The organism is Achromobacter sp. (assembly GCF_050285565.1).
Lineage (GTDB): Bacteria > Pseudomonadota > Gammaproteobacteria > Burkholderiales > Burkholderiaceae_B > Achromobacter.
Genome location: NZ_JBLZXG010000005.1, coordinates 448,635 through 499,704 on the forward strand (window position 1 = coordinate 448,635; position 51,070 = coordinate 499,704).

Annotated in this window: 37 protein-coding genes and 1 riboswitch (1 of these 38 running past the window's edge); of the genes, 21 read left to right on the forward strand and 16 right to left on the reverse strand. The window is 68.1% G+C overall.

The window, feature by feature from the left end:
- The 3 genes in view from ACN6O8_RS13395 to ACN6O8_RS13405 are tightly spaced (each overlapping or abutting the next) and all read left to right on the forward strand, a layout consistent with a single transcriptional unit that may run on beyond the window.
- Nucleotides 1-238: the 3' end of an amino acid ABC transporter permease gene (locus ACN6O8_RS13395; protein WP_076408188.1), read on the forward strand. Its footprint begins 431 nt before the window's first position; the window shows 238 of its 669 coding nt (coding positions 432-669); its start codon lies off the left edge, out of view; it ends in the stop codon at nucleotides 236-238.
- Nucleotides 235-891: an amino acid ABC transporter permease gene (locus ACN6O8_RS13400; protein ID WP_427991515.1), complete on the forward strand. Its 657-nt coding sequence runs from the start codon at nucleotides 235-237 to the stop codon at nucleotides 889-891. The genes ACN6O8_RS13395 and ACN6O8_RS13400 overlap by 4 nt, the downstream gene beginning before the upstream one ends.
- On the forward strand, nucleotides 872-1,609 hold the full coding sequence (locus tag ACN6O8_RS13405) for an amino acid ABC transporter ATP-binding protein (protein ID WP_427991516.1): 738 nt from the start codon (nucleotides 872-874) through the stop codon (nucleotides 1,607-1,609). Before ACN6O8_RS13400 ends, ACN6O8_RS13405 begins: the two co-directional genes overlap by 20 nt.
- A 34-nt stretch (nucleotides 1,610-1,643) precedes the next feature.
- Here the strand turns inward: ACN6O8_RS13405 and ACN6O8_RS13410 are convergent, their stop codons facing one another.
- Entirely contained in the window at nucleotides 1,644-2,783 is a 1,140-nt protein-coding gene (locus tag ACN6O8_RS13410) for a DSD1 family PLP-dependent enzyme (protein WP_427991517.1), read from the reverse strand.
- Between the two features lie 190 nt (nucleotides 2,784-2,973).
- Here ACN6O8_RS13410 and ACN6O8_RS13415 point away from each other — a divergent pair, with 190 nt between their 5' ends.
- From ACN6O8_RS13415 to gluQRS, 4 genes are all read left to right on the forward strand, one after another.
- Nucleotides 2,974-3,936 carry a TAXI family TRAP transporter solute-binding subunit gene (locus tag ACN6O8_RS13415; protein WP_427991518.1) on the forward strand — a complete coding sequence of 321 codons (963 nt, stop codon included), beginning with the start codon at nucleotides 2,974-2,976 and terminating at the stop codon, nucleotides 3,934-3,936.
- A gap of 102 nt (nucleotides 3,937-4,038) precedes the next feature.
- A complete protein-coding gene (locus ACN6O8_RS13420; RefSeq protein ID WP_427991519.1) occupies nucleotides 4,039-6,063 on the forward strand; it encodes a TRAP transporter permease in 2,025 nt (674 codons plus the stop codon).
- A 236-nt stretch (nucleotides 6,064-6,299) separates the two neighbouring features.
- On the forward strand, nucleotides 6,300-6,758 hold the full coding sequence (locus ACN6O8_RS13425) for a DUF494 family protein (protein WP_060720880.1): 459 nt from the start codon (nucleotides 6,300-6,302) through the stop codon (nucleotides 6,756-6,758).
- Nucleotides 6,759-6,857: 99 nt separating this feature from the next.
- On the forward strand, nucleotides 6,858-7,739 hold the full coding sequence (gene gluQRS, locus ACN6O8_RS13430; protein ID WP_427991520.1) for a tRNA glutamyl-Q(34) synthetase GluQRS: 882 nt from the start codon (nucleotides 6,858-6,860) through the stop codon (nucleotides 7,737-7,739).
- 120 nt (nucleotides 7,740-7,859) lie between these two features.
- Here the strand turns inward: gluQRS and ACN6O8_RS13435 are convergent, their stop codons facing one another.
- Nucleotides 7,860-10,517, reverse strand: a complete 2,658-nt coding sequence (locus ACN6O8_RS13435; RefSeq protein WP_427991521.1) for a GDYXXLXY domain-containing protein — start codon at nucleotides 10,515-10,517, stop codon at nucleotides 7,860-7,862.
- A gap of 62 nt (nucleotides 10,518-10,579) precedes the next feature.
- Between ACN6O8_RS13435 and ACN6O8_RS13440 the strand changes: the two genes are divergently transcribed.
- From ACN6O8_RS13440 to ACN6O8_RS13460, 5 genes are all read left to right on the forward strand, one after another.
- Nucleotides 10,580-13,216 carry a DNA topoisomerase III gene (locus ACN6O8_RS13440; RefSeq protein ID WP_427991522.1) on the forward strand — a complete coding sequence of 879 codons (2,637 nt, stop codon included), beginning with the start codon at nucleotides 10,580-10,582 and terminating at the stop codon, nucleotides 13,214-13,216.
- Nucleotides 13,217-13,351: 135 nt separating this feature from the next.
- Nucleotides 13,352-14,410, forward strand: a complete 1,059-nt coding sequence (locus ACN6O8_RS13445; protein ID WP_427991523.1) for an ABC transporter substrate-binding protein — start codon at nucleotides 13,352-13,354, stop codon at nucleotides 14,408-14,410.
- Nucleotides 14,410-15,180, forward strand: coding sequence for an ABC transporter ATP-binding protein (locus tag ACN6O8_RS13450; RefSeq protein WP_427991524.1), 771 nt, complete (start codon nucleotides 14,410-14,412; stop codon nucleotides 15,178-15,180). The genes ACN6O8_RS13445 and ACN6O8_RS13450 overlap by 1 nt, the downstream gene beginning before the upstream one ends.
- A 7-nt stretch (nucleotides 15,181-15,187) precedes the next feature.
- Complete coding sequence (locus ACN6O8_RS13455) at nucleotides 15,188-16,042, forward strand: ABC transporter permease (RefSeq protein ID WP_427991525.1); 855 nt, start codon at nucleotides 15,188-15,190, stop codon at nucleotides 16,040-16,042.
- Between the two features lie 13 nt (nucleotides 16,043-16,055).
- On the forward strand, nucleotides 16,056-16,838 hold the full coding sequence (locus tag ACN6O8_RS13460) for an SDR family oxidoreductase (protein ID WP_427991526.1): 783 nt from the start codon (nucleotides 16,056-16,058) through the stop codon (nucleotides 16,836-16,838).
- 102 nt (nucleotides 16,839-16,940) lie between these two features.
- On the opposite strand, the gene ilvB is transcribed toward ACN6O8_RS13460, so the two are convergent.
- Nucleotides 16,941-18,761, reverse strand: a complete 1,821-nt coding sequence (gene ilvB / locus ACN6O8_RS13465; RefSeq protein WP_427991527.1) for a biosynthetic-type acetolactate synthase large subunit — start codon at nucleotides 18,759-18,761, stop codon at nucleotides 16,941-16,943.
- Between the two features lie 93 nt (nucleotides 18,762-18,854).
- Between ilvB and ACN6O8_RS13470 the strand changes: the two genes are divergently transcribed.
- The gene (locus tag ACN6O8_RS13470) at nucleotides 18,855-19,325 is read left to right on the forward strand and encodes an Lrp/AsnC family transcriptional regulator (RefSeq protein WP_427991528.1); all 471 of its coding nucleotides are present in this window, start codon (nucleotides 18,855-18,857) and stop codon (nucleotides 19,323-19,325) included.
- A 24-nt stretch (nucleotides 19,326-19,349) separates the two neighbouring features.
- On the opposite strand, the gene ACN6O8_RS13475 is transcribed toward ACN6O8_RS13470, so the two are convergent.
- Entirely contained in the window at nucleotides 19,350-20,270 is a 921-nt protein-coding gene (locus tag ACN6O8_RS13475; RefSeq protein ID WP_427991529.1) for a bestrophin family protein, read from the reverse strand.
- Nucleotides 20,271-20,378: 108 nt separating this feature from the next.
- Here ACN6O8_RS13475 and ACN6O8_RS13480 point away from each other — a divergent pair, with 108 nt between their 5' ends.
- The gene (locus tag ACN6O8_RS13480; RefSeq protein WP_427991530.1) at nucleotides 20,379-20,897 is read left to right on the forward strand and encodes an SET domain-containing protein; all 519 of its coding nucleotides are present in this window, start codon (nucleotides 20,379-20,381) and stop codon (nucleotides 20,895-20,897) included.
- A 637-nt stretch (nucleotides 20,898-21,534) separates the two neighbouring features.
- A riboswitch (FMN riboswitch) is annotated at nucleotides 21,535-21,689 on the forward strand.
- A gap of 110 nt (nucleotides 21,690-21,799) precedes the next feature.
- A complete protein-coding gene (gene ribB, locus ACN6O8_RS13485) occupies nucleotides 21,800-22,513 on the forward strand; it encodes a 3,4-dihydroxy-2-butanone-4-phosphate synthase (RefSeq protein WP_427991531.1) in 714 nt (237 codons plus the stop codon).
- A gap of 105 nt (nucleotides 22,514-22,618) precedes the next feature.
- On the opposite strand, the gene ACN6O8_RS13490 is transcribed toward ribB, so the two are convergent.
- Nucleotides 22,619-23,827: an MFS transporter gene (locus ACN6O8_RS13490; RefSeq protein ID WP_427991532.1), complete on the reverse strand. Its 1,209-nt coding sequence runs from the start codon at nucleotides 23,825-23,827 to the stop codon at nucleotides 22,619-22,621.
- A gap of 159 nt (nucleotides 23,828-23,986) precedes the next feature.
- Between ACN6O8_RS13490 and ACN6O8_RS13495 the strand changes: the two genes are divergently transcribed.
- Nucleotides 23,987-24,667, forward strand: coding sequence for a TetR/AcrR family transcriptional regulator (locus tag ACN6O8_RS13495; RefSeq protein WP_427991533.1), 681 nt, complete (start codon nucleotides 23,987-23,989; stop codon nucleotides 24,665-24,667).
- A gap of 54 nt (nucleotides 24,668-24,721) precedes the next feature.
- On the opposite strand, the gene ACN6O8_RS13500 is transcribed toward ACN6O8_RS13495, so the two are convergent.
- From ACN6O8_RS13500 to ACN6O8_RS13525, 6 genes are all read right to left on the reverse strand, one after another.
- Nucleotides 24,722-25,219: a nucleoside 2-deoxyribosyltransferase gene (locus ACN6O8_RS13500; RefSeq protein ID WP_427991534.1), complete on the reverse strand. Its 498-nt coding sequence runs from the start codon at nucleotides 25,217-25,219 to the stop codon at nucleotides 24,722-24,724.
- 4 nt (nucleotides 25,220-25,223) lie between these two features.
- Nucleotides 25,224-25,793: a flavin reductase family protein gene (locus ACN6O8_RS13505; RefSeq protein WP_427991535.1), complete on the reverse strand. Its 570-nt coding sequence runs from the start codon at nucleotides 25,791-25,793 to the stop codon at nucleotides 25,224-25,226.
- A gap of 11 nt (nucleotides 25,794-25,804) precedes the next feature.
- Nucleotides 25,805-26,257, reverse strand: a complete 453-nt coding sequence (locus ACN6O8_RS13510; RefSeq protein ID WP_427991536.1) for a nuclear transport factor 2 family protein — start codon at nucleotides 26,255-26,257, stop codon at nucleotides 25,805-25,807.
- A gap of 179 nt (nucleotides 26,258-26,436) precedes the next feature.
- Nucleotides 26,437-27,048, reverse strand: coding sequence for an NAD(P)-dependent oxidoreductase (locus ACN6O8_RS13515; protein ID WP_427991537.1), 612 nt, complete (start codon nucleotides 27,046-27,048; stop codon nucleotides 26,437-26,439).
- A gap of 166 nt (nucleotides 27,049-27,214) precedes the next feature.
- Nucleotides 27,215-28,141 (reverse strand): 2-dehydropantoate 2-reductase, encoded by a 927-nt coding sequence (panE, locus tag ACN6O8_RS13520; protein ID WP_427991538.1) that lies wholly within the window; start codon nucleotides 28,139-28,141, stop codon nucleotides 27,215-27,217.
- 226 nt (nucleotides 28,142-28,367) lie between these two features.
- Complete coding sequence (locus tag ACN6O8_RS13525; RefSeq protein WP_427991539.1) at nucleotides 28,368-29,282, reverse strand: VTT domain-containing protein; 915 nt, start codon at nucleotides 29,280-29,282, stop codon at nucleotides 28,368-28,370.
- A gap of 428 nt (nucleotides 29,283-29,710) precedes the next feature.
- Here ACN6O8_RS13525 and ACN6O8_RS13530 point away from each other — a divergent pair, with 428 nt between their 5' ends.
- Genes ACN6O8_RS13530 through ACN6O8_RS13550 form a run of 5 tightly spaced genes read left to right on the forward strand, consistent with a single transcriptional unit; the run spans nucleotide 29,711 to nucleotide 35,639 of the window.
- On the forward strand, nucleotides 29,711-30,742 hold the full coding sequence (locus ACN6O8_RS13530; protein ID WP_427991540.1) for a BMP family protein: 1,032 nt from the start codon (nucleotides 29,711-29,713) through the stop codon (nucleotides 30,740-30,742).
- Nucleotides 30,739-32,268 (forward strand): ABC transporter ATP-binding protein, encoded by a 1,530-nt coding sequence (locus tag ACN6O8_RS13535; RefSeq protein WP_427991541.1) that lies wholly within the window; start codon nucleotides 30,739-30,741, stop codon nucleotides 32,266-32,268. The genes ACN6O8_RS13530 and ACN6O8_RS13535 overlap by 4 nt, the downstream gene beginning before the upstream one ends.
- A gap of 42 nt (nucleotides 32,269-32,310) precedes the next feature.
- Entirely contained in the window at nucleotides 32,311-33,384 is a 1,074-nt protein-coding gene (locus ACN6O8_RS13540; RefSeq protein ID WP_427991543.1) for an ABC transporter permease, read from the forward strand.
- Nucleotides 33,385-33,394: 10 nt separating this feature from the next.
- Complete coding sequence (locus ACN6O8_RS13545; RefSeq protein ID WP_427991544.1) at nucleotides 33,395-34,345, forward strand: ABC transporter permease; 951 nt, start codon at nucleotides 33,395-33,397, stop codon at nucleotides 34,343-34,345.
- Between the two features lie 16 nt (nucleotides 34,346-34,361).
- Nucleotides 34,362-35,639 carry an amidohydrolase family protein gene (locus tag ACN6O8_RS13550; RefSeq protein WP_427991545.1) on the forward strand — a complete coding sequence of 426 codons (1,278 nt, stop codon included), beginning with the start codon at nucleotides 34,362-34,364 and terminating at the stop codon, nucleotides 35,637-35,639.
- A gap of 22 nt (nucleotides 35,640-35,661) precedes the next feature.
- On the opposite strand, the gene ACN6O8_RS13555 is transcribed toward ACN6O8_RS13550, so the two are convergent.
- From ACN6O8_RS13555 to ACN6O8_RS13575, 5 genes are all read right to left on the reverse strand, one after another.
- The gene (locus ACN6O8_RS13555) at nucleotides 35,662-36,081 is read right to left on the reverse strand and encodes a hypothetical protein (protein WP_427991546.1); all 420 of its coding nucleotides are present in this window, start codon (nucleotides 36,079-36,081) and stop codon (nucleotides 35,662-35,664) included.
- The gene (locus ACN6O8_RS13560; RefSeq protein ID WP_427991556.1) at nucleotides 36,078-38,597 is read right to left on the reverse strand and encodes a hemagglutinin repeat-containing protein; all 2,520 of its coding nucleotides are present in this window, start codon (nucleotides 38,595-38,597) and stop codon (nucleotides 36,078-36,080) included. Before ACN6O8_RS13560 ends, ACN6O8_RS13555 begins: the two co-directional genes overlap by 4 nt.
- Nucleotides 38,598-38,740: 143 nt before the next feature.
- The gene (locus ACN6O8_RS13565; RefSeq protein WP_427991547.1) at nucleotides 38,741-39,340 is read right to left on the reverse strand and encodes an immunity 42 family protein; all 600 of its coding nucleotides are present in this window, start codon (nucleotides 39,338-39,340) and stop codon (nucleotides 38,741-38,743) included.
- Nucleotides 39,341-50,659, reverse strand: coding sequence for a hemagglutinin repeat-containing protein (locus tag ACN6O8_RS13570; RefSeq protein WP_427991548.1), 11,319 nt, complete (start codon nucleotides 50,657-50,659; stop codon nucleotides 39,341-39,343).
- Nucleotides 50,660-50,726: 67 nt separating this feature from the next.
- Nucleotides 50,727-51,070, reverse strand: a 344-nt coding sequence (locus tag ACN6O8_RS13575; protein ID WP_427991549.1) for a ShlB/FhaC/HecB family hemolysin secretion/activation protein, incomplete at its 5' end; no start/stop codon positions are given.

Sequence of the window (51,070 nt, forward strand, 5' to 3'; positions counted from 1 at the left end):
GGCGCGCATCTGGCCGGCGCTGTCGTCGCAGATCGTGATCGTGATGCTGGGGTCGGCGGTGTGTTCGCAGATCGCGGCCGAGGACCTGACGTTCGCGGCCAACTTCATCCAGTCGCGCAACTTCCGCGCGTTCGAGGTGTATTTCGTGACCACCGGCATCTATCTGGCGCTGGCGGTGTTGTTGCGCCAGTTGCTGCGCATGACGGGCAGGCGGTTGTTCCGCAAGGCGGCGCGATGATCGAGTTCACCACCTGGGACATTGTCCGCAACCTGCTGCTAGCGGCGCGCTGGACCGTTGTGCTGTCGCTTGTGGCGTTTGCCGGCGGCGCGCTGATGGGCGGGCTGGCGCTGATGATGCGGACCTCGCGCGTGCCGCTGATGCGGCGCGTGAGCTGGGCGTATATCGAACTGTTCCAGGGCACGCCGCTGCTGATGCAGTTGTTCCTGGCGTTCTTCGGGCTGTCGCTGCTGGGGCTGGAAGTGCCACCGTGGCTGGCCGCGGGCGCGGCGCTGACGCTGTGGTCGGGCGCGTTCCTGGCCGAGATCTGGCGCGGCTGCGTCGAGGCGATTCCGAAGGGCCAATGGGAAGCGTCCGCCAGCCTGGCGCTGGGCTACGTGCAGCAGATGCGCCATGTGGTGCTGCCGCAGGCGCTGCGCATCGCGGTGGCGCCGACCGTCGGTTTCGCGGTGCAGATCGTCAAGAGCACGGCGCTCACGTCCATCATCGGCTTCACCGAGCTGTCCAAGGCCAGCACGGTGATCACCAACGCCACCTTCAGCCCCTTCACCGTCTATGCCTGCGCCGCGCTGATCTATTTCGCGCTGTGCTGGCCCCTGTCGCGCCTCAGCCTGCTGCTGGAAAGGAAGTTGCATGCCCCTCATCGCCCTTGAAGACGTCCGCAAGAAGTTCGGCGACAACGAAGTCCTGAAAGGGGTGACGTTGCGCGTCGAGCCCGGCGAGGTGATCGCCATAATCGGCAAAAGCGGTTCCGGCAAGAGCACGCTGCTGCGCTGCGTGAACGGGCTGGAACAGATCGACGGCGGCGCCATCATGGTGGCCGACGCGCAACTGGGCGACGACGAACTGCGGCTGCGCGCGCTGCGGCTGAAGGTGGGCATGATCTTCCAGCAATTCAACCTGTTCCCGCACCTGACGGTGGGACGCAACGTGATGCTGTCGCCGATGGTGGCCAAGCGCATGCCGCAGAACCAGGCCGCCGACCTGGCGCGGGCAATGCTGACGCGGGTGGGACTGGCACACAAGTTCGACGCCTGGCCCGAGGAATTGTCGGGCGGGCAGCAGCAGCGCGTGGCGATCGCGCGCGCGCTGGCGATGCAGCCGCTGGCGCTGCTGTGCGACGAGATCACGTCGGCGCTGGACCCGGAGCTGGTCAACGAGGTGCTGGCGGTGGTGCGCGAGCTGGCCGCCGACGGCATGACGCTGCTGATGGTGACGCACGAGATGCGCTTTGCGCGCGAGGTGTGCGACCGGGTGGTGTTCATGCACCAGGGCCGGGTGCATGAGATCGGGCCGCCCGAGGAACTGTTCACGGCGCCGGCGACGCCGGAGCTGCGGCAGTTCCTGGGGATGACGGATCTGGCGCGCTAGGCGCGGGCCGTTGCCGACGGCCCGCCCCCCGCCATCAGCGCGAGAACCCGCGCGCCGAGATCTCCCAGATGTCCTGCACGATGCCGTCGCGATACACCACCAGCCCGTCGTGCAGGTTGAAGGTGGGATCGACGTGCGAGGGCACCAGCAGCAGCGTATCGCCCAGCGCCGGCGCCTGCGCGCCAGCGGCCACGCGCACCACGCCGTGTTCGTCGTTGATGGCGGCGTATTGCAGGCCCTGCGCGCCATGGATGGCGGGCGGGCCGCATTCGGCGGTGGTGGACTTCAGGCCGGCGTCGAGGATGACGCGATCCGGCGCCGGCGTGCTCATCACGGTCGACAGCACGAACAGGCTGTTCTGGAAGGCCAGCGCGCCGTCCCATTCGTTGGCGCCGTAGTCGCCGTCCATGAAGGCGTAGGAACCGGCTTGCAGTTCGGTGAAGACGCCGCTGGCGGCGTCGAATTCGGCGCTGCCGGTGCCGCCGCCGGTGATGACGTCGCAGGCGATGCCGCTTTCGCGCAGCAGCAGTTGGTACGAGGCGGCGATGCGCGCGGCCTGGCGGCAGACGGCGGCGCGTTCCTCGCGGGTGCGCAGGTGCTGCACCGAGCCGTGGTAGGCCTGCAGCCCGACGAAGTTCACGCCCGGCAGGGTGCGCGCCTGCTGCGCCAGCGCCAGCACGGTGGCGTCGTCGGACACGCCGCAGCGGCCCTGGCCCACGTCCACTTCCACCAACACGTCGATCTCGGCGCCGGCCGCGGCCATGGCCTGCGCGATCTGCGTCAGGTTGGCAGCGTTGTCGACGCAGACGCTGAGCTTGGCGGCGCGCGCCAGTTGGGCCAGCAGGCGCAGCTTGGCCGGGCCGACCACTTCGTTGCTGATGTGGATGTCGGTGATGCCGGCGGCCACGAAGGGCACGGCCTCGCTGACCTTCTGGCAACAGATGCCGCGCGCGCCCAGCGCCAGTTGGCGGCGCGCGATTTCGGGGCATTTGTGGGCCTTGGCGTGCGGGCGCAGCGCCACCTCGTGGCGGTCGGCCCAGGCCTGCATGGCGCGCAGGTTGGCCTCGAACGCGGCCAGGTCCAGCACCAGGCTGGGCGTGTCGACGCTGGCCAGGGGATCGCCGGCCTGCGCGGGCGGGGGCAGCGCAATGCCGCGAATGACTTCTTGGGACATCGAATAGCTCCGTGATCGAACCGGTGGCGCAAGAACCGCCTCCGCATGCGTCGGCCCACGCCGGGCCCGTGTTTTGCGCCGCGCCAACCCCTGGTAAACCATAGCTTCGAGGCCATTGGCGCGGGGCGGGGGACATGCCAGAATTTCACCACAACAATACGTTACTTCCACTTATAACGGAGAAGCTCGCATGAAACTCAAGAATTGGATCGCCACCCTGGCCATGGCCGCCGCCGCCGTCGGCGCGACCGGGGCCGCGCAAGCCCAGCAATTCTTCCGCATCGGCACCGGCGGCACGGCCGGCACCTACTACCCCATCGGCGGCATCATCGCCAACGCCGTGTCCCAGCCCGGCAAGCTGATCGCCACGGCGGTCGCCTCCAATGGCTCGGTGGCCAACATCAACGGCATCATCGGCGGCTCGTTCGAGGCCGGCTTCACCCAGTCGGACGTGGCGTTCTGGGCCTACAGCGGCACCGGCACGTTCGAGGGCAAGCCCAAGGCGCAGGATCTGCGCCTGATCGCCACGCTGTATCCGGAAAGCATCCACCTGGTGACGCGCAAGGGCGCGGGCATCAAGAGCGTGGCCGACCTGAAGGGCAAACGCGTGTCGATGGACGAGCCCGGCTCGGGCACGCTGGTGGACGTGCGCCTGATTCTGGGCGCCTATGGCATGACCGATAAGGACGTCAAGGCCGAATACCTCAAGCCCAACCAGGCCGGCGACAAGCTCAAGGACGGCGGCCTGGACGCGTTCTTCTTCGTCGGCGGCGCCCCGGCCGGCGCCATCGCCGAGCTGGCCTCCAGCGGCGCGGGCATCGACATCGTGCCGCTGGTCGGCCCCGAGATCGACGCGCTGCGCGCCAAGCAGGAGTTCTTCACGCCCGACACCATTGCCGCCAACACCTACCAGAACGTGGGCGAGGTCAAGACCATCTCGGTCAATGCGCAGATGGTGACGTCGGCCAAGCTGCCTGAGCAGGTGGTGTACGAGGTCACCAAGGCGCTGTACAGCGACGCCACCCGCAAGACGCTGGACAGCGGCCACGCCAAGGGCAAGCTCATCACCCGCGATAACGCGGTCAAGGGCGCCGGCATCCCGTTCCACCCGGGCGCCGAGAAGTTCTACAAGGAAATCGGCCTGCTGAAGTAAGCGCCGACCCATTCCCATCGGGAAGCGCGCGGCCATCGGCGCCGCGCTTGCGCAGGGCCGCCTCGGGCGGCCCTGTTCGCGATTCACCTGAGAAACACGGCTATGGAAATAGACCACGAGAAAACACAGCAGCTGGCGGAAAAGTACGATTCCGAGATCCGCTTCCGGCCGCTGCACAAAAGCGCCACCTGGATCGTCTCGGGCCTGCTGGTGGCGCTGTCGCTGTTCCACTACTACACCGCCGGCTTCGGCCTGCTGCGCGAGGCCACGCACCGCGGCGTGCACCTGGCCTTCGTGCTGAGCCTGATTTTCCTGGTGTTCGGCTTTTCCAAGGCGCATTACCAGCGCGAGCCGAAATCCACCTGGTACGCCCCGGGCGGCGTGCCGCTGTACGACTGGATCATCGCCATCGCGCTGGCGCTGTCGGTGTTGTACATCCCCTACATCTTCGAGGACCTGGCGTTCCGCGTCGGCAACCCGCTGCCGATCGACGTGTTGATGGGCTCGATCCTGCTGATCGGGCTGCTGGAAGCCACGCGCCGCGCCATGGGCTGGCCGTTGCCGATCATCGCACTGGTGTTCATGGCCTACGCGGCGTTCGGGCCTTACTTCCCCGGGCTGCTGCAGCACGCGGGCAATACGTGGTCGCAGATCGTCAACCACATGTACCTGACCAGCCAGGGCGTGTACGGCGTGGCGGTGGGCGTGGTGGCCACCTACGTGTTCCACTTCGTGCTGTTCGGCGTGCTGGCCACGCGCATCGGCCTGGGCCAGCTGTTCCTGGACGTGGCCTCCACCATCGCCGGCCGCTATGCCGGCGGGCCGGCCAAGGTGTCGGTGTTCGGCTCGGCCATGTTCGGCATGCTGTCGGGGTCGTCGGTGGCCAACGCCGTGACGGTGGGCTCGCTGACCATTCCGGCGATGATCCGCATCGGCTATCCGCGCCACTTCGCGGCGGGGGTGGAGGCGGCCAGCAGCACGGGCGGCCAGATCACGCCGCCGATCATGGGCGCGGCCGCGTTCCTGATGATCGAGTTCCTGGGCATTCCGTACCAGCAGATCGCGATTGCGGGCATATTCCCGGCCTTCCTGTATTTCTTCGGCATGTTCATGCAGGTGCACTTCGAGGCCAAGCGCGAAGGCCTGCGCGGGCTGACGGCCGAGGAAATGCCCAAGCTGAAGCAATCGTTCAAGATGCGCTGGCCGACGCTGATTCCGCTGATCCTGCTGATCGGCGTGCTGGCCAGCGGCCGCACGCCGTACCTGGCGGCGTTCGCCGGCATCACCGGCTGCATCATCGTGGGCCTGCTCAATCCGTTCCAGCGGCTGCGCTGGCGCGACCTGTACGAAGCCTTCGAGACCGGCGCCAAGTACGCGCTGGCGGTGGGCGCGGCGGCGGGTACGGTGGGCATCGTGATCGGGGTGGTGACGCTGACGGGCGTGGGCTTCAAGATCTCGTACATCGTGATCTCGGCGGCGCAATCGATCGCCGGCGTCGCGGGCGCGATCATTCCCGAGGCCATCGCCAACGCCCAGTCGCTGACGCTGGTGGCGGCGCTGATCATGACGGGCGTGGTCTGCATCCTGATGGGCTGCGGCATTCCCACCACCGCCAACTACCTGATCATGGTGGCCGTGGCCGCGCCGACGCTGGTGCAACTGGGGGTGCAGCCGATCGCGGCGCACTTCTTCGTGTTCTATTTCGGCATCCTGGCCGACATCACGCCGCCGGTGGCGCTGGCGGCGTACGCGGCGGCGGGCATGGCGGGCAGCGATCCGTTCAAGACCGGCAACACCGCGTTCCGGTTGGGCATCACCAAACTGATCGTGCCGTTCGTGTTCGTGTTCTCGCCGTCGCTGCTGATCTCGGTGCAGGGCTTCACCTGGTACGACTTCTTCGTGACGCTGTTCGGCTGCATGGTGGGCCTGGTGCTGCTGTCGGCGGCGTTCTCGCGCTACATGCTGGTGGGCATGAAAAGCTGGGAACGCTGGCTATGCACGCTGGGCGCGCTACTGACCATCCTGCCGGGGCTGACCAGCGGGCTGATCGGGCTGGCCATCTGCATTCCGGTGTTCGTGCGCCAACTGGCGCAGCTCAAACTGGAGTCGGCGCCAAAGACCGCATAGGCCCTGTGGGTATTAAAGAGGGGCGGACCCCATGGCGTCCGCCCCGCGCCGGGAAAGCCGCTTAGTCTGGCAACGAGCGGGCGTGGACTTGGTGACTGTCGCGGGACCACGACGCCCCGCCGCGCTCCGCCTTTTCGGCGGTTGCCCGGGGTAGTAAATCAGCGTAAAGTAAAATCCATGTTTGCTGGTCTGCCGATATGCGGGCCGACTGTGCAAACAGGCACAAACTGCGCCATATGTTCGATATCCTGGTTTATCTGTACGAGAATTACTACACGCCGCAAGCCTGTCCCGCCGCTGACGTGCTGGCCAAACGGCTGGCCGCCGCCGGGTTCGAGCACGAAGACATCGACGACGCGCTCGGCTGGCTCTACGGCCTGGCCGAAACCACCGAACGCTGCGTCGATCTCGCTCAGGCGCCCACTACCGGTACCCGGATCTACACCGATAACGAATACCAGCAACTCGGTTCCGAATCCATCGGCTTCATCGCCTTCCTGGAATCGGCCGGCGTGCTGCCCGCGCCCTTGCGCGAAATCGTCATCGACCGGGGCCTGGCGTCACCGGAATCGCCCGTGCCGCTGTCCAAGATCAAGATCATCGCCCTCATGGTTCTCTGGAGCCAGGAAGCCGAGATCGACAACCTGGTCCTGGAAGAGCTGCTGGACGAAGACGGCACGCGCTTGCTGCACTGACGGCGCCGGCTGTCGCCGGCGTGCGTTGCCCCGCGACCCGCGCGCCTCGAGCGCGCGGCGCCGCTTCGCCGTAAACCCTCTGTTTCGCTACCCCCTGCCGTGACCTACACCGGCCGCTTCGCCCCCAGCCCCAGCGGGCCGCTGCACGCCGGTTCGCTGGTGGCCGCGCTGGCCAGTTGGCTGGACGCGCGCGCCAACCGGGGAAGCTGGCTGCTGCGCATCGAGGACGTGGACACGCCACGCACCGTGCCCGGCGCGGCCGAACGCATCATGGGCCAGCTCCAGGCGCTGGGGCTGCATTGGGACGGCGACGTCATGTGGCAGTCACAGCGCGGCAACGCCTATCAGGCGGCCTTCGACGCGCTGGCCGCGCGCGGCCTGGTGTATGGCTGCGGCTGCACCCGCCGCGAGATCGCCGATTCGGCGCTGCGCGGCCAGGCGGCGCCCGGCGCGGACGGCGAACGCCCATACCCTGGCACCTGCCGCCACGGCCTGGCGCCCGGCCGCGAGGCGCGCGCCTGGCGCGTGATCATGCCGGAAGGGGTGGAGCGTTTCGAGGACCGCTGGCTGGGCCCGCAGGAGCAGGACGTGGCGCGGGCGGTGGGCGACATCGCCGTGAAGCGCGCGGATGGCCTGTGGGCCTATCAACTGGCGGTGGTGGTGGACGATGGCGCGCAGGGCGTGACCGACGTGGTGCGCGGCGCCGACCTGCTCAGCTCCACGGCGCGCCAACGCGTGCTGGGCCGGCTGCTGGGCCTGCCGCCGCTGCGCTACCTGCACGTGCCGCTGATCCTGGATCCCGCCAGCGGCCTGAAGCTGTCCAAGCAGAACGGCGCCCCGGCCATCGACACGAACGCGCCCCTGGCGTCGCTGCAGGGCGCGTGGCGCGCGCTGGGATTCGCGCCGCTGGACGCGCCGGACACGGCGGCATTCCTGCGCGAGGCGACGGCGCGCTGGGCCGCGCGCTTTCCGCTGTCCTGATCCGGCCTGCCGGGATCGGCGGCCAGCACGGGGCGTGCAGTCGGCCATGCCGAAGCGCCCGCGCCGGCCCATGGCCGGCGGCCGCGGGCAACCCTCACGCCTGGCGACGACCTGCCACTCCTATAGCGGCTGCAGATCCTCGCCCAGCATGCGCACCAGCAGGGCCTCGCCGTTCTCGGCCACGCGCAGTTCGCCGAACTTGGCGACCTCATAGCGCTTGGCCTGGCCTTCAGGGAAGAAATAGGCGTTGGTGACGATGCGCACCTGGTTGTCGCGCACGCGATAGCGCAGCGGCACTTCGCCGTCGGCATGCGGCCGGGCGTCGGTCTGGATGCGCACGGGCTGGTACACGCCGCGCGAATCGCCGGTCAGCATCACGTAGCCGTCGGAGGCTTCGCCCATGACGGAGTCCTCCGCGTCCTGGCGCTCGCCGCCCAGCCGCAGGCGCGTGACTTCGCGCCCGGCGGCGAAGTTGAGCGCCATGTAGTCGCCCTGCATCAGCGAGCGCGGGTCGACCGGCGCCAATTCCAGGATCACCACCTTGCCGCTGGCCAGCAGTTTCTCGCGCTGCCAGATACTGCCATTGGCCACCACCAGCACCAGCGCCAGACCGCCCAGGATCGCCAGGGTGCGCCAGCGCAGGGCCGGCGAGACCGTTGGCAGCGGCGCGCGGCGCGAAGGATCCTGGGTGCGCATCAAGCGCGGCACCAGCCACACCAGCCCGCGCAGCACGAACAGCAGCACGGCGCCGCCGCCCAGCCACAAGGACTTCTGCAGCAGCGGCACGTCCAGTTGGTAGTAATAGACCCCCAGGTAGGCCAGCAGGCTGAAGACGCCGAACAGCGCCACCCGCGGCTGGTTCAGGCCGAAGCCCAGCAGCAGCCAGGCCAGCGCGAAGCCCACGCCGGGGCTGGGCAGCCAGAACAGGGCCAGCAGCAGCAGGGCGATGGGCACGCCCCAGGTGACGCCGGCGGTCAACACATGCCGGCGCGGCCACAACACCGCCATCGCCGCCGCCGCTGGCAGCAACGCCCCCGCGCATACCAGCACGGCGGTCTGCGCGTGCAGTTGCCACATGGCCGGCAATTGCAGCACCGACAGGCCGCTGGCCAGCCACACCATGCCCTGCACCGACAGCAGGAAGGCCCAGGCCAGCGGTTGCAGCGCATGGCCGCGCTTGCCGCCCAGCCGGTGCGCCAGGGTCAGGATCACCGCCGTGGCCCACGCGCCGGTCACGGCGATCGGCAGCCAGACGAAGGCGGCGCGGGCCATGTCGAAGTCCAGCAGGGCGTCCAGCAGATCGTCGCGCAGCAGCTCGGGCGCCAGAACGCGCCAGATCAGGCCGGCGCCGGCCAGGGCGATCAGCCCGCCGCTCAGGAAGCGCAGGATCACGTCCGGCCCCAGCGCGTACACCGCCGTGGCCATCAGCAGCACGAACAGGCAGGCGCTGGCGAACGAGGTCGAGCTGGACATGCCGTAGATGATGAGGATCTGCCCGGCGAACGCCATGGCGGTGCCGCACTGGCGCCAGAACGGACCGGCGTCGCTGCGCAGCACGGCCACGCCGGCGGCGCACAGCACCAGGCCGGCCACCAGCGCGCCTTCCTCTGAATTGATCATGCCCGAGAAGGCCACGAAGGCCAGCAGCAGCAGCGTCGACAGCCAGGCGCTCAGCGCCAGGATGCATTGCACGTACCAGGGCGGCTCGGTGTGCGGCACGGCGGGCGGCGCCAGTTGCGCCACGGGTTCGCCGGCCTCGCCAGGATCGACCGCGTTGCCGGCCGAGGCGGCGGCCGGCTCGGCATCGGCCGGGGCCGCGACGGCCGCCCGCGGCCCCGCGGCCAGTCCGCGCAGCCAGCGCGCCGCCCAGACGGCCTCGGCCATCAGCAGCGCCGCCAGCGGCAGGGCCGCCCAGATGCCGGGTTCCAGCCGCAGCAGCCATTCGCCTACCATCCGCAGCGAGACGCAGATGACGCCGGCCACCAACATGGCCAGGATGACCAGGTCGCGGCGGCCGCGCTGGTAATAGAAACCCAGACCCAGCGTGACCGCGATCCAGGCCAGGCCGTTGATGGAGCCCAGGCCGCGCGACAGGCCGTTGCCGATCACCAGCACCGTCACCATCGGGCCGAACACCAGCGCCGTCACCAGCGCGCTGATCACCAGCGCCGCCAGGACCCGCGGTCCGACCAAGGTGCTGGCGCGCCAGCGGCGCGCCGCCAGTTCCCAGCCCAGCAGCAACAGCAGGTTCCAGGCGGCCACGATCAGGCTGGCGACCTGGGGGCCGCCCAGGATCAGCCACCAGGTGAAGGCCCGTTCGCCCAGCCACAGCACCAGGGCGACGTTGGTCACCAACGCCCACAGCAGCCAGACGGCCTGACTGGCCGCCGCCAATGCCCAAGGCAACAGCAGAACCGCCCACCAGGCGAACAGTTCCCAGGTATCGGCGCCAGTCTGGTAAGTTTGACCTAATAACGCGAGCAGGGCGCCGAGCAGAATGCCGGCCAGGGCCAGCAGCGCGCCGGGTATGCTGCGGCGCACGCCTGGGGCGGCGCGCAGGCGCAAGCCGGCCCAGGCCGCCGCCAGCGCGGTCAGGGCCAGCAGGCCCTGCGTGCCGGCGAAGCGCTGGATTTTGGTCATGTCCTGCCAGTTCGCCGCGACCCAGCAGATGGCGGCGCTGCCCAGCAGCAAAACCCCCAGCCAGAGGGTGCTGCGGGCCAGGAATTGGCGCCATGCGTGCAGTTCGGATCCCACTTGCCGTTCAGTGCCGACTTGCATCTCGCGAAACTCCGATCTTATTATCCGCGCTACTACGGCGGGACTGCCGCCACTGGATACACATGAATAAAACGCTGATTATTGCCGAGAAGCCCTCGGTGGCCCTTGATATATCACGCGCCTTGGGAGGCTTTGCGCGCGAGGGCGACTATTTTGAAAGCGAACGTTACGTGCTGGCGTCGAGCATCGGCCATTTGCTTAGCTTGGTCGCGCCCAACGATCCGGTCAAGGGGAAGTGGAGTTTCACCCATCTGCCGGTAATTCCGCCTGAATTCGAGCTGGGCCCGACCGACAAGAAATCGGCCGAGCGCCTCAAGCTGCTGGTGCGCCTGGCCAAGCGCAAGGACGTCGACGCCATCATCAACGCCTGTGACGCGGGACGCGAGGGCGAACTGATCTTCCGCTACATCATCCAGTACGCCGGGGTGAAAAAGCCGATCCAGCGCCTGTGGCTGCAATCGATGACGCAGGCCGCCATCCGCGAAGCCTTCGCCAACCTGCGCGACGACGCCCAGCTCAAGCCGCTGGAGGCCGCCGCCCGCTCGCGCGCCGAGGCCGACTGGCTGGTGGGCATCAACGGCACGCGCGCCATGACCGCCTTCAACAGCAAGGACGGCGGTTTCTTCAAGACGCCGGTGGGCCGGGTGCAGACCCCCACGCTGGCGATCGTGGCCGAGCGCGAGGAACGCATCCGCCGCTTCGTGCCGCGCGACTACTGGGAAGTGCGCGCCACCTTCGTGGCGGCCGCCGGCCTGTACGAGGGCCGCTGGATCGATCCGGACTTCAAGAAGGACGAGCGCGACCCCGAGAAGCGCGAATCGCGCCTGTGGTCGCAGGCCGCCGCCCAGAGCGTGGTGGCCGCCTGCCGCGACCAGCCGGGCAGCGTCACCGAGGAATCCAAGCCGTCGACCCAGATGTCGCCGGCCCTGTACGACCTGACCTCGCTGCAACGCGAGGCCAACGGCCGCTTCGGCTTCTCGGCCAAGACCACCCTGGCGCTGGCCCAGACCCTGTACGAACGCCACAAGGCGCTGACCTACCCGCGTACCGATTCGCGCTACCTGCCCGAGGACTACCTCGGCACGGTGCAGGAAACCATGCGCGCGCTGGCCCAGGGCGGCTCGAACGCCGTCGGCGGGCTGTCGCGCCATGCCGGCACCGTGGTCAGCCAGCAATGGGTCAAGCCGAATCGCCGCATCTTCGACAACAAGAAGGTGTCGGACCACTTTGCCATCATCCCGACGCTGCAGATCCCGCACGACCTGAGCGAGGCCGAGGCCAAGCTGTACGACCTGGTGCTCAAGCGCTTCCTGGCGGTGTTCTTCCCGGCCGCCGAGTACCGCGTCACCACCCGCATGACCGAGGTGCAGGGCCATCGCTTCCGCACCGACGGCAAGGTGCTGGTGAACCCGGGCTGGCTGGCCGTGTACGGCAAGGAAGCCCAGGGCGAGGACGCCAACCTGGTGCCGGTGGGCGACGGCGAGACCGTGCGCACCGAGGACGTCGAAGCCGTGGGCCTGACCACCAAGCCGCCGGCGCGCTTTAACGAAGGCACGCTGCTGTCGGCCATGGAAGGCGCCGGCAAGCTGGTGGACGACGAGGAGCTGCGCGAGGCCATGTCCGAGCGCGGCCTGGGCACGCCGGCCACGCGCGCGGCCATCATCGAAGGCCTGCTCAACGAGGTCTACCTGCGCCGCGAGGGCCGCGACCTGGTGCCGACCGCCAAGGCGCGCCAACTGATGACGCTGTTGTCGGGCCTGGACGTGTCGGAACTGACCTCGCCCGAGCTGACCGGCGAATGGGAACACAAGCTCAAGCAGATCGAGCAGGGCGTGCTGGACCGCCAGGCCTTCATGCGCGAGATCGCCCAGATGACGCAGGTGATCGTCAAGCGCGCCAAGGAATACGAGCGCGACACGGTGCCCGGCGACTACGCCACGCTGCAGACGCCGTGCCCCAAGTGCGGCGGGGTGGTCAAGGAAAACTACCGTCGTTTCGCCTGCACCAACTGCGATTTCTCGATCGGCAAGCACCCGGGCGGCCGCACTTTCGAGCTGCCGGAAGTCGAGGAACTGCTGGCCAAGCGCGAAATCGGCCCGCTGCAGGGTTTCATCAGCAAGATGGGCCGGCCGTTCGCCGCCATCCTGCGCATCAGCGACGAGTACAAGCTGGAATTCGACTTCGGCCAGAACGACGAGGACGACAGCGAGGCGGTGGACTTCTCCGGCCACACGCCGGTGGGCAACTGCCCCAAGTGCCAGTCGCGCGTGTTCGAGCACGGCATGAGCTACGTCTGCGAGAAGTCGGTGGGCCCTGAGAAGAGTTGCGACTTCCGCTCCGGCAAGGTCATCCTGCAGCAGGAAATCTCGCGCGAGCAGATGGAAAAGCTGCTGACCGACGGCCGCACCGACCTGCTCGACGGCTTCGTGTCCAGCCGCACCAACCGCAAGTTCAAGGCCTTCCTGGTGCGCCAGCCCGACGGCAAGATCGGCTTCGAGTTCGAGCCGCGTCCGGAAAAACCCGGCCGTGGCCGCGCCCCGGCCAAGACCGCCGCCAGCGCCACCAAGACGGCGGCCAAGAAAGCCGCGGTGAAAAAGACCGCAACCAAAACGGCCACCAAGACGGCGACCAAAGCGGCAACCAAAACCGCCGCCAAGAAAGCCGTGAAGAAGGCCGCGCCCAAGAAGACCGCGGCCTGAGCCGCCACGGTCTACACTTGCGTGGCACGACGAAAACGCCCGGGCAACCGGGCGTTTTCCATTGTTGGACGGCAAGCCCCGCTGCGGTATGGTTGACGCCAAAACAACCCCAACCCGATCAAGACCGAGGAAGACATGAGCACGAGCCCCCACTTCACCACCCGCCGCCGTGTGCTGGCCGCCACCGGGGCGCTGGCCGGCGTCACCTTGATCGGCGGCCGTGTGGCCTTCGCCCAGCCCAAGCTGGGCCGCGTGGTCTACGGCCAGGGCAGCATCGACCCATTCTTCGCCGCAGGCTACGTGGCGCTCAAGAAGGGCTATTTCGGCGAAGCGGGCCTGGAGGTCGAGTACCTGAATTCGCAGAGCGGCCCGCGCACCAACCAGCTGCTGGCGGCCGGCCAGATCGCCTTCGGCGCCACCGCCGCCACCGCCGCGCCGGCCCTGACGCTGGCCGGCAAGCCGGCCACGCTGGTGTTCGGCTTCGACCGCAAGCTGACCTACGCCAACGTCATCGTGCGCCGCGAGGACTTTGACAGCGGCAAGATCAAGTCGTTGAAAGACCTGGCCGGCAAGCGCGTCGGCGCGACCCAGCCGCAGTCCAGCACCTGGCTGATGGCGCTGTACCTGATGCAGAAGGCCGGCGTGGCCGACAAGGTCGACATCCGCCCCCTGGGCGACCTGGCCACCATGCTGGGCGCGCTCAAGACCGGCTCGGTGGCGGCCAGCATGGCCACCATGTCGATGATGGAGCAAGCCCAGCAGGAAGGCTGGGGCGTGCCGATCTTCGACGCCACCACCGAGGCCTCGTGGAACGAGTTCATGGGCGGCGACGTGCCGGGCATCGCCGCGCTGACGCTGCAGGACACCATCCAGAAGCGGCCCGAGACGGTGCAAGCCTTCGTCACCGGCCTGGTGCGTGCGCAGGACTTCATCACGGCCCACAGCGCCGCCGAGATCGCCGACGCGATCTACGACGATTATCTGAATGCCTTCCCGCGCGCCGCCATCGAGAAAACGCTGGGCGTGTACAAGGACACGGTGTTCCTCAAAGACAACCTCATCACCGAGGACGCCTACCACCGCATGACCGCGATCATGGGCGACGGCCGCCAGTTCTCGAACGACGAGATCAAGACGGTGCCGTACGCCAAGTGCGTCGACATGAGCTTCGTACGCAAAGCGCGGGGCCTGTAATGATCACGCTGGACCGGGTGGGCAAGGCCTACCAGACGCGCCAGGGCACCACCCACGCGGTGGGCGAGGTCAGCCTGGAGATCGCGGCGGGCGAGTTCGTGTCGATCGTCGGCCCCTCGGGCTGCGGCAAGAGCACGCTGCTGAACATGATCGCCGGCTTCCTGCCGCCCACCGCCGGCCGCATCGTGGTCGATGGCCAGGTGGTCGACGGCCAGGTGCCGCCAGCGCTGGGGTACATCTTCCAGAAGGACACGCTGCTGCCCTGGTTCAGCGTCAGGAAGAACGTGGCGCTGGGCCTGAAGTTCCAGGGCGTGCCGGCCGCGCGCATCGCCAGCCGCGTGGCCGAGCTGCTGGAGCTGGGCCACCTGACGGCGTTCGCCGACGCCTTTCCGCACCAGCTGTCGGGCGGCATGCGGCGGCGCGTGGCGCTGCTGATGAGCCTGGCGGTGGAGCCGCGCATCCTGCTGCTGGACGAACCGTTCGGGGCGCTGGACACGCATACCAAGACCCACCTGCACCGCGAGCTGATGGAGATCTGGCGCAAGCTGGGCCAGACCGTGGTGCTGGTCACGCACGACCTGGACGAGGCCATCCTGCTGTCGGACCGCGTGGTGGTGCTGTCCGGGCCGCCCAGCCGCGTGCTGCTGGACGAGCGCATCGCCATCCCGCATCCGCGCGACGTCTTCACCCTGCGCGAAACGCCGCAGTTCGTTGCCCATGTGCAAAGCCTCTGGAGCGTGCTGGGCCAGCAGTTCCGCGCCGCCGCCTGATTCCGCCATGACCGCTCCCGAATTGACCCACACCCTGCAGGACCAGCTGCGGCTGGACCGCCGCGCCAGCACCTTGCGGCGCGTGCGCATCACCTTGTGGCAGGTGCTGATCCTGGCCATCATCCTTGGCTCCTGGGAAACGCTGACGCGCATCCCGTGGTTCACGCAGAACACACTGTTCGACCCGTTCTTCATCAGCCAGCCGTCGCGCGTGGCGGTGCGGCTGTGGGAATGGCTGCAGCCCGGGCCGCGCTCGGTCTGGCCGCACCTGTGGCTGACGCTGCAGGCCACGCTGGTCGGGCTGGTGGTGGGCGTGGGCAGCGGCTTCCTGGTGGGCATGACGCTCAGCCGCAGCCGCTTCCTGGCGGACGTGTTCAATCCGTTCATCGTGGCCTTCAACTCGATGCCGCGCATCGCCTTCGTGCCGCTCATCACCATGTTCTTCGGGCTGGGGCTGGCCTCGAAGGTCGTGACCTCGTGGTTCGTGGTGTTCTTCCTGGTGTTCTTCAACACCTACAAGGGCGGGCGCAGCGTCGAGCGCGAACTGGTGGACTTCTGCCGCACGCTGGGCGGCTCGCCGCGCCAGATCCTGTGGCGCGTGCGCATTCCGACCGCGGCGGCCTGGACCTTCGCCGCGCTGCCCAACGCCATCAGCTTCGCGCTGATCGGCGTGGTGCTGGCCGAGTTCGTCGGCTCCACCACCGGCATGGGCTACCTGATGATCACCGCGCTGGCTACACTGAACGCCACCGACATGTTCGCCGCGGTCACGCTGCTATCCATCGTCGGCATCGCGCTGGTGTACTGCGTGACCTGGCTGGAACGGCGGCTGCTGCACTGGGCGCCCGAATTCCGCGAATGAACCGAGCCCGACCATGACGACTTCCTTGCCCTACCTGCGCAACTTCGACCTGAGCGGCCAGGTCGCGCTGGTGACCGGCTCGGCCCGCGGGCTGGGCTTCTGTATCGCCCGCGCGCTGGCCGGCTGCGGCGCGCGCGTGCTGATCAACGGCCGCAACGAACAGGCCGCCGAAGGCACCGCCGCCGCGCTGCGCGGCGACGGCCTGGACGCGCATTCGCTGGCCTTCGACGTCAGCAACGACGCCGCCATGGCGCGGGCCTTCGCGCGCATCGACGCCGAGCACGGCCGTCTGGACATCCTGGTGAACAACGTCGGCGCGCGCAACCGCAAGACGCTGGCCGACACCAGCGCCGCCGAGATCCGCGAGCTGATCGACACCGACCTGGTGGCTGGCATCCTGCTGGCCAAGCACGCCGCCGAGCGCATGGCGCGCCAGGGCGGCGGCCGCCTGATCGCCATCACTTCGGTGGTGGGGGAACTGGCGCGCGCCGGCGACGCCGTCTATCCGGCCGCCAAGCAGGGTCTGACCGGCATGGTGCGGGCGCTGGCGGCGGAGTTCGGCGGGCGCGGCATCACCAGCAACGCGATCGCGCCGGGCACCTTCGCCACCGAGACCAACGCCGGGATGGTGGCAGACCCCGCCGTCGGCCCGCGCATCGCGGCGCGCAACCCGACCGGGCGCTGGGGCGAACCGGAGGAGATCGCCGGCGCGGCGGTGTTCCTGGCGTCGAAGGCGGCGTCGTACGTGAACGGGCACGTGCTGGTGGTGGACGGCGGGTTGTCGATCCAGTTCTGAGGGCGCGCTGCCAGCGCGGTAAAAGCGAAGGGGCCCGCAAAGGGCCCCTTCATCATTTTGGCGGCCCCTCGAAAAATGCCGCCGTCTTGCCACCGACCCGACTCAGGTCGTCTCGTCCTGGTACCACACGCCTTCGGCCAGCATCATCTTGTGGTGGCCATGGCCGGCCGGCATCATGGGGAAGCAATTCTCCTGCGCCGTCACCGCCACGTCGAGGAAGTAGGGGCCGTCGTGCGCCAGGCATTCGGCCAGCGCCGCGTCCAGTTGCGCCGGGTCCTCGACCCGCGCCGCGCCCCAGCCGAAGGCCCGCGCCAGCGCCACGAAGTCGGGCAGCGAGGCGTTGTAGCTGTGGCTGTAACGGCCGCCGTGGATCAGTTCCTGCCACTGGCGCACCATGCCCATGTAGCCGTTGTTGCACAGCACGACCTTGACCGGCGCCTGATGCTGCATGGCGGTGGACAGTTCCTGGATGTTCATCAGCACCGAGGCGTCGCCGCTGACGCAGACCACGGTCTTGTCCGGATGCGCGACCTGCGCGCCAATGGCGGCCGGCACGCCGTAGCCCATGGTGCCGGCGCCGCCGGACGTGAGCCAGCGGTACGGCTGGTCAAAACGCAGGTACTGCGCCGCCCACATCTGGTGCTGGCCGACGTCGGTCGAGACGATGGCATCGCGCCCGGCCAGCGCCGCGTTCAGGCGCGACATCAGGTGCTGCGGCAGGATGGCGTCGGCCGCCGGGGTGTAGCCCAGGCAGTCCTGGGCGCGCCAAGCCTGCACCCGCGCCCACCACGGCGCCAGCCGCGCCGCATCGAGCGGCCCGCCCAGCTCGGCGTGCAGGGCGCGCACCAGCGGCAGGCAGTCGCCCACCAGCGCCACGTCCACCCGCACCACCTTGTTGATGGAGGCCGGGTCGATGTCGATGTGGATCTTGCGCGCATGCGGGCAGAACTCGGACAGCTTGCCGGTGATGCGGTCGTCGAAGCGGGCGCCGATGCACACCACCAGGTCGGCGTTGTGCATGGCCAGGTTGGCCTCGACCGTGCCGTGCATGCCCAGCATGCCGACGAACTGCGGATCGGAGGCCGGGAACGCCCCCAGGCCCATCAGCGTCAGGGTGCAGGGCGCGCCGGTGGCGCGCACCAGTTCGGTGAAGGCGGCGCAGGCCTCGGGGCCAGCATTCACCAGGCCGCCGCCACCGTAGAAGATCGGCCGCTTGGCCTGGGCGATCAGCGCGGCGGCGCGGCGCACGGCCGATTGCGGCAGTTTGGGCGCCAGCTTGCCTGACTGGCGCCGCGCGCGCAGCGCCGCCAGCTTCTGTTGCGACGGCGTGTAGTCGTCGCCGTCGGCGTCGCGCGGCACGGCCAACTGCACGTCCTTGGGGAAGTCCAGCAGCACCGGGCCGGGGCGGCCCTGGCGCGTCAGTTCGAAGGCGCGGGCGGTGACGGCGGCGACGTCGTCGACCGCGCGCACCTGGGTATTCCACTTGGTCACGGAACGCGAAATGCCGATGGCGTCGCATTCCTGGAAGGCGTCGGTGCCGATGGCGCTGGTGGCGACCTGGCCGCTGATGCACAGCACCGGGATCGAATCGCACATGGCGTCCAGCAAACCCGAGGTGGTGTTGGCCATGCCGGGGCCGGAGGTCACGAACACCACGCCGGTGCGGCCGGTGGTGCGGGCGTAGCCCTCGGCGGCGTGCACGGCCGCCTGTTCGTGGCGCACCAGCACGTGGCGCAGGCGCGGCTCGGCATAGAGCGCGTCGTACAGCGGCAGCACGGCGCCGCCGGGATAGCCGAACACGGTGTCCACGCCGTGCGCAATCAGCGTTTCCAGCAGAATCCTGGCCCCATTGGCGGGGGGAGTTTCAGGGGCGGCAAGCGCGGCGGCGACGGAGGGGTGCAGGCGATCGTTCATGCTATCCATCTTATTGGGAATCCGGAAGAATATTTATCTTCTTTTCCACGAATTGCCGGCAAACGCAGTAAATTTATCTTTGGATAGGAGGAATCAAAGAAAATGAACCTGGACAAGTTTGATTTGGCGATTTTGCGCGTGCTGCAAGACAACGCCCGCGCCAGCCTCAACGACATCGGCGCTGCGGTCGGCCTGTCGTCCACGCCCTGCTGGAACCGGATCAAGCGCATGGAGGCGGCCGGCGTGATCCGCGGCTACACGGTCGACATCGACCCGGCCAGCCTGGGCTTCATGGACACGGTCATCGTCCACGTGACCCTGGAAAGCCACAGCGAGGAAACGCTCTATGAATTCGGGCGCGCGCTGGCGCAGATCCCGGAAGTGCTGGAAGCCTTCCTGGTGTCGGGCGACTACGACTATTACATCCGCATCGCCGTGCGCGACACCCGCGATTACGAACGGCTGCTGCGCGAGCAGCTGTACCGCATCCCCGGCATCCGCCACAGCAAATCCTGTTTTGTGCTGCGGCGCCTGAAAGAAACCATGCTGCCGCTGAACGGGCCGACAAGCTGAGCGCTGACGGCCGGCGCCCACGCCTCAGCGCAACACGCAATCCACCGGCTGCGCCGGTTCGGGCAGCGGCCGCACGCCCAGCCCGTCCAGCAGGTCGATCTCGATCACCCGCGCCAGCGCCGACAGCGGCAGGTCGTTTTCCTCCAGACCGAACGGATCTTCCAGTTCGTCGCCCAGCGCATCCAGCCCGAAGAAGGTGTAGGCGATGATGGTGACCGCCACCGGCATCATGTATTCCAGCGTGCCCACCAGCCCGAACGGCAGCAGCAGGCAGAACAGCCAGGCGGTGCGATGCAGCAGCAGCGAATAGGCGAACGGCGTGGGCGTGTACTTGATGCGCTCGCAGGCCGCCTGGATCGCCGCGCACTGCGCCACCCGCTGGGTCAGCGCCTGATAGAGAATATCGGTCAACTCGCCGCGCCGCAGGCAGGCCGCCAGGTCGCGGTTGATCGCCAGCAGCAGCGCGTCGGGCACGTTGCGGTTGCCGCCCAGCGTCTCCAACTCCTCCGGCTGCACCCACGGCCGCACCGCGGCCAGCACGTCCTGGTCACGCAACCGCGCCGCCAGCGCATAACCGAAGCCGATGCAGCGCCGCACCAGCCGTTCCTGCAGCGGATTGGCGGTGCTGGCCGCCAGCAGCACCGCGCTTTCGCGCGCCAGGCTGCGGGCCTGCACGATCAGGTCGCCCCATTGCTTGCGCGCTTCCCACCAGCGGTCGTAGCAGACGTTGTTGCGAAACCCCATGAACACCGACAGCGCCAGCCCGAACAGCGAGAACGGCACCGCCGACAAGTGCGTGGGCGAGAACCAGTGCCGGTGATACATCCACACCACCACGCACGATAGTGCGGTGATCACCAGGATGCGGCTGAAGATGCGCGGGATGATCGAACCGCGCAAAACAAAGAACAGAGCCAGCGCGGAAGGCCGCGGACGGACAATCATGATGCAGGTAAGCGAATAACGAGGCGGCGCTCACTATACGCCTGTCATCGTGTCATGAGCGCGCCGATATAATTCTGTTTCGTCTCACCGCCACACTGCCGCCAATCAATGACCACCGAAGACACCCCCATCAAGCCCTGGTACGTCGTGCGCCGCTCCAAGCTGCATGGCAACGGCGTCTTCGCCGCCCGCAAGATTCCGGCGGGCACCCGCATCATCGAGTACGGCGGCGCCCGCATCAGCGCCAAGGAAGCCGATCGCCGCCACCCCACCAACCCCGACGATCCCTTCCACACCTTCTTCTTCGCCCTGAGCTCCGGCCGCGTCATCGACGGCGGCGACAACGGCAACGACGCCCGCTGGATCAACCATTCCTGCCAGCCCAACTGCGAAGCGCAGGAAGGCAAGCACGGCAAGCGCGTCTACATCGTCGCCCTGCAAGACATCCCGCGCGGCACCGAACTGTCGTACGACTACGGCCTGGTCCTGGACGGCCGCATCACCAAGGCCCTGAAGGAAGGCTACAAGTGCCTCTGCGGCACCCCGCCGTGCCGCGGCACGATGCTGGCGCTGCCCGAAAAGAAGAAAAAGAAAAAGGCTGAAGCGGAAACGGAAGCCGCGAAGTAAACAAGCGGCGCGGGCGCCCACCGCGCAGCCCCACTGGCTGCGCTCGCCCAACACCGGATATCCGGCCCGCCCCAGCAACGCCCGCGCCACCGCCCCGCGGCCGTGGCGATACCGACCACCGCCACCCGCGCGAACCGACTACCCAACCCCTCGTCAAGACCACGCACCGCTCATCGCCAACGCCAGCCGCTGAGCCGCCACGCCGGCCCGGCACCGCCCCGACGCAAGACACCCAAACGCCAAAGAAGGCCGCCCGCGCGGCCGCCTTTGGCGACCCCGCAAGACCCTCCCTCCCAGCCTCTCTCAGGGCCAAAACGCCAAGCAAGCCACCCGCCCCCACGCCCGTGAAGTGACAACCGACCGAGCCGGGGGTGGCGGGGCTTGGGGGGAGCGGGGCGTGTAGATGCGCCCAACGGAAACCGAAGGGAGCCGAAGGCGGACGAGGTTGAGGCAGGGGCAGTCCGGAGCGAACGCTCCGGACCGCAATCGTAGCCCCGCTCCCCCCAAGCCCCGCCACCCCCGGCGTCTCAAGAACCCCACCCAGACGCCAACAAACCCCCACCCCCAATAAGCATATTCCGCAGCATTCCCCGGACAGGCGTAAAATCCCCGATGTCGTTAACACGACAAACAAGCAGTACGTCTTCAGGGCGGGGCGAAATTCCCCACCGGCGGTATGCCAAGCAATTTGGCGAGCCCGCGAGCGCCCGGCGTCCTTCACGGACACCGGGGTCAGCAGATCTGGTGAGATGCCAGGGCCGACGGTCACAGTCCGGATGAGAGAAGATGTGCCGTCACAAGCCCCCCCTGTCCGGGCGCCAAGCGCCTGGGCAGCCGGTTCGCGTTCGGCTGTCGATGAGCCCTGAAACGTTTTTCGCCCACTTTTTCGCGAGAGCGTTTCAATGTCCAACGTTACCCTTACCCCGCAGTCCCCCAGCCTGTCCGCCCAGCCCTTCGCCGTGCGCCTGCAACGCGCCCTGCATCACCTGCGCCTGGGCCGCCCCGTCATCCTCATGGATGACTTCGACCGTGAAAACGAAGCCGACCTCATCGTCGCCGCCGACAAGCTGACCGTGCCCGTCATGGCCCAGCTGATCCGCGACGGCAGCGGCATCGTCTGCCTGTGCCTGCCCGGCGAAGTGCTCGACCGCCTCGACCTGGCCCCCATGGTCCAGCGCAACCAGAGCCGCTTCGCCACCGCCTTCACCGTCTCGATCGAGGCGCGCGAAGGCGTCAGCACCGGCGTGTCGGCCGTGGACCGCGTCACCACCATCCGCGCCGCCATCGCGCCCACCGCCCAGGCCGACGACATCGTCAGCCCCGGCCACGTCTTCCCGCTGCGGGCCCAGCCCGGCGGCGTGCTGACCCGCCGCGGCCACACCGAAGGCTCGGTCGACCTGGCCACCCTGGCCGGCCTGCGTCCGGCCGGCGTGCTGTGCGAACTGATGAACGCCGACGGCACCATGATGCGCGGCGCCGCGCTCGAGCGCTACGCCGCCCAGCACGGCCTGGTCGCCCTGACCATCGCCGAACTGGCCGACCACCTGCAGCAACTGCGCGACGGCCAGACAGAGCCGGTCAACGACGAAGTGCTGGAAATGGCCGCCACCGTCTGAACGCAAACGGCGCCCGCAGCGGTGGGCGCCGTGATCGTCAATCGATACGCCAGCCCGACGCGGCAGCCCGTCCAGGCGCCCGCCGCATCGGCGCAGTGCCGCGCCCTACGCGGCGGCAACGCGGCCGCGCAACGCCAGCGCCACCAGCACCGCCCCCAGCGCGCACGCACCGCCCAGCGCATACACCGCGCCGTAGCCCTGCACGCCGGCCAGCCAGCCGGCGGCAGGACTGGCAATGCCCAGCGCCACGTCCAGGAACGCCACGTAGGCCCCCATGGCCGCGCCACGGCTGGCCGGCGGCACGCGGCGCACCGCTTCCACGCCGAACGCCGGGAACGCCAGCGAGTAACCCGCGCCGCTCAAGAGCGCGCCGGCGAACGCCCACGCCGGCGTCGAGCCCATCCAGATCAGCCATTGGCCGGCCGCCTCGATCAGCACGCACACCAGCGCCACGCGCGCCCCGCCCAGCTTGTCGGGCAGCCCGGCGAAAAACAGCCGCGCCGCGATGAAGCCGACACCGAACAGGCTGAACATCCACGCCGCGCCGTCCCAACCGCGCTGGGCGAACAACAGGCTGATGAAGGCGGTGATGACGCCAAAGCCGACGCTGGTCAACGCCAGGCCCAGGCCCGGCAGCATGACCAGCCCCAGCACGCGGTAGAACGGCGTGCGCGTGCCGCCGGCCGGCGGCACGCCGCGCTGCGGCAGCACCAGCGCCAACGCCAGCAGCGGGATGCACACCGTGGCCCAGGCGATGCCCGCGAAGCCGGCCACGGCATACAAGCGCATGCCGGCGGGCGCGCCCAGCCCGAAGGCGGCATAGATCGCCACGCCGATCCAGGCCATCACGCGGCCCGCGTGCTGCGCCCCGACGAGGCCCACGCCCCAACTCAGCGCGCCGGTGACGATCAGGCTTTCGGCGCAACCCATCAGGGCGCGGCCGGCCATCAACGCGGCCAGCGCCGCGCGCGGTTGCTCTGCCTGCGTGCCGGCCAGCAGGTAGAGCAGACCCGCCATCGAACCCAGCAGGAAGCCGGTGACTACAGCGCGCCTGGCGCCGCGACGATCGGCCAGCGAACCGGACCAGGCGCGCGACAGCAGCGCCGCCGCGAATTGCAGGCCCGCCACGATGCCGACCACCAGCGCGCCCTGCGCCAGCACGCCATCGACATAGAGCGGCAGCACCGGCATGGGCAGGCCGACCATGAAAAAGCCGACGAAGACCGCCAGCGCCAGCGGCAATATCTGCATGAAAACGGGACGCGCGGTCCCGCCGGCCGCGGGCAGCGCCACGGCCGTCGATGAAGTCGACATGAGGATTCCTTGGAAGAGGGCAACGGAAAACGGCGCCGGGGCGGCCCGTTCGCCGTCATGGACGATGGCATAATCGGCCGGTGCTCGGCGCGACTGCCGTTGCGTATCGAAATTTTATGAGCCGGTGCTCAGGTTTGAAACTCGCTTTCCCCGCCCCCCATGACAGCCATCCCCCAGCCCCGTAAATCGCCGCGCCAGCAACGTTCGCAGCAAACCGTGGACACCATTTTGCAAGCGACAGCTCGCATTCTGGCCCAGCACGGCTACGCCGGCACCAACACCAACCGGATCGCCGAAACCGCCGGGGTCAGCGTCGGTTCGCTGTACCAGTACTTCCCCAACAAAAACGCGCTGATCGCGGCGCTGCACGACCGTCACGACCAGCAGATGCTGGCGCTGATCGACGAGGTGCTGGACGGCAACCCCGCGGCCACGCTGCGCGAGCGGGTCGCCGCCATCGTCGCCGCGTCGCTGCACGCGCACCTGCTGGAGCCGGCGCTGCACCGTGTGCTGGAACGCGAATTCCCGCTGTTCGACCTGCCGCGCGATCACAGCCGCGCCGACCAGGACATCCACCGCCGCATGCGCCACCTGCTGGAACTGCACCGCGACGAAATCGCGCAGCAGGACCGCGAGCTGGCGACCTACGTGGTGTTGCGCATCATAGAGTCGCTGGTGCACGCGGCGGCGCTGGAGCCGCCGGCCGGCTTCAGCCCGCAGCAACTGGAGCGCTCGGTGGTGGATGCGGTGATGGGCTATCTGGGCACGCCGACGGCCGGCGCCAAGGCACGGCCGGGCCGCGCCGCCGCCCGCAAGCCGGCGCGCGCTGGCGCGGCCTGAACCCAGCCTGACGGGATCGCGCTGGCGCGCAGAGCGGGATGCGTTGCCGGTACGCTAGCCGCGCGCCATGCGCGCCAGGCAGTCGGCCGCGTCGCCCACCACGATGCGGGCGCTGCACGCCAGCATCAGGTTCAGGTTCAGGCCGAAGTCCTCCACCGTGTAGCCTTGCGCGTCCACCGCGCGCGCCGCATCGTCGGCGGCCACGCCCACGGCGACCTGCTCGCGCACGCTGCCGGCTTGCGCGGTGTAGCCCCACACCGGCTTGCCCAGCGCGATGGCGTAACCGACCTCGAAAGCCGTGCCCGAATCCGGTTCGGCGCCCCGGAAGCCGTTGAGGTTGGCCATCACCAGGTCGGCGCGACCGATCATGGCCACGTTGGCCTGGTAGATCCATTGCGCCAGCGCCGCGCCGGACAGGCCGGCGGGGGGCACGTTGTCCAACGGGTACAGCCCTTCGAAACCGTGCGCGGCGGCCAGCGCCTTCAAGCGTGCGCCGTGCGCCACCGCGTCGGGCAGGAACACGTCGAAGCCGGCGAGGTAGACGCGGCGCACCGGCTTACTCCGGATCGGCAACCGAGAACGCTTCGCCGGTGGCGAAGAACGAACCGCCCGCAACGTAGTGCACCGAGCGGCGGGCGGCGTCGTCGAAGTGCCAGCGGTTGCCCGAGAACACGTCGGGCGCGGCCCAGGCCGCCACCACTTCGCCGATGAACAGGTCGTAGGCCTGCTGGTTATGCGGCTCGGGCACCACCTTGCATTCGAGCCAGCCGAGACAGCCTTCGATCAGCGGCGCGCCGATCCGGCTGGCGGGAAAGGTGGCCAGACCGCTGGCCTGGAACTTGTCTTCGTCGCGGCCCGAATGCGAGCCGACCTGCAAGGTGGCCTGGGCCTGCGCGCGCGACGGAATGCACAGCGCGAATTCGCCCGAGGCTTCGATCAGTTTGCGCGTGTAGGTGTTCTTGTCCACCACCACCAGCATCTTGGGCGGGCTGAAATCCAGCGGCATGGCCCAGGCCGCGGCCATGACGTTGCGCTCGGCGCCGTGGGCGCTGGTGACCAGCACGGTGGGGCCGTGGTTCAGCAGCAGGTAGGCGCGGGACAGCTCGACGGGTTCGATCGCGGACATGGCGGGCGGACTCAGAACATGCCGTTCTTGTTGGCGGGGTTTTCGGGGATTTCCTGGCTGACGTCCCAGTGCTCGACGATCTTGCCGTTTTCGACGCGGAAGATGTCGACCACGGCCTGGCCGCGGTCTTCGGGCGATTCGCGCCACAGGTTGTGGATCATCACCAGGTCGCCCTCGGCGATGACACGCTTGATGTCGACGCTGGCCTGCGGGTGTTGTTCGAAGTAGTGGGGAAAGAAATCCACCATCGGCTCGATGCCGTCGCGCATGTAGGGGTTGTGCTGGACGTAGTTCTTACCGACGTACAGGCGCACCGCCTCGTCGATCTCGCGATCCTGGAACATCATGCGGAAAAACGCCACCACGATGTCCTTGTTGGACTGCGGCGCGGCAGCCTGAACCGGCGCCACACAGCTGGCGGCCAGCAACAGGCAAAGGGCCAACGATTTGAACTTCATGCTCATACTGACTACTCGAGGGTCGTGACGCCGGCTGGCGGTTTGCCAGTTTACAAACAAAACCGGCCGTTTCGTCCCTCTGACGCTTGCGGCTTTCGCCTGAAAATGACGCCGCCCCCCAAGCCCCCCACGGGGTCCAAGGGGGGCCGGGCCGGCAGGCGCAGCCGGGCGGCGGTTCGCCCGGCTCAGTAGCCGACCGTGAAGCGGCGGCGCGAATGCTTGGGCGTCTCGATCTCGTCGGCCAGGGCGATGGCGTAGTCTTCCATCGAGATCCAGCTCTTGCCGCCAGCGTCGACCAGCAGGCTGTCGTCACCGACGCGGAAGGTGCCGGTGCGTTCGCCCGGCTCGAATAGCGCCGACGGCGACAGGAACGTCCAGTTCAGCACTTTTTCCTGGCGCAGCGTGTCCAGGAACACCACGCCGGCGCGGGCCTCGGGCTTGTAAGCGTCGGGGAATTCCGGCGTGTCGATCAGCATCTTGCCGGGCGCCACCTCCAGGCTGCCGGCGCCGCCGACCACCAGCAGGCGCGGCACGCCCGCGTCCTTGATGGCGGCCAGCAGCGGCTTGGCATCAGCCGAAACGAAGCGCGAGGCGCTGACCACGGCGTCGTGGCCCTTGAGCAACGGCGTCAGCGCCTGCGGGTCGGTGGCGTCGCCCTGCCGGACGGTCAGGCCGGGCTGGGGATTGACGTCGCCCAGGTTGCGGGCGATGCCGGTGACCTGGTGGCCACGCTTGAGCAGTTCGTCCGCCACGCGCGAGCCGACGCGGCCCGTGATTCCGATCAATGCGATTTTCATGGTCTTGCTCCTGGAAGGTGAGCCCCGGACGGTGGCCGCGACGCGCGGCGCCGTGCGGTCCGGGGCACAGGCAAAGCCATACTATGCGGCCGGATCGGATCCAGGAACCCACGGGCACGGAAGAGTTTTTTGCAATCCATGCACCAATGGGCCCCGCTCCCTGCGCTCAGGCCGCGGCGCGTTGCGACTGGTAGACCTGCAAGTGGGCGTAGGCGGTGCGCAGGGTGGTGGCATCCACCCCCAGCGTGCGCGCGCGCCGCACCATATCGCCGACGATGTGGTCGGCCTCCACCGGCAGCCCCTGGCGCAGGTCGCGGAACATCGAAGCGGTCATGGGCTGGGACGGGTCGGTCAGGATCTTGAGCGCGTTGGCGTCGGCCTCGGGCCGCACCGCGTGGCCGCTGGCGGCGGCCACTGCCTGCGATTCGCGCAACAGGCCGCGCACGATGTCGGCGCCGTCGTCGGTGGACGCGATCTGGCCCACCGTGCCGCGCATCAGGCAGGTGGCGGCGGCCAGCGTCGTCAGGAACACGTATTTTTCCCAGATGTCCTGGTAGATGTCCTCGCTCAGGCGGCTGACGTACTCGCCGCCAGCCAGGGCCTCGGCCAGCGCTTCGCAGCGCGGGCTGCGGGCCGGGCCGGCGCGCTCGCCGAAGACGATGCTGGCATGCTTGCCCAGGTGCACCACCTGGCCTTCGGGGCCGAGCGTGGCGTTGATCTGGCACAGGCCGCCCAGCACCCGGTGCGGCTCGAATTCGCGGTCCAGCACATCGTACTGCAGCACGCCGTTCATGATCGGCAACACCGCGGTGTCGGGGCCGACGGCGGGGCGGATGGCGTCGATGGCGCTTTGCAGGTCATAGGCCTTGCAACTGAGCACCACCACGTCGTAGAAGCCCTTCAGCGTGTCGGCGGTGGCCAACTGCGGCTGCAGCGTGGCGTCGCCAAAGGGACTTTCGATACGCAGGCCCTGCTCGCGCAGGCGCGCGGCGCGGGCCTCGCGCACCAGGAAGGTTACGTCCGCGCCCGCCTGGGCGGCGCGTCCGCCGAAATAGCCGCCGGTGCCGCCGGCGCCCAAGAACAACAACTTCATGCCTGTCTCCCTGGCCCGTCAAAGGCGCGGGCCGAGGGATCATTATGCGCCCGCGGCGGCGCCGGGCACGGGCCGAAGCCGGGCGGGCGCCCATGGCCCGGACAGGCGCCGGACGCGGCCCGCCGAAGGCCCGCGTCCAGGCGTGTCAGGCAAGAGAGGCAATCACGCGCGGGGGCGCCCTCCGTGGCGCGCAACCGGCAGGCGTCGGCGCGCCCCCGGCACGCTGTCAGGCCGGGTGCGCGTGCCGCGCCCAGGCCTCGTAGCCGCCGCGCAGCGCCCAGGTCTTGGGGTAGCCGGCGGCCCGCAGGCGCGCGGCCAGCATCGCGGCCGAGACCTCGTTGGGGCAGGCGCAATAGACCACGATGTCGGCGTCCTCGCTGCCGGCCTCCAGGGCCGGCAGCGGCGCGCGCAGGTCGACGGCGATGGCGCCGGGAATGCGGTCTTCCTCGCGCACCGCCTCGGGCCGCACGTCGAACACCAGCGCCTGGCGGCCGTCCTTGCGCCATTGCATCAGTTCGTCCACCGACAGCCGCGGAATCACGCGCAGGTTGCGCTTGAGGATCCAGCGCCGCAGGGCGCGGGCGATGATGTACAGCGCCAGCACCGCCGCCAGCAGGGCCAGCCCCATCGGCCCGTAGGTGCCCAGCACGTCCAGCACGTCGTTGACCACGCTGTGGAACAGCCCGCCCAGCAGCAAGGCCGAGCCGGCCCAGATCATCGCGCCCACCAGGTCGTACGCCAGAAAGCGGCGGTAGGGCGTGCCGGTCAGGCCCGCCATCACCGTGGACAGGGCGCCGGCGCCGGGCAGGAACTTGCACACCAGCAGGGCGCGCACGCCGATGCGCAGGTACAGCCGCTGGGTCTGGCGGATGCAGGAGTCCTGCGACAAGGACATCTTGCAGATCACGCCCAGCAGCCGCGAGCCATAGCGCTGGCCCGCCGCATACCAGAGCGAATCGGCCAGCAGGCAGGCGAGGGTGGCCGCCAGCCAGGGCGCCAGCCAGCCCGCCGCGCCCGCCAGGGCGCCGGCGGCGATGAGCATGGGATAGGCGGGCACGGGCAGGCCCGCCTGCTCGACCAGCACGTTGGCGAAGACGAGCCAGCCGCCGTACTGTTCGAGCAGCAATTGAATGTCTTGCATGTTTTTTCCGGGTTGCCGCGTCGGGCGCGGCGCGATGGAAGAGATTTTAGGCCCGCCCCCGCGCGCAGGGGCGGCGCGGCGGGCCGTGGCGCCGCGCAACAGGCCGTTCCATGAAGAAAAGTGTCCACGCACCGCAACGGTGCGCACCATGCTGGTGCCACGCTGGCCCGCCAGGGTGCCTATAATCGCGCCCGGCTATCCGGATTCCCCCGACTTGTCGCGGGAATGCCCCATGGCATACAACTTGCTTGGCCAGGACTGGCCGCGAACCTGCCCATTCGGACGGGGCGCGCCGCCCCGGCGCTCCCCCATCCGATGACCGATCCCACGCCCTCGATCCCGCCCGCCCACGCGTGCCGCACCGCGACGCCCGGACATCGCCGCCATCCCTCCCATTCCCGTTCCATCCCCGCGAAGGAGACTTGCGCATGAAATCCTTTTCCCTCCCGGCCGCCAGCGGCATCGCCCGCCGCGGCCTGCTGAAGCTGGCCGCGGCCGCCGCCGGCGCGCTGCTGCTGTCGGCCAGCGCCCAGGCCCAGGCGCCCGCCAAGACCAAGGTCGCCGCCATCTACACGGTGCCGGTCGAACAGCAATGGGTGTCGCGCATCCACAAGGCGCTGACCGCCGCGCGCGACCGGGGTGAAATCGAATACACGTTCTCGGAAAACGTCACCAACGCCGACTACGAGCGCGTCATGCGCCAGTATGCCGAACAGGGCAACAAGCTGGTGGTGGGCGAGGCCTTCGCGGTCGAAGCCGCCGCCCGCAAGGTGGCCAAGGACTACCCGCAGACCGCCTTCCTGATGGGTTCGTCCGGCAAGCCGCAGCAGCCCAACTTCTCGGTGTTCGACAACTACATCCAGGAACCGGCCTACCTGACCGGCATGATCGCCGCCGGCATGAGCAAGACCGGCAAGATCGGCCTGGTGGGCGGCTACCCCATCCCCGAAGTGAACCGGCTGATGCAGGCCTTCATCGAGGGCGCCAAGGAAATCAACCCCAAGGCCGAATTCACCGTGACCTTCATCGGCTCGTGGTTCGATCCCCCCAAGGCCAAGGAAGCCGCCTTCGCCATGATCGACAAGGGCGCGGACGTGCTGTACGCCGAGCGCTTCGGCGTGTCGGACGCCGCCAAGGAACGCGGCAAGCTGGCCATCGGCAACGTCATCGACACCCAGCCGCAATACCCCGAGACCGTGGTGGCCTCGGCCCTGTGGAGCATGGAGCCGACCATCGACGAGGCGCTCAAGCAGGTCAAGGCCGGCACCTTCAAGGCCGCCGACTTCGGCCAGTACTCGCTGATGAAATACAAGGGTTCGTCGCTGGCGCCGCTGGGCACCTTCGAAAGCAAGATCCCGGCCGACCTGATCGCCAAGGTGCAGGCCAAGCAGAAGGCCATCCTGGACGGCAGCTTCAGCGTGCAGGTCAACGACAAAGAACCCAAGTCGTCGGCACGATGAACCAAGCGCCTCTCGCCCTGCGGCTGGCAGGGATCACCAAACGCTTCGGCAGCCTGACGGCCAATGACGATGTCTCGCTGACGCTGGCGCAAGGCGAAGTGCTGGCCCTGCTGGGCGAGAACGGCGCCGGCAAATCGACCCTGGTGTCGATCCTGTTCGGCCACTATGTGGCCGACGCCGGCAGTATCGAAGTCTTCGGCCAGCCGCTGCCCCCGGGCCGGCCCGACGCCGCGCTGGCGGCGGGCGTGGGCATGGTGCACCAGCACTTCACGCTGGCCGACAACCTGACCGTGCTGGACAACATCATGGTCGGCACCGAATCGCTGTGGAAGCCGGCCTCGGGCCGCGGCCCGGCGCGCCGCCGGCTGGTCGAGCTGGGCCAGCGCTTCGGCCTGGGCGTGGACCCGGACGCGCGCGTCGGCAGCCTGTCGGTCGGCGAAAAGCAGCGCGTCGAGATCCTCAAGGCGCTGTACCGCGGCGCCAAGGTGCTGATCCTGGACGAACCCACCGCCGTCCTCACGCCGCAGGAAGTGCAGGACCTGTTCGCCACCCTGCGCGGCTTCGTCGACGAGGGCCTGGCCGTCATCTTCATTTCGCACAAGCTGGACGAGGTCATGGCCGTGTCGCGCCGCGTCGCGGTGCTGCGCCAGGGCAAGCTGGTGGCCGAGCGCGACACCGCCGCCACCACGCCGGCCGAACTGGCCGAGCTGATGGTGGGCCGCAAGGTCGCCATGCCGCACGCCGAGGCCATGGCGGCGGCCGGCCAGGCCGCCCCCGTGGTCACGCTGTCCCAGGTCACCGTGCGCGACGCGCGCGGCGGCGCGCCGCGCCTGGACAGCCTGGACCTGGTGGTGCACAAGCACGAAATCGTGGCCATCGCCGGCGTCGCCGGCAACGGCCAGCAGGCGCTGGTGTCGGTACTGACCGGCTTGCGCCAGCCGTCCGACGGCGCCATCCGCCTGGGGCCCGAACACGCGGCCGCGCCCACCACGCCGGCCGGCTGGACCGCCGCGCACGTGGGCCGCATTCCCGAGGATCGCCACGGCGAAGGCATGATCGGCGACAGCCCCCTGTGGGAAAACGCCATCGTCGAAGACCTGAAGGACCCGCGCTTCTCGCGCTTCGGCCTGATCCGGGCCAAGGCCGGCCGCGCCTACGCGGCGGCGCTGGCCAGGCAGTTCGACGTGCGCGCCGCCTCGCTCGACGTGCGCACCCGCAGCCTGTCCGGCGGCAACATGCAGAAGCTGATCCTGGGCCGCACCCTGGCGCGCGAACCGCGCTTCATCGTCGCCGACCAGCCCACCTGGGGCCTGGACATCGGCGCGGTCGCCTACGTGCGCGAACAGTTGCTGGCCGCGCGCCGCCGCGGCGCCGGCATCCTGCTGGTGTCGGAAGACCTGGAAGAGATCTTCGCGCTGGCCGACCGCATCGCCGTGCTGTGCGGCGGCAAGCTGGTCGCCGACAAGCCGGTCGCGCAATGGACGCCCGCCAGCGTCGGCCTGGCCATGACGGGCACGCGCGCCTGACATCGTGCCCCTTCCGCGCCCCCTCTACTGAGCATTTCTCGAATGAAACTGATCCTGGAACGCCGCCCCGAGCCCAGCCGCGCCGCGCTGGCCCTGGCCCCGATCGCGGCCATCCTCTTTACGCTGGCGGTGTGCACGCTGCTGGTGGCCTGGGCCGGCGCGCCGGTGGGCCGCACCTACGCCCTGCTGTTCGACGGCGCCTTCGGCTCGAAATTCGCGCTGTCCGAAACCCTGACCCGCGCCACGCCGCTAATGCTGACCGGCCTGGCCTGCGCCGTGGCCTTTCGCGCGCGCTTCTACAACATCGGCGCCGAAGGCCAGCTCTACCTGGGCGCGCTGGCGGCGGTGGCGGTGGGCGGCCTGCACGACGGCAGCGGCCTCGACCTGCCGCTGCCGGCGCTGTTCGGCGGCATGATGCTGGCGGCGGCGCTGGCCGGCGCCCTGCTGCTGCTGATCCCGGCCCTGCTCAAGACGCGCCTGGGCGTGGACGAAGTGGTGACCACGCTGCTGGGCAACTTCATCGTGCTGCTGTTCGTCTCGATGATGCTGGACGGCCCCATGAAAGACCCGATGGCGATGGGCTGGCCGCAGTCGGTCGCGCTCAACCCCGACCTGGAACTGGGCAAGCTGATCGAGCGCACCCGCGCCCACACCGGCCTGCTGTGGGCCGCCGGCCTGGCGCTGGGCCTGTGGCTGCTGAACCGCTACACGGTGTTCGGCTTCCAGATGCGCGCGGTCGGCGCCAACGCGCACGCCTCGCGCTTCCTGGGCCTGCCGGTCAACCGCGTGATGCTGGGCACCGCCATGCTGTCGGGCGCGCTGGCCGGGCTGGCCGGCGCCATCGAGGTGGCGGGCCGCACCGGCTACGTCACGCTCGACATGTCGCCGGGCTACGGCTACACCGGCGTGGTGGTGGCCATGCTGGCCGGCCTGCATCCGCTGGGCGTGATCCTGGCCAGCATCTTCGTGGCCGGCATGCTGGTGGGCGCGGACAGCATGAGCCGCGCCATCGCGGTGCCGAACTACATCGCCGACGTCATCGTCGCCACGTCGTTGCTCGCCATGCTGGTCGCGACGCTGTTCGCGCAGTACCGCCTGCGCCGCAACCGGGCTTGAGGAGCACGCCATGGAATGGATGGACCTGTTGAGTTCCGCGGCCTTCTGGGTCGCGGTGTTGCGGCTGGCGACGCCGCTGATCCTGGGCACGCTGGGCGTGCTGCTGTGCGAGCGCGCCGGCGTGCTGAACCTGGGCATCGAAGGCATCATGGCCGTCGGCGCCTTCACCGGCTGGCTGGTGGTGTACCTGGGCGCGCCGCTGTACGTGGGCGTGCTGGCGGCCGCGCTGGCGGGCGCCGTGTTCGGCCTGCTGCACGCGGTGCTGACGGTGCCGCTGGGCCTGTCGCAGCACGTCTCGGGCCTGGGCGTGACGCTGCTGGCCACCAGCCTGAGCTACTTCGCCTACCGCGTCACCTTCCCCAGCGTGAACACGCCGCCCACCATCACGCCGTTCGCCGAAATGAAATTCCTGGACGGCATTCCGCTGATCGGCCCGGTGCTGGCCGGGCAGACGCCGATGACGCTGCTGGCGCTGGCCGCGGTGCCGATCCTGGCCTGGGTGCTGAACCGCACCCCGGTCGGCCTGGCGATCCGCATGGTCGGCGAGAACCCCGCCGCGGCCGAAGGCCAGGGCCTGTCGGTAACCAAACTGCGCATGGGCGCCATCGTCGCCGGCTCGGCGCTGATGGGCGTGGCCGGCAGCTTCCTGACGCTGGCGGCCTTCAATGCCTTCTTCTTCAACATGGTCAACGGCCGCGGCTGGGTCTGCGTGGCGCTGGTGGTGTTCGCCTCGTGGCGGCCCGGCAAGGCGCTGCTGGGCGCGTTGATCTTCGCCTTCTTCGACGCGCTGCAACTGCGGCTGCAGCAGGGCGGGGCGGCGCTGCCGGGCCTGCCCGAGCTGCCCTATCAGGTCTACCTGATGCTGCCCTATATTCTGTCCATCCTGGCCCTGGTGGTGATGGCGCGCCGCGCCGCCTACCCGCAGGCCCTGATGAAGCCCTACCGCAAGGGCGAACGGTAATCCATAAGGTTTGACTATGCTCGATCTGATCCTCAAGCACTGCACGCTGCCCGACGGCCGCCAGCACATCGACATCGGCGTGGCCCAGGGCCGCATCGTGGCGCTCGAACCGGCGCTGAAGGCCGAGGCCGCGCAGACCATCGACGCCGCCGGCCAACTGGTGACCTCGCCGTTCGTCGACGCCCACTTCCACATGGACTCGACCCTGTCGTTCGGGCTGCCGCGCGTGAACCAGTCGGGCACGCTGCTCGAAGGCATCGCGCTGTGGGGGGAACTCAAGCCGCTGCTGACGCAGGAAGCGCTGGTCGAGCGCGCGCTGGCCTATTGCGACTGGGCGGTGGCGCGCGGCCTGCTGGCGATCCGCTCGCACGTCGACGTGTGCGACCCGCGCCTGCTGGCCGTGGAAGCGCTGCTGCACGTGCGCGAGCAGGTCAAGCCATACCTGGACCTGCAACTGGTCGCCTTCCCGCAGGACGGCGTGCTGCGCGCGCCGGGCGCGCTGGACAACCTGAAGCGCGCGCTGGACATGGGCGTGGACGTGGTCGGCGGCATCCCGCACTTCGAGCGCACCATGCAGGACGGCGCCGAATCCGTGCGCATCCTGTGCGAACTGGCCGCCGAGCGCGGCCTGCGCGTGGACATGCACTGCGACGAAAGCGACGACCCACTGTCGCGCCATATCGAGACGCTGGCCTATCACACGCAGCGCCTGGGCCTGCAAGGCCGTGTTACGGGTTCGCACCTGACCTCGATGCATTCGATGGACAACTACTACGTGTCCAAGCTGATCCCGCTGATGCGCGAGGCCGGCGTGTCCGCCATCGCCAACCCGCTCATCAACATCACGCTGCAAGGCCGCCACGACACCTATCCGAAGCGCCGCGGCATGACGCGCGTGCCCGAGCTGCTGGCCGCCGGCGTGCCGGTGGCGTTCGGCCACGACTGCGTGATGGACCCCTGGTACAGCCTGGGTTCGGGCGACATGCTGGAAGTGGCGCACATGGGCCTGCACGTGGCGCAGATGACCGGCCAGGACGCCATGCGCGCCTGTTTCCAGGCCATCACGGCCACGCCGGCGAAGATTCTGGGCCTGGACGAGACCGGGCTGGAAGTGGGCAAGCGCGCCGACATGGTGCTGCTGCAGGCCCGCGACCCGGTCGAAGCGCTGCGCCTGCGCGCCACGCGCCTGATGGTGCTGCGCGCCGGGCAGGTCGTGGCGACGACGCCGCCGGCTACGGCGACGTTGAATCTGCCGGGGCGGCCGGGGCGGGTGAGTTTTCAGATGGTGGGGTGAGTGATGGGGCTGGCGCTCCAGTTCAAGGAGCGTTTATCGGAAACATCGCAAGAACATTTCTGAGCGAAAAATGCGCCGCCCCCCGTGGGGTCCAGAATTTTCTCTCCACTTCTCCGGCGCGGATCACCTCTGCATACCGCTTCGAATCATTTTGAGACACACCATCGTTGCTTTCCGTAGACACTCGCCCCAGTTTATCGAGATCAACCACGGAGTTCTCTCCCCCTAACCTCCCAACCAGAAACTGATTTGTGAGGAGAGTCCAGACGTCATCGCTCTGCCAAAAGATAAAAAGAGGAACACCTCGCCCACTCGCAACCTCCAGAACCTTTCTTGCGGACTCTTCGTTCGATAGCAAGAATTTCTGCCACTCATATGACTCCAGTTGCAGTTTCTTTGCTCGCCATAGAATACGGTTTGCGTACCATTCAGACTTGTTCATTTCCTTCCTGCTGGAAAGGTGATGAGGTAATCACCGGACGATCGGGGATTCAATTTGACGGTCCCGCCGTAAAGCGATCTCCCGCTCCGCGCGAGACTCTGCAGAAACGCATCAAGCTTTGGGTTGGCAAGATATCCTGAATCTACTTCAATAGATTTAGCTCCCAAAGATCCTACGTAGTTCACCAACGTTTGAACATCCGAGAAATTCAGCGAATCTGTAAGGCCAATTGCTATGTGTGCAACGCCATTTCTGCTGACAGTAACGGCATTTAGGTCGACTCCGAGACGCTGAGCTGCAGTCCTAACAGAATCTGCCTTGACAGCCTCATTAAGAATAATCTGCGGCCCTTGCGGCTCAGGCATCGGTGTAATAGTGCCACCCAGATACGCATTCCCATCCGCGTCATAGCTCGGCGTGCCCAGACTCCCCTGATCCGCCTCATACCCCGGCGTACCCTGCGCATGCCGCCCATCTTCCGCATACCCCGGCACCCGCGTATCGCCACCCGGCGGCACAGCCGGTGTCTCCAACGGCCCATTGGCCTCTTCCGGTCCGCTGTCCTTCTCGAATAGCCTGTTCCACGCTCGAGTCAGATGCCGCGCAATGTTTTCATTCGCGCTCGTCACGCCGTTGGAGTCGCGCCCCAAACCTCCAAGCGCGCCGCCGGCCGAGGCAGCGCCTATTGCCGGCAACGGCAACGCAAGCTGGTTGTTCTCCAACTCCAGCCGCGCCGCGTCATTCACCGCGGCCACGGCCTTCGGGTCCAACGCCGCAGTCAGGCTCGTCAGTACGCTCGTCACTAAATTGATTCGCGCCTCGCGCTCCACGGGATCGAGCTTGCTCGATGGCTTGCCGGACACCTGCTCCACAAGCTGGCTGATGACGATGCCCGCGGATGCGCCGGTGGCGGCCGCGCCGCAGCTTGTGCTGGTTGCCGCGGCGCCCGCGCAACCGAGCAAGGCATGGAGGGCCACGTGTCCGGCAGAACCTTCGCCGCCAAGTAACGGCGCGATTTCCTTGATCTTGGTCGCGCTCAAGCTCTGCAAGTAATTCACGGTCGCCGCTTGCACGAACCCGCTTGCGCTACCCGTCACGTTCGCGCCAGTGGCCAAGCTCACAGCCGTCAGCGCTTCACGGTATCTGCCGCCCGGTCCCCATCTCTGGGCCGCTTCGTATTGGGCACGCAATTGTTCTTTACGCGGCCCCTCTGGCGCACCTTTCACCGCCTCCTCAAGCGCCTTCGCTTTGGCCGCCCGATTCGCCAGAAACTGCTCCGTCTGCCGCTGCGCCTCCGACGCGATCTCGAATCCCGCCTCGATCTTCTCCTTATCAAAGATCGGCTTGAGCGCATTCAACGTATCCGACGACGTATCCCGGTTCAGCACAGCGATCGCTTGAGTCGCCGTCATCCCCGTCAGGTCCTGCTGCGCGGCCTCATCACGAATCACGACGTTGCCGCCGCTAATGGCGCTTTGCGTCGTCGAGCCGCCGCTGCCGCGGGCCGCCACAACCACCGGCGTGCCCATGCCGAAGCCATTGCCATCCGTCGCGATGGACGAGCCATGCTGCTTGCCCGCGCCGCCGGCCACGTCGCCGTCCTTGCTGGTCCCCAACCCGGTGTCCGCGCCCTTGCCGCCACCGAAACCGAATCCCCCGCCTATCGACACCTGGCTGCCGCTGTACTTGGCGCGGTTGCCGATATCCTCGGTGACCAGCGTGCCAGTGCCAAGCTGGTTCAAGCCGTCGGCGATCGCACGGTCGCTGCTGGCGATGACGCTGCCGATCAGTTTGGTGTTGTTCTGGACATCGATCTGGAAGCCGCCATCGCCCGCGCGCAAGCCTGTCTGTTCCGTGACCGATTGGAAGTTGCTGTTGATCTTGCCCGTGCTGGCGTTGGCCGAGATGCTGCTCGACCCCACGCAGTAGGGCGGGATGCACAGGCTCACGCCGAAGCCAGCGCTCTTGTTGCTGGAGGCGTACTGGCTGCTGTCCTGCAGGCTCCCGAGCAGCAGATCGCCGCCCACCGACGCGATGACCTGACGCGCCTGGCCCGTCGCTCCCTTGAGCGTGGTGCCGCCGCCCGACTGGATGGCCAGCACGTTGCCGGCCGTGACGCGGCTGTGGGTCCAGCTCTCGTCCTCGCCTTGCGCCTTGCCACGGCCGAGCGACGCGCCCAGTTCGAGCGTGAAGCCATTCTGTTGCCCGCCGGTCGTGTAGCCGATGCCGATGCTGGCGTTGCTGCTCTTGCTGACCGTCTTCTGCTCGGTGGTGTTGCGCGCGGCCTGCAGCAGAATGCCGTCTTCGGCCTTGAGCAGTGCGCTGTTGCCCGCGGACAAGTTTGAGCCGGTCAGGTTGATGTCGGAATCCCCGCCCGCGCCCGTGGCAATGATCGTCAGATTATGCCCGGCGGCCGCCGTCGAACCGAAGGCCGTGGACGCATTGCGATCAGTCGTGCTGCGGCTCTTGCTGGCGCCCAGGCTGAGCTTGATGCTGACACCACCCGCTTTGTCGATTGAATTGCTTGATCTGGCGGACGAGTTCGTAGCGGTTGCGCGTGTCCTGCTCGATGCGTTCGCCCCTGCACTCGGCTTGGGCTATATGGGATCACATAGGCGGCCTACTCAGAATAGGACGAAAATCCTTAATTTAAGAAAAATCAGGCAGAATCCGCCCCGCCCGGGATCGTTGAAGAAATCAATTTCAAACCCTTTTTTCGCATTGCCCAATCATATTCCCTGACTTTCCTCACAATCTCCTTAACGGCATCAACGCTCATAAACACCTCAACCACCTCGGGATTTGGAATCCTTTCCCAGAAATTTTGGTCATCCGAGCCAGGCAGCAGTCTCTCCATTTTCGCACCGATTATTCGAACAGTATCGTTGCATGCCACACAAAAAACATGGCTCCTGAAATCTTCAATATTTACCGTTGACGCCTTATATAGAAATATATTATCAATGTCATCCAGATTTTCGACATCGTAATGATAGTCCGGATATGCCAACTCGAACATTAAATTGAAGGCTTCTTCTTTACTCATGTTGAAGATTTCGCAATTTTCCGGCGGCGAAACTAACGCACTGCCCTCCAAAAAATCACGAAGATCGACGCCTAGCGTTGAAGTAACCAGCTCTTCCGGAAACATTTTTCCATCCAGCATGAAATGGAATAACCCGTACCTAAAGGTTTCAGTGCTCCATTCCGGGATATATTCAATCAACACAGCAAATTCATAGGGATTACCAAAAATCATTTACTTCCCCTTTCCAGGAACATTGAACAATCTTCTTATTTCGATTGGAATGTAATCTTTTCCTAGACCATTCCTTTTATCTCCCGTACTTCCAGACCAGTGCCAAGTTCCATCATTTGAATCAAAGAATCGATGAATATTCCCTTCCGCATCCTTTGCAAATCGCTGCCCCTTCTTTCCCTGCACCGAATTGGCAAACAAGTCCAGAGAATTCCTTGGCTCTAATCCCGCGTTGGGCCTGCTTGCTGTTTGACCTGGCGTGTGCTTTGGCCCGGATTTATAAACCAATCCATTGGAAGCAGTTACGGTCTCAGGGGCAGGCAACGCACTGCCTTTCTCCTTCTGTCCAATTGGCGCTTTCGTATTGCCGGATATCTTATTGGGCCGGATAGCTCCCGCTGCCGCAGCGGCGCCAAGCGCACCTTCTGTGGCAATGCTATGCCACGCTTCTTTCTTCGCCTCTTCCGAGCCCGATAAGATCGCCCGCTGCAAAACCTCATTACGGTCGCTCAGGATGAGCAGGCTCATGCCCTTGACGGCCTTCAGTTCCTCACGATCCGCCGCACTCAGGCTACCTTCTAGTCGGCCTTTCTCCAGCAGCTCGCTCGCTCGCGCGTCGTAGCTGGCGGCCAGGTCTGCCAACTTCTGCGCATTCTTCGTGCACTCAGTGCCTTCACAATTCACTAGTTCGGCACGCTGCTTTTTGCTGAGGTCGGCGTATCGAGCCCTCACCTCATCCCAGCAAGCAGCGTCCTTGCACTGCATCCACTCGCGGATTCGCGCCTCGTGCTGCAAGACCGTCAGATGGTTGTTCTCCGTCTCCAACAACGCCGAATGGGTGGCGACCGCCGCATCGGCGCCCACTGCCGTCGAGATCCCTGCCACCAACGACTGCACCAGATTGCTGCGTTGTTCCTTTTCTACCGGATCGTGCTTCTCGCCACCCTCATCTAGTAGCGCGTTGAGCACAGAACCCAACCCAGCTCCCAGCGCACCCGCACCACAATCGCCGCCTTTGCCCGCCGCGCCCGCGCAACCCACAATCGCGTGCATGGCCGCGCGAGCCGTCTCCGCCTTTGGACCTTCGCCCAATGCCGAGACAATCTTCTTCACCTCGGACGCGGCCAACCCTTGCAGATAATTGACCGCGACGGCCGTCACCGCGTCACCCGCCGCGCCGGTCACATTGCCACTCACAGCCCCCAAGATCGCAGTCAGCCAGCGACGACTTTCTCCACCCGGCCCCCACGTCTTCGCATCCTCAAAAGCTTGCTTTAATTGATCTCGGCGCGGGCCTTCGGGCTCATTCTTCACCGCATCTTCAAGCGCCTTGGCTTCCCTGGCCCGAGTCTCAAGGAACTGCCCGACCTGCTTCTGCGCCTCCGACGCAATCTCGAACCCCGCCTCGATCTTCTCCTTGTCGAAGATCGGCTTAAGCGCGTTCAACGTATAGGACGAAGTGGCGCGATTCAGTGCCGCGACCGTTTCCGTCGCCGTCATTCCCGTCAGATCCTGCTGCGCGGCCTCATCGCGAATCACGACGTTGCCGCCGCTGATGGCGCTGCGCGTGGTCGAGCTGGCATTGCCGGACGCGCCTACGACAACAGGCAGGCCTGCCGACGCGCCGCTCTTGTCGGCCGGGTCTCGCGCCTTGTCGGCGCCGCCCGCCGCCTGGCCGTGGGTGTTCGCGCCTAAGTCCGTTTTGCCTGCGTCGTCTTTCTTGGGTGCGCCCCCGCCGTCGCCGCCCCAGCTATAGCCCCCGCTGAGCGCAATCTGGTCGGCCTTGTATCGCGCCGCGTTCTTGACGTCCTGAACCACCAGCGTGCCGGTAGTGAGCGCGTTTCGGCCATCGAGCGCCGCGCGCTCGCTGCTGGATATCAGCCCGCCGATCAATGTCGTGTTTCGCGCGACATCCAACTGGAACCCGCCGTCACCGGCCTTCAGTCCCGCCTGTTCGCTGGCGGACTTGAAGTTGCTGTCCATCCGGCCTTGCGCCACGTTGCCGGATACGGAACTCTTGCAGTAGCCATAAACGCAGATCTTGGCTTGGACACCGGCGCTCTGCTGCTTGGAGGCGTACGTGCTGACATCCTGCAAGGTCTCGATGCGCAAGCCACCGCCTACCGACGCCATGATCCGGTCGGCCTGTGCCGCCGCGCCGATCAAGGAGGTGTCGCCGCCGGAGTGCAGCGCAAGCACATTGCCGGCGCTCACGTTGCTGTAGGCCCAACTCGCATCCTGGCCATCGGCCTGGCCGCGAGCGCCGCTGACGCCGATGTTGACCATGACGCCAACCCCGCTCTCGCTATCGGCCGACACGCCGATACCCACGCTTGCGCTGGAACTCTTGTTCTTTGTGCGCTGCTCGAATGTGTTTTGCGCGGCCCGCAGCAGGATGCTTCCATCGGCCTCAAGCACGGCATTGCCGCCCGCCCACAAGCGCGATCCCGTGACCGCAATGTCCGAAGCGGCCCCATCGCCCCGGGCCAGGAGCGTGATATCCCTGCCGGCGGCCACGGTCGATCCGGCCGTCGATGCAGACGCGCGGTCCGTGGCGCTCTGGCTCTTGCTGGCGCCCAGGTCGACGCTCAGGCTTGCGCCGCCGGCGCTCTTGGGATCCGCCATCACCGAGTCGTAGGCATTGAGCGCGGCCATACCCGTGGTCGCCAGCGCCAGGCCCTGCATGACCTTGTTGTCGGTCTTGCCGGCGGCCTGGTGCATTTTTCCCGCCGTCTGCATCGCATCGATCACGGGTGTCCTGGCGTTGATGCTGAAGCCGGACTGCTTGACCTCGTGGTATTCCTTGTCGCGCGTGGTGTCGATCGCCGCGGCGATATTGACGCCGCGCCCGATCAGCGCCACATCGCCCTGGCGCGCCACGATGTTGCTGCCCGTCAGGTTCAGCGCGCGGTTCGCGCGAATCAGCGTGTCGCCCTCGACGCTGCCCACCATGCTCGCGGTATGGAACACGTTCTTGCCATCGAGCGAGTCGGTTTGCTTGCGCGTGCCATAGCTCAGCCCGCCCATCGCGCCCATGCCGGACTGCTTGTCCTGCTCGTAGTGGCGGCTGTCCATGGTGCTGGCGCCGGCGGCGATCTTCACATCCCGCGCGCCCGACACCGCCAGGTCATGCTGCGCGCCCAGGTTCGAGCCGCTGACCACTACGTCCCGGCCGGCCGTCAGCGTTGCCGTGTCGCCCGTGAAGGTCGTGGCCAGCGCCCGCTCGGTCGTGATGGCGTTGACCATGTGATTGGAACGGCTGGACAGGAAGCCGTGCTGCTTGCTGTAGGACTCGATGTAGGAGTGCTGCGTCCGCACGCCGGCCGTCGCGTTGATGTCGCGCCCGGCTTGCACCGCCAGATGCTTGCCCGCGGTGACGTCGGCGGCGCGCGCGTTGATGTCCCGGCCCGCCACCAGGGCCAGGCTGCCGCCGGCGGCAAGTGCCGCGCCGATCTCGCGGCCCGTGCTCAGTTCGTAGCGGTTGCGCGGGTCGCGTTCGAGCCGTTCGCCCTTGCGCTCGGTCAGGGTGGCCATGTTGACGTCGCGGCCGGCTTGCAGGCGCGCGTCGTCGCGGGCGGCGATTTGCGCCGTGGTCAGGCGCAGGTCGCGCCCCGCCCGCACATCCAGGCTGCCCGCGTCGAGCCGCGCCATGCCCGTCAGGTAGGTGCCCCAGGTATTGCTGGCGCGTTCGGACGCCGAGGTCGAGGTCAGCGCAATATCGCGTCCAGCGCTCAGGCCGATCTTGTCGCCCTTGATCAGGGACGCCAGATTGGTCAGGTCTTCGCGCGCGATCAGGTCGACGGCGCCGCCCGCCTGGAGGGCGCCGCCGGCCTGATTGACGATGTTGCCGGCGCGGATCACGGTGGCTTGGCGCGCCGCGACGGCGCCGCTGTTGACGAAATCGCCCTCGGCGGTGATGTCGACATCGCGCCCGGCGATCAACGTGCCGTCCCCCTTCAGGTCATCCTTCCGGACCAGGAGATAAACCTGCGGCACCAGCACCGACTGGACGCTGCCATCGGCCAGGGTCACGGGCTGTTCCACCAGCCATACCAGATCGGTGAGGAGCAACTGCTGCTGGGCTTCGGTCAGCCTGGCGCCCAGCTTGATGCCGTGCGCCTGCGCGAAGCGGGCGCCGGCCGCGAGCAAGGCCTTGTATTGCGCATCCTGATTGCTGTAGTTCTCCAGGAAGCGCTGGCCGCTGGTGGCGAGAATCTGGTCGGACACCACCTTTTGCTCGTGGAATCCGTCGCCCAGGCGCCGGGGCTGGCCCGCCGGCGTGAGGAACTTGGCGCCCGGCGGGATCAGGTCGTCCCAGCCCCCCGGAGGCGCCACCGGCAAGGCGTCCCCCGCGCCCGCCGTATCGCCGTTCTGGCGCGCGGGTGGCGATACCAGGACGGGATCCCCCGCGTGGCGATCGCCACCGCCCGCGCTTTCGCCGGCCAAGACCCCAGGCAGCGTGCCGGGCCGCCGCAGCAGATCGAGCAGGTAGTCGCTGGAGACGTGGGCGTGGCCGGCAGTAAAGCGCGGGTCGGTCGTCACCAGGTAGGGCGCCTGCGGCTGCCGGTCGACCACGAAGAGCTGGTTGTCGGGAATGCTGGCCGGAGGGGCAACGGTGCGGACGGCCTTGCCGCCCGGCAGATCGACACTGACGACCCGCACCGGCTCCGGCGCGCCTATGGGGGTCGCGTCAGGCGCGGCGCCCGACAGCGTCACGGCGGCCCCGCCTGTCGCGGTGGCGACCGGAACGTCAATCGCTTCGGCCGCCAGCGTACTGGCGTAGGGGCTGCTGCTTTCCCAGCGCGTGGATTTGCGCGCGTGACGCTGCTTCTCGAAGCTCAAGGTCATGACGCCTTCGCGCGTCACGGTGCGCGTGCCGCTGGCGCCGATGTTGTCGATGGCGGGTCCGACCACGGACAGCGCGCCGCCGGCGGCGATGCGGCTCTTGTCGTTGGTGACCGCCCCGGTCAAGGTCATCGCGGCGCCGGACCGGATCTGCCCGGGATCGGACGACACCGTCCGGGTCTCGACGACCGTCTCGTTGACGCGGTAGTACATGAACGCGTGCTGCCAGCGGCTGTTCACGTCGCGATTGAATTCCTTGATGCGCGCGTCGAGTTCGAGGTGCCGCGCTTTGTAGTCGGCGTAGGCTTGCTCATAGGCGCCGCGGCGCGCGGCATAGGCTTCGCAAGCCGGTGATTTGCCCTTGAGGCATTCCGCCGGTTCGGCTTCAAGCCACTGCGGCATCGGGCCGGCGGGCGGGGCGACCCCGAATACCGACCAGATCCGCGCATCCGGGGCATAAGCGAAGATGTCTTGCGGGATCTCGCATTCGTCGTCGGCCACGCCGGCGCAGCCCGGCTCCGCCGGGGTGTAGGAGGGCGCGATCGGCCAGGTGGTCGCCGTCGGATCCCGGCCCCAGTCTCCGTACCAGTTAGGCAGGCCATAGTCGAAGGGCGGCCCATAGCGCGCGGCCGGGTACTTCTCGCTGGGTGGCAATAGCAGCAGCCAGTTCTGCTTGCCCACGCCCTGCGCGGGATTCTGCGAGCAGATGCCGCGGTACTCGTGACACACCCAGAAGAACTCACTGCCGTCCATCAACGGCCCGAACTCCTGCCGATCCTGATTGACCTGCCGGAAATAGAACTTCGGCTCGGACGAGACCTGTGCCGTCCGGCTCGCATAGCTTGGGTTCAAGTTCTCGATCAGCGCCGCGGCGATGCTGGCCTGGCCTGCCGCCTCGATCGTCGCCGCGCTGTTGCGCACCCGCGCGGCCTGCCCCGTGGCGGTTCCGGCCGCGTCCAGCGCGCCGCCCACCCGCACATCCACCGCTGAGTAGATCAGGGCGCCCTGCTCGTTGACGAGCGAGCCGGCGCCCAGATCCATGTCCGCTCGCGAGGCGATCACCGCCGCGCCCTTGGCTCCAGCCGTGTTGCTCAGTCTGCCGGCGCCGATCGATACCTGGTCGCCGTAAATGCGGCCCCGGTTATCCACAAAGCCGGCCGTAATGCGGGTTGTCTTGCCATCGATCAGGCCGTCATTGACCAGCCCGTTGGCGACGTCGATCGTGTTGCCGCGGCCCGCAATCCATTCCCCCGTCTCATGGTTCACGAACGACTCGGCGCGGATGCCGAGGTCGCGTCCGGCGCTGACGCGCGCCCGGTTATCAAGCGCGCCGCCCAGCTTCAGCGTCAGGTCACGGCCCGCGGTGATATCGCCATCCAGGTTCAGCGAGCCCGCGTAATCCAGCAACAGATCGCCGCCCGCGCGCAGCGCGCCCAGGTCTTGCAAGGCCTGGACGCGAACGCTCAGGTTCTGGCCAGCCGCCAATTCGCCTTGCCCGTTTTTCAAGCCGCCGGTCTCTATGCTGGCGTCGCCTTGCGAGGCGATCCTGCCCGCGGTGTTGTCAAGGTCACGGGTCTTGAGGGTCAGGCCCTCGATGGCGTTGATCGCGCCGCCCTGATTGTTGATGCCGTCGGCCTCGACCGCGACCATCCGGCCGAGCACACCGCGAGCCGGCACGGCCGGCGCGGTGGCTGCGCGGTTGTCCAGGCTTGCGGCCGACAGCGCCAGCGTGCCGTCCGCCTGGATCAGGCCGTTGCGGTTGTCGACCGCGCCCGGGGTGGCGAGGGTCAGGTCGCCGCCGGCGAGCGTGCCGCCAAGGTTGTCGATACTGGCGGCGTCCACGCGCGCATGGCCGGCGGCGACGAACTTGCCGTTGGTGTTGTCCAGGCTTTCGCCCAGATGGACGCGGGCCTCGCCCGTGGCGGTGAGCGTGCCGTTTGGGTTGCGCAGGTGAACCGCCGACAGATCCAATGCCCCGGCGCGCAAGGTGGCCCCGGCCGTGTCGATGTCGCCCGTGGCGGCCAGCGTCATCTGGCCCGCCGCCGACAGCGTGCCGCGCTCCAGTTGCAACCCATTGGCGGACAACGTCATGTCCTTGCCGGCCAGGCTGGTGCCGGGGTGCTGGATCGTGCCCGCGTTGACCTGAAGGCTGCCCGGCAGGCTCAATCCGCCATCGGCGTCGATGCCGGCCACAAAATGGCCGGCGTTGCGCAGCAGACCCGGCACGCGAACGCGCAGATCGCCGGCGGCGAGCACCGAGCCGGTATTGCTCAATGCGGCATTGGCGCTCAGGTCTGCCTGTGCGCCCGCGACGGCGACACCCGCATGCGTCAGTACGTCGCCGGCCGCCAGGGCCAGTCCGGCGCCCGCTTGCAGGCGGCCGCCCGCAACTATCCGCAGGTCGCGGGCGGCGGTGGCCGCGAGCGTGCCGTGCCGCGTGGCGATCACGCCATCGAGCAAGGCATCGGTGCCGGCGCGCAAGGACAGATCCTGGCCGGCGCTGCTGCTGCCCGACATCTGCAAGGCGCCGCCCGCCGTCAACCTGAGCGAGCCGCCCGCCTGTTGGCGCGATGCCGCACCCAGAATGGCGTCGCCGCGCGTGGCGGTCAGAGACAGATCGCCCTGCAAGGCCGCGACCGTGCCCGCTACCGACAGGCGCTCGCCCGCGCCCAGCGATTGCGTACGGCCGGCCACCGCGCGGCCCGCGATCATCATCGAGCGGTCGGCCACGCCAGCCATGGTGGCGGCCGCCTGGATCAAGCCCCTGTCGCCCACCGCGATGTCGCGCCCGGTCAACGTCAAGCCCGCGTCGCTGGCCGCCACGCCATCCACGCGCACGTCGCGCGCCGCGGCCAGCGTCAGAGCCGCGACCGAGGCCAGCGTCCCCGCGACGGTCAGGTCGCCGCCCGCGCGCATGTCCAACGTGGTGGCCGCCCGCAGGTACGCGTCTTGCCCGACCCGCAGATCGCCCGCGTCCTTGCCCGCCGTGACGTTCAACAGACCGTTGGCGGCCGTGTCGCCGTTCAGCACCGCGTCCGACATGGCCGAAAGATGAATGTCGCTGTCGCCCTGTATCGCGCCGTCGGCGAGCAACGCGCCGCCCGCTCGCACGGTCAGCAATCCGCCCGCCTTCGTGGCGCTGGATGCGGCCAGTTTCAGAGCGCCGCCGCTGGCCAGCGTGAGCGCGCCCCCGGGTGCCAGCAGGCTACCGTCCAGAAGCAGTTCGCCGGCCGTGCGCAGATTGGTCACGCCCCCGGCGACGACATGGCCGGCCAGCGTCGCCGAGTCGGCTTTCACGCTCAATGCGCCATCGGCCCTCGTCTGCGCGCTGGAGGCGCTGACGAGCCTGTCACCCGCATTCAGGCGCATGTCGCCGGCTGCGAGGCTCTGGCCTTGCAAGGTCAGGGTCCTGCCTGCCTCCAATGTCAGATCGGCCAGCGATGACAACATTCCCGCGCTGGCCACCGACCCGCCGGCCTGCGCCGTCAATGGGCCGTGCGCCAGGGCGCTGCCGTTCGCGCCCAACGTCAGGTCCTGACCGGCATTCAGGGTCAGCGCGCCTTGCGCCGACGCGATCAAGCCCCGCACATCCAGCGTGCCGCCCGCATTGACTGCGGTGCCGTCATTGCCGCGCAGTTCGCCGGCGACGGCGGCTTCGCCGTCCGCGCGCAGAGTGGCCAGACCCGCCGATTGCAGACGGCCCGCCGCGCCAATCCGCGCGTCGCCCCGGGCGCACAGATCCAGCTTGCCATCGGCAACGATCCCGCCGTCGGCGCTCAGGTCATGGGCGGCAGCCAGATTGATGTTGGCAAAGGACACCAGTTGGCCATCCTGGCGCAAGTCGCCACCGGCGCGCGCGTCCACGCCCTGGCCTTGCAGGCGGCTGCCCGCTTCCAACCGCGCGTTCTGGCCGGCCGCCATGCGCAACGAGGTCGCGGCATGCAGCTTGCCACCGACCCGCGCATCGCGCACCGCCTGCGCGGACAGTTCGTCCAACGAACTCAATTCGCCCTCGATCACCAGGTTCGCGCCCGCCGTGACCCCCATGCGGTCCCTGGAAACCATGCGGCCCGTCACGCCGACGGACAACTCGTCCCCCGCCGCGCTCAGCAACCCGCCTTCGGCCGTGCTGACGAGGCCGTCGACGGACAGGCGACGCGCGGCATCCAGCGTGATGCCGCGATTGGTGCGCAGGGCGCCCGCCCATGCCGCATCGTGCCCGGCCGCGATAGTTGCGCCGCCGTTCGCCTCCCAAAGCCCCTTGGCGTCGGCGAGCAGGTCGCGCCTGGCCTGCAGGCCGAGATTGCCCGAGGCGGCGCTCTTGCCCGACAGCCGCAAATCGCGGCCGGACAGCAGCCCGATATCGCCCCGCGCGCCCATTTCGCCTCGGGCGTCCACATCGCTGCCCGCGCGCGCGATGAGGTCCCAACCTTGCACGCGGCTCGCGGCGCCCAGCGTCAACGCCTGGCCCGCGGTCATGGACACGGAGCCGCCATGGGCCAACGCGCCGCCTTCGACCTGCAGATCGCGGCCGGATGACAAGGTCAGGCCAGCATTGCTTTGGGCGAGGCCGAGCAACGCCAGATCTTGCCCCGCTTGAATGCGCAACGCGTCGCCCGGCGTCGCCGCGAGATCCTGATCAACGCGCACCGCGCCAGCCAGCGACAGATCGCCGGCCGCGTGCATGCGCACCTGGCCCGACGCGTCTGCCTGCCCATCGGCGCCGACCCGCAGATGACGCCCCGCATCCAGATCCAGCGATCCGCCAGCGCCGAGTTTTCCGTCCACACGCAGATCGCGCGTGGCCCGCGCCTGGGCATCGGCCATGGCCACCCATGCGCCGCCCAAGGCCAGGTCGCGGCCGGCACTGGCCTGCACCTGCTTGCCTTGCAGCCTGCCCGTCGCGCCCTGCACCAGATCGCCGCCGCTGGTCAGGCTCAGCGCCGCGTCGGTCAGAACCGCGCCGCCCAGGGCCGCGCCCTGGCCCGCCCGTATCGTCACGTTGCCGGCCGACTGCAATTGCGTGCCGGCCTGCATCGCCACGCGCCCGTCTGCCTCGGTGAGCAGCGTTCCCGATGCGTAAACCTGTTGCGGCAGCACCAGGTCGCGGCCCGCTTGCAGCGTGACGCCAGCTTGCGCGGACACCACGCCGTCCACCAGGGATACCCCGCCGGGCGGCTCGCCAGGCGTGGCTGGGACGGACGGCTTGCCCGGTGCCGCGCCTGCCCCCGCGTCCGCGCCCGCGCCGCTTTCGGTGGCTCCGCCCTGGGCGAGTGGCGGCATTGCCGTCTGAGCGGCCACCGTCAGATTGCGGCCCGATTGCGCGCGCGCGTCCTGGCCGGACGTCAGCAGGCGTGCCGACAGCGAAAGATCCCGGCCTGCGGCCACGCGCAAGGCGCCCTGGGTGCGCAGGCTGCCTTGTGCGCCCACCGCCACATCGCCGCCCGCCTCGATGTTCAGCGACGCTCCCGCGCCGACCGCGCCCGGGATCGTCACGTTGCGCGTGGTGATGAGCGCGGCCGCGCCTGTCGCCTGCGCCGCGCCCTGCACGGCCAGATCACCGCCGCTCTCCATCCGCAGATCGCCGGCCGCCTGCACGGTGGCGCGCGGCGCAATGCGAACGTCGCCGGCGGCGCTGACCCGCAAATCGCCTGTCAGCGCCGCCAGATTGCCGCCGATGTTCACGCCCACGCCGGCCTCGGTGCCGATCAGGCGAATGCTGTTGGCGTACATGCCGCCCAGCGCGGCCGTGTCCAGCGCCACGGCGGGTGCTGGGCCATCACCCACCTGCGCGGATACGGCGCCAGAGCCATAGTCAACGCGCGATGCACCGGCCGTCACGTTCAGACGGTTCGCCCAGATGCCCGCGTTGATTTCCAGCGTGCGCGCGATCAAGTCCACCTGGCTCAGGTTCATGCCGTTCAGGCCCTGTCCCTCGATGCCAAGCCGGCCTGCCGCCACGTCAAAGCCAATGCCGCCGTCCGGCCCCACGCGCGGCGTGCCGGTGGTCAGGGTGGCGCGGTCCGCATTCAGGAATCCGCAGCCATTGCAGGTGATGCCGGCCGGGTTGGCGACGATGACGCTGGCGCGATTGCCCGCCACTTCCAGCGTGCCGAGCAGTTGCGACGGGTTCGGCGCGGTGACCTGGTTGAGGATGGTGCCCGCATGCCGGTTGCCCAGCATCGAATTTCCCGCCACTGGCCCGGCCAGTTGCGTCTGGCTGGCGCCGCCGCTGTTGTTGAGCACCACGCCGGACGGGCCGACGTTGAACTGCGTGTAGCGGTTGTTCGAGACGCCACCGGCCGACGGCGGCGCGATGTTGATGACGGGCACGCCATGGCTCACGCCCACGGCAGGCCGGGCGCCCGGCGCGCTCCTGTCCACCCGGATCGGCAGCGTCTGCGCCAGCACCGGTGACCAGATCTGCGTGCAGACCACGGACCACACGATCAGGGAACGGAGCTTGGACATCATGCGTACTCGGTTGAACCAAGGATGGCGACGGCTTTGCGGGCGTTGCGACCCCGCAAAGGCGGTCGAATCAGAACTCGAACATCAGCGTCGCCGCGAACACGGTGGAGGCGGCTTTCAACGATTCAGGCTTTGTGAGAGGCCAGCCGACGGACACGTCGTAGCTGGCGTTGACCGCATTGGCCGCGGCGGGCAGGGCGGCGCGGCCGCGCAAGCCGAACACCGCGCCGGCCAGCGTGCGGCCGGACAGCCACGCCGCGGCGGGCCCGCCCACGCGGCCCATGTCCAGGCCGGCATACAACTGGTGGCCAGACACGCGCAGCAACTCGTCCAGGCCCAGCGACAGGTCATTGCGCAGGGTCCAGCCGTCTTCCGCAGCCAGGGTCATCTGGCCGTCGAAGCCGCGCACGGCGT

Coding starts and splice junctions, on each gene's coding strand:
- ACN6O8_RS13400 (WP_427991515.1), top strand. CDS start 235: ATGATCGAGTTCACCACCTGGGACATTGTCCGCAACCTGCTGCTAGCG.
- ACN6O8_RS13405 (WP_427991516.1), top strand. CDS start 872: ATGCCCCTCATCGCCCTTGAAGACGTCCGCAAGAAGTTCGGCGACAAC.
- ACN6O8_RS13410 (WP_427991517.1), bottom strand. CDS start 2,783: ATGTCCCAAGAAGTCATTCGCGGCATTGCGCTGCCCCCGCCCGCGCAG.
- ACN6O8_RS13415 (WP_427991518.1), top strand. CDS start 2,974: ATGAAACTCAAGAATTGGATCGCCACCCTGGCCATGGCCGCCGCCGCC.
- ACN6O8_RS13420 (WP_427991519.1), top strand. CDS start 4,039: ATGGAAATAGACCACGAGAAAACACAGCAGCTGGCGGAAAAGTACGAT.
- ACN6O8_RS13425 (WP_060720880.1), top strand. CDS start 6,300: ATGTTCGATATCCTGGTTTATCTGTACGAGAATTACTACACGCCGCAA.
- ACN6O8_RS13435 (WP_427991521.1), bottom strand. CDS start 10,517: ATGCAAGTCGGCACTGAACGGCAAGTGGGATCCGAACTGCACGCATGG.
- ACN6O8_RS13440 (WP_427991522.1), top strand. CDS start 10,580: ATGAATAAAACGCTGATTATTGCCGAGAAGCCCTCGGTGGCCCTTGAT.
- ACN6O8_RS13445 (WP_427991523.1), top strand. CDS start 13,352: ATGAGCACGAGCCCCCACTTCACCACCCGCCGCCGTGTGCTGGCCGCC.
- ACN6O8_RS13450 (WP_427991524.1), top strand. CDS start 14,410: ATGATCACGCTGGACCGGGTGGGCAAGGCCTACCAGACGCGCCAGGGC.
- ACN6O8_RS13455 (WP_427991525.1), top strand. CDS start 15,188: ATGACCGCTCCCGAATTGACCCACACCCTGCAGGACCAGCTGCGGCTG.
- ACN6O8_RS13460 (WP_427991526.1), top strand. CDS start 16,056: ATGACGACTTCCTTGCCCTACCTGCGCAACTTCGACCTGAGCGGCCAG.
- ilvB (WP_427991527.1), bottom strand. CDS start 18,761: ATGGATAGCATGAACGATCGCCTGCACCCCTCCGTCGCCGCCGCGCTT.
- ACN6O8_RS13470 (WP_427991528.1), top strand. CDS start 18,855: ATGAACCTGGACAAGTTTGATTTGGCGATTTTGCGCGTGCTGCAAGAC.
- ACN6O8_RS13475 (WP_427991529.1), bottom strand. CDS start 20,270: ATGATTGTCCGTCCGCGGCCTTCCGCGCTGGCTCTGTTCTTTGTTTTG.
- ACN6O8_RS13480 (WP_427991530.1), top strand. CDS start 20,379: ATGACCACCGAAGACACCCCCATCAAGCCCTGGTACGTCGTGCGCCGC.
- ribB (WP_427991531.1), top strand. CDS start 21,800: ATGTCCAACGTTACCCTTACCCCGCAGTCCCCCAGCCTGTCCGCCCAG.
- ACN6O8_RS13490 (WP_427991532.1), bottom strand. CDS start 23,827: ATGTCGACTTCATCGACGGCCGTGGCGCTGCCCGCGGCCGGCGGGACC.
- ACN6O8_RS13495 (WP_427991533.1), top strand. CDS start 23,987: ATGACAGCCATCCCCCAGCCCCGTAAATCGCCGCGCCAGCAACGTTCG.
- ACN6O8_RS13505 (WP_427991535.1), bottom strand. CDS start 25,793: ATGTCCGCGATCGAACCCGTCGAGCTGTCCCGCGCCTACCTGCTGCTG.
- ACN6O8_RS13510 (WP_427991536.1), bottom strand. CDS start 26,257: ATGAGCATGAAGTTCAAATCGTTGGCCCTTTGCCTGTTGCTGGCCGCC.
- ACN6O8_RS13515 (WP_427991537.1), bottom strand. CDS start 27,048: ATGAAAATCGCATTGATCGGAATCACGGGCCGCGTCGGCTCGCGCGTG.
- panE (WP_427991538.1), bottom strand. CDS start 28,141: ATGAAGTTGTTGTTCTTGGGCGCCGGCGGCACCGGCGGCTATTTCGGC.
- ACN6O8_RS13525 (WP_427991539.1), bottom strand. CDS start 29,282: ATGCAAGACATTCAATTGCTGCTCGAACAGTACGGCGGCTGGCTCGTC.
- ACN6O8_RS13530 (WP_427991540.1), top strand. CDS start 29,711: ATGAAATCCTTTTCCCTCCCGGCCGCCAGCGGCATCGCCCGCCGCGGC.
- ACN6O8_RS13535 (WP_427991541.1), top strand. CDS start 30,739: ATGAACCAAGCGCCTCTCGCCCTGCGGCTGGCAGGGATCACCAAACGC.
- ACN6O8_RS13540 (WP_427991543.1), top strand. CDS start 32,311: ATGAAACTGATCCTGGAACGCCGCCCCGAGCCCAGCCGCGCCGCGCTG.
- ACN6O8_RS13545 (WP_427991544.1), top strand. CDS start 33,395: ATGGAATGGATGGACCTGTTGAGTTCCGCGGCCTTCTGGGTCGCGGTG.
- ACN6O8_RS13550 (WP_427991545.1), top strand. CDS start 34,362: ATGCTCGATCTGATCCTCAAGCACTGCACGCTGCCCGACGGCCGCCAG.
- ACN6O8_RS13555 (WP_427991546.1), bottom strand. CDS start 36,081: ATGAACAAGTCTGAATGGTACGCAAACCGTATTCTATGGCGAGCAAAG.
- ACN6O8_RS13565 (WP_427991547.1), bottom strand. CDS start 39,340: ATGATTTTTGGTAATCCCTATGAATTTGCTGTGTTGATTGAATATATC.
- ACN6O8_RS13570 (WP_427991548.1), bottom strand. CDS start 50,659: ATGATGTCCAAGCTCCGTTCCCTGATCGTGTGGTCCGTGGTCTGCACG.